General features: G+C 62.8%; 56 protein-coding genes and 3 pseudogenes (1 of these 59 only partly in view). 26 read left to right on the forward strand and 33 right to left on the reverse strand.

What is annotated here, in order from left to right; all coding sequences use genetic code 11:
• From BC1002_RS39015 to BC1002_RS22715, 5 genes and pseudogenes are all read right to left on the reverse strand, one after another.
• Positions 1-34 (reverse strand): annotated as a pseudogene (locus tag BC1002_RS39015) (c-type cytochrome) (its annotated part extends 345 nt beyond the left edge of the window); the annotation flags it as partial.
• Positions 35-41: 7 nt separating this feature from the next.
• On the reverse strand, positions 42-755 hold the full coding sequence (locus BC1002_RS22700; RefSeq protein ID WP_013092331.1) for an ABC transporter ATP-binding protein: 714 nt from the start codon (positions 753-755) through the stop codon (positions 42-44).
• Positions 752-1,564 (reverse strand): ABC transporter ATP-binding protein, encoded by an 813-nt coding sequence (locus tag BC1002_RS22705; protein WP_013092332.1) that lies wholly within the window; start codon positions 1,562-1,564, stop codon positions 752-754. The genes BC1002_RS22700 and BC1002_RS22705 overlap by 4 nt, the downstream gene beginning before the upstream one ends.
• Positions 1,561-3,513: an ABC transporter permease gene (locus BC1002_RS22710; RefSeq protein ID WP_041735378.1), complete on the reverse strand. Its 1,953-nt coding sequence runs from the start codon at positions 3,511-3,513 to the stop codon at positions 1,561-1,563. Before BC1002_RS22710 ends, BC1002_RS22705 begins: the two co-directional genes overlap by 4 nt.
• A gap of 142 nt (positions 3,514-3,655) precedes the next feature.
• Positions 3,656-4,049: pseudogene (locus BC1002_RS22715) on the reverse strand (amino acid synthesis family protein); the annotation flags it as partial.
• A 443-nt stretch (positions 4,050-4,492) separates the two neighbouring features.
• Between BC1002_RS22715 and BC1002_RS22720 the strand changes: the two are divergent.
• From BC1002_RS22720 to BC1002_RS22735, 4 genes are all read left to right on the forward strand, one after another.
• Positions 4,493-4,864: a tlde1 domain-containing protein gene (locus tag BC1002_RS22720; protein WP_013092334.1), complete on the forward strand. Its 372-nt coding sequence runs from the start codon at positions 4,493-4,495 to the stop codon at positions 4,862-4,864.
• The gene (locus BC1002_RS22725) at positions 4,861-5,250 is read left to right on the forward strand and encodes a hypothetical protein (protein WP_013092335.1); all 390 of its coding nucleotides are present in this window, start codon (positions 4,861-4,863) and stop codon (positions 5,248-5,250) included. The genes BC1002_RS22720 and BC1002_RS22725 overlap by 4 nt, the downstream gene beginning before the upstream one ends.
• Positions 5,251-5,264: 14 nt before the next feature.
• A complete protein-coding gene (locus tag BC1002_RS22730; RefSeq protein ID WP_013092336.1) occupies positions 5,265-5,657 on the forward strand; it encodes a hypothetical protein in 393 nt (130 codons plus the stop codon).
• Between the two features lie 119 nt (positions 5,658-5,776).
• Entirely contained in the window at positions 5,777-5,980 is a 204-nt protein-coding gene (locus BC1002_RS22735) for a Sec-independent protein translocase family protein (RefSeq protein WP_013092337.1), read from the forward strand.
• Positions 5,981-6,202: 222 nt separating this feature from the next.
• Here the strand turns inward: BC1002_RS22735 and pcaC are convergent, their stop codons facing one another.
• The 5 genes from pcaC to BC1002_RS22760 all read right to left on the reverse strand — a co-directional run bounded on the left by pcaC (position 6,203) and on the right by BC1002_RS22760 (position 10,452).
• A complete protein-coding gene (pcaC, locus tag BC1002_RS22740; RefSeq protein WP_013092338.1) occupies positions 6,203-6,604 on the reverse strand; it encodes a 4-carboxymuconolactone decarboxylase in 402 nt (133 codons plus the stop codon).
• Complete coding sequence (pcaD, locus tag BC1002_RS22745; protein ID WP_013092339.1) at positions 6,601-7,392, reverse strand: 3-oxoadipate enol-lactonase; 792 nt, start codon at positions 7,390-7,392, stop codon at positions 6,601-6,603. The genes pcaC and pcaD overlap by 4 nt, the downstream gene beginning before the upstream one ends.
• A 5-nt stretch (positions 7,393-7,397) precedes the next feature.
• Positions 7,398-8,777 (reverse strand): 3-carboxy-cis,cis-muconate cycloisomerase, encoded by a 1,380-nt coding sequence (locus BC1002_RS22750; protein WP_013092340.1) that lies wholly within the window; start codon positions 8,775-8,777, stop codon positions 7,398-7,400.
• A gap of 294 nt (positions 8,778-9,071) precedes the next feature.
• A complete protein-coding gene (locus tag BC1002_RS22755) occupies positions 9,072-9,731 on the reverse strand; it encodes a 3-oxoacid CoA-transferase subunit B (RefSeq protein WP_013092341.1) in 660 nt (219 codons plus the stop codon).
• Positions 9,732-9,744: 13 nt separating this feature from the next.
• Positions 9,745-10,452 carry a 3-oxoacid CoA-transferase subunit A gene (locus BC1002_RS22760; RefSeq protein WP_013092342.1) on the reverse strand — a complete coding sequence of 236 codons (708 nt, stop codon included), beginning with the start codon at positions 10,450-10,452 and terminating at the stop codon, positions 9,745-9,747.
• A gap of 433 nt (positions 10,453-10,885) precedes the next feature.
• Between BC1002_RS22760 and BC1002_RS22765 the strand changes: the two genes are divergently transcribed.
• The 3 genes from BC1002_RS22765 to BC1002_RS22775 all read left to right on the forward strand — a co-directional run bounded on the left by BC1002_RS22765 (position 10,886) and on the right by BC1002_RS22775 (position 14,081).
• Complete coding sequence (locus BC1002_RS22765) at positions 10,886-11,815, forward strand: LysR family transcriptional regulator (RefSeq protein ID WP_013092343.1); 930 nt, start codon at positions 10,886-10,888, stop codon at positions 11,813-11,815.
• 134 nt (positions 11,816-11,949) lie between these two features.
• A complete protein-coding gene (gene folE, locus BC1002_RS22770; RefSeq protein WP_013092344.1) occupies positions 11,950-12,588 on the forward strand; it encodes a GTP cyclohydrolase I FolE in 639 nt (212 codons plus the stop codon).
• 383 nt (positions 12,589-12,971) lie between these two features.
• Positions 12,972-14,081, forward strand: a complete 1,110-nt coding sequence (locus BC1002_RS22775; RefSeq protein ID WP_013092345.1) for a VTT domain-containing protein — start codon at positions 12,972-12,974, stop codon at positions 14,079-14,081.
• A gap of 65 nt (positions 14,082-14,146) precedes the next feature.
• Here the strand turns inward: BC1002_RS22775 and BC1002_RS22780 are convergent, their stop codons facing one another.
• Positions 14,147-15,742, reverse strand: a complete 1,596-nt coding sequence (locus BC1002_RS22780; RefSeq protein ID WP_013092346.1) for a GGDEF domain-containing protein — start codon at positions 15,740-15,742, stop codon at positions 14,147-14,149.
• A gap of 106 nt (positions 15,743-15,848) precedes the next feature.
• On the reverse strand, positions 15,849-16,694 hold the full coding sequence (locus BC1002_RS22785; protein ID WP_013092347.1) for a CHAD domain-containing protein: 846 nt from the start codon (positions 16,692-16,694) through the stop codon (positions 15,849-15,851).
• Positions 16,695-16,920: 226 nt separating this feature from the next.
• Between BC1002_RS22785 and BC1002_RS22790 the strand changes: the two genes are divergently transcribed.
• The gene (locus BC1002_RS22790; RefSeq protein ID WP_013092348.1) at positions 16,921-17,514 is read left to right on the forward strand and encodes a short chain dehydrogenase; all 594 of its coding nucleotides are present in this window, start codon (positions 16,921-16,923) and stop codon (positions 17,512-17,514) included.
• Positions 17,515-17,748: 234 nt separating this feature from the next.
• Positions 17,749-19,335 carry an inorganic phosphate transporter gene (locus BC1002_RS22795; protein ID WP_013092349.1) on the forward strand — a complete coding sequence of 529 codons (1,587 nt, stop codon included), beginning with the start codon at positions 17,749-17,751 and terminating at the stop codon, positions 19,333-19,335.
• Between the two features lie 98 nt (positions 19,336-19,433).
• On the opposite strand, the gene ppk2 is transcribed toward BC1002_RS22795, so the two are convergent.
• Positions 19,434-20,360, reverse strand: a complete 927-nt coding sequence (ppk2, locus tag BC1002_RS22800) for a polyphosphate kinase 2 (protein WP_013092350.1) — start codon at positions 20,358-20,360, stop codon at positions 19,434-19,436.
• 163 nt (positions 20,361-20,523) lie between these two features.
• Entirely contained in the window at positions 20,524-20,922 is a 399-nt protein-coding gene (locus tag BC1002_RS22805) for a VOC family protein (RefSeq protein ID WP_013092351.1), read from the reverse strand.
• Positions 20,923-21,099: 177 nt separating this feature from the next.
• Here BC1002_RS22805 and BC1002_RS22810 point away from each other — a divergent pair, with 177 nt between their 5' ends.
• Positions 21,100-22,149 carry a S1C family serine protease gene (locus BC1002_RS22810; protein WP_013092352.1) on the forward strand — a complete coding sequence of 350 codons (1,050 nt, stop codon included), beginning with the start codon at positions 21,100-21,102 and terminating at the stop codon, positions 22,147-22,149.
• Between the two features lie 23 nt (positions 22,150-22,172).
• Here the strand turns inward: BC1002_RS22810 and BC1002_RS22815 are convergent, their stop codons facing one another.
• The 5 genes from BC1002_RS22815 to BC1002_RS22835 all read right to left on the reverse strand — a co-directional run bounded on the left by BC1002_RS22815 (position 22,173) and on the right by BC1002_RS22835 (position 27,060).
• Positions 22,173-23,576, reverse strand: coding sequence for an MFS transporter (locus BC1002_RS22815; RefSeq protein WP_013092353.1), 1,404 nt, complete (start codon positions 23,574-23,576; stop codon positions 22,173-22,175).
• 128 nt (positions 23,577-23,704) lie between these two features.
• A complete protein-coding gene (locus BC1002_RS22820) occupies positions 23,705-24,469 on the reverse strand; it encodes a phosphocholine cytidylyltransferase family protein (protein ID WP_013092354.1) in 765 nt (254 codons plus the stop codon).
• 28 nt (positions 24,470-24,497) lie between these two features.
• A complete protein-coding gene (locus BC1002_RS22825; RefSeq protein ID WP_013092355.1) occupies positions 24,498-25,550 on the reverse strand; it encodes a lysylphosphatidylglycerol synthase domain-containing protein in 1,053 nt (350 codons plus the stop codon).
• Entirely contained in the window at positions 25,547-26,362 is an 816-nt protein-coding gene (locus BC1002_RS22830) for a HalD/BesD family halogenase (RefSeq protein ID WP_013092356.1), read from the reverse strand. The genes BC1002_RS22825 and BC1002_RS22830 overlap by 4 nt, the downstream gene beginning before the upstream one ends.
• Complete coding sequence (locus tag BC1002_RS22835; protein WP_013092357.1) at positions 26,359-27,060, reverse strand: CDP-alcohol phosphatidyltransferase family protein; 702 nt, start codon at positions 27,058-27,060, stop codon at positions 26,359-26,361. The genes BC1002_RS22830 and BC1002_RS22835 overlap by 4 nt, the downstream gene beginning before the upstream one ends.
• A gap of 242 nt (positions 27,061-27,302) precedes the next feature.
• On the opposite strand from BC1002_RS22835, the gene BC1002_RS22840 reads away from it, so the two are divergent.
• Entirely contained in the window at positions 27,303-27,734 is a 432-nt protein-coding gene (locus BC1002_RS22840) for a hypothetical protein (protein ID WP_041735101.1), read from the forward strand.
• Between the two features lie 102 nt (positions 27,735-27,836).
• On the opposite strand, the gene BC1002_RS22845 is transcribed toward BC1002_RS22840, so the two are convergent.
• Positions 27,837-28,373 carry a hypothetical protein gene (locus tag BC1002_RS22845; protein WP_013092359.1) on the reverse strand — a complete coding sequence of 179 codons (537 nt, stop codon included), beginning with the start codon at positions 28,371-28,373 and terminating at the stop codon, positions 27,837-27,839.
• Between the two features lie 606 nt (positions 28,374-28,979).
• Between BC1002_RS22845 and BC1002_RS22850 the strand changes: the two genes are divergently transcribed.
• Both BC1002_RS22850 and BC1002_RS22855 read left to right on the forward strand, forming a co-directional pair.
• The gene (locus BC1002_RS22850; RefSeq protein WP_013092360.1) at positions 28,980-29,489 is read left to right on the forward strand and encodes a hypothetical protein; all 510 of its coding nucleotides are present in this window, start codon (positions 28,980-28,982) and stop codon (positions 29,487-29,489) included.
• 148 nt (positions 29,490-29,637) lie between these two features.
• Positions 29,638-30,150, forward strand: coding sequence for a metal-dependent hydrolase (locus BC1002_RS22855; RefSeq protein WP_013092361.1), 513 nt, complete (start codon positions 29,638-29,640; stop codon positions 30,148-30,150).
• A gap of 34 nt (positions 30,151-30,184) precedes the next feature.
• Here BC1002_RS22855 and epsC read toward each other — a convergent pair whose 3' ends face one another.
• Both epsC and BC1002_RS22865 read right to left on the reverse strand, forming a co-directional pair.
• On the reverse strand, positions 30,185-31,111 hold the full coding sequence (gene epsC, locus BC1002_RS22860) for a serine O-acetyltransferase EpsC (RefSeq protein WP_013092362.1): 927 nt from the start codon (positions 31,109-31,111) through the stop codon (positions 30,185-30,187).
• 143 nt (positions 31,112-31,254) lie between these two features.
• A complete protein-coding gene (locus tag BC1002_RS22865; protein WP_013092363.1) occupies positions 31,255-31,488 on the reverse strand; it encodes a hypothetical protein in 234 nt (77 codons plus the stop codon).
• Between the two features lie 328 nt (positions 31,489-31,816).
• On the opposite strand from BC1002_RS22865, the gene BC1002_RS22870 reads away from it, so the two are divergent.
• Positions 31,817-32,269 (forward strand): DUF3005 domain-containing protein, encoded by a 453-nt coding sequence (locus tag BC1002_RS22870; protein ID WP_013092364.1) that lies wholly within the window; start codon positions 31,817-31,819, stop codon positions 32,267-32,269.
• Positions 32,270-32,415: 146 nt separating this feature from the next.
• Positions 32,416-33,021 carry a short chain dehydrogenase gene (locus tag BC1002_RS22875; protein ID WP_013092365.1) on the forward strand — a complete coding sequence of 202 codons (606 nt, stop codon included), beginning with the start codon at positions 32,416-32,418 and terminating at the stop codon, positions 33,019-33,021.
• A gap of 3 nt (positions 33,022-33,024) precedes the next feature.
• Here the strand turns inward: BC1002_RS22875 and araD are convergent, their stop codons facing one another.
• From araD to BC1002_RS22910, 7 genes are all read right to left on the reverse strand, one after another.
• Positions 33,025-34,761: an L-arabinonate dehydratase gene (araD, locus tag BC1002_RS22880; RefSeq protein ID WP_013092366.1), complete on the reverse strand. Its 1,737-nt coding sequence runs from the start codon at positions 34,759-34,761 to the stop codon at positions 33,025-33,027.
• Between the two features lie 31 nt (positions 34,762-34,792).
• On the reverse strand, positions 34,793-35,740 hold the full coding sequence (locus tag BC1002_RS22885) for an ABC transporter permease (RefSeq protein ID WP_013092367.1): 948 nt from the start codon (positions 35,738-35,740) through the stop codon (positions 34,793-34,795).
• Complete coding sequence (locus tag BC1002_RS22890) at positions 35,740-36,627, reverse strand: ABC transporter permease (protein ID WP_013092368.1); 888 nt, start codon at positions 36,625-36,627, stop codon at positions 35,740-35,742. The genes BC1002_RS22885 and BC1002_RS22890 overlap by 1 nt, the downstream gene beginning before the upstream one ends.
• Complete coding sequence (locus BC1002_RS22895; RefSeq protein ID WP_013092369.1) at positions 36,624-37,703, reverse strand: ABC transporter ATP-binding protein; 1,080 nt, start codon at positions 37,701-37,703, stop codon at positions 36,624-36,626. Before BC1002_RS22895 ends, BC1002_RS22890 begins: the two co-directional genes overlap by 4 nt.
• A gap of 176 nt (positions 37,704-37,879) precedes the next feature.
• Positions 37,880-39,049 carry an ABC transporter substrate-binding protein gene (locus BC1002_RS22900; RefSeq protein ID WP_013092370.1) on the reverse strand — a complete coding sequence of 390 codons (1,170 nt, stop codon included), beginning with the start codon at positions 39,047-39,049 and terminating at the stop codon, positions 37,880-37,882.
• A 251-nt stretch (positions 39,050-39,300) separates the two neighbouring features.
• Complete coding sequence (locus BC1002_RS22905) at positions 39,301-40,245, reverse strand: SMP-30/gluconolactonase/LRE family protein (protein ID WP_013092371.1); 945 nt, start codon at positions 40,243-40,245, stop codon at positions 39,301-39,303.
• Positions 40,242-41,240: a dihydrodipicolinate synthase family protein gene (locus tag BC1002_RS22910; protein ID WP_013092372.1), complete on the reverse strand. Its 999-nt coding sequence runs from the start codon at positions 41,238-41,240 to the stop codon at positions 40,242-40,244. The genes BC1002_RS22905 and BC1002_RS22910 overlap by 4 nt, the downstream gene beginning before the upstream one ends.
• 570 nt (positions 41,241-41,810) lie before the next feature.
• Here BC1002_RS22910 and BC1002_RS22915 point away from each other — a divergent pair.
• Positions 41,811-42,515, forward strand: coding sequence for a helix-turn-helix transcriptional regulator (locus tag BC1002_RS22915; RefSeq protein WP_013092373.1), 705 nt, complete (start codon positions 41,811-41,813; stop codon positions 42,513-42,515).
• Here BC1002_RS22915 and BC1002_RS22920 read toward each other — a convergent pair.
• On the reverse strand, positions 42,499-42,816 hold the full coding sequence (locus BC1002_RS22920; protein ID WP_013092374.1) for a helix-turn-helix domain-containing protein: 318 nt from the start codon (positions 42,814-42,816) through the stop codon (positions 42,499-42,501). The two genes, BC1002_RS22915 and BC1002_RS22920, sit on opposite strands and share 17 nt — an antisense overlap.
• A gap of 153 nt (positions 42,817-42,969) precedes the next feature.
• Between BC1002_RS22920 and BC1002_RS22925 the strand changes: the two genes are divergently transcribed.
• Positions 42,970-43,563: an acyl-homoserine-lactone synthase gene (locus BC1002_RS22925; RefSeq protein ID WP_013092375.1), complete on the forward strand. Its 594-nt coding sequence runs from the start codon at positions 42,970-42,972 to the stop codon at positions 43,561-43,563.
• Between the two features lie 54 nt (positions 43,564-43,617).
• On the opposite strand, the gene BC1002_RS22930 is transcribed toward BC1002_RS22925, so the two are convergent.
• Positions 43,618-44,307: a FadR/GntR family transcriptional regulator gene (locus BC1002_RS22930; protein ID WP_013092376.1), complete on the reverse strand. Its 690-nt coding sequence runs from the start codon at positions 44,305-44,307 to the stop codon at positions 43,618-43,620.
• 279 nt (positions 44,308-44,586) lie between these two features.
• Here BC1002_RS22930 and BC1002_RS22935 point away from each other — a divergent pair, with 279 nt between their 5' ends.
• The 5 genes from BC1002_RS22935 to BC1002_RS22955 all read left to right on the forward strand — a co-directional run bounded on the left by BC1002_RS22935 (position 44,587) and on the right by BC1002_RS22955 (position 49,009).
• Positions 44,587-45,054: a universal stress protein gene (locus tag BC1002_RS22935; protein WP_013092377.1), complete on the forward strand. Its 468-nt coding sequence runs from the start codon at positions 44,587-44,589 to the stop codon at positions 45,052-45,054.
• Between the two features lie 333 nt (positions 45,055-45,387).
• Positions 45,388-46,044 carry a helix-turn-helix domain-containing protein gene (locus BC1002_RS22940; protein WP_013092378.1) on the forward strand — a complete coding sequence of 219 codons (657 nt, stop codon included), beginning with the start codon at positions 45,388-45,390 and terminating at the stop codon, positions 46,042-46,044.
• Positions 46,045-46,159: 115 nt separating this feature from the next.
• Complete coding sequence (locus BC1002_RS22945; RefSeq protein ID WP_013092379.1) at positions 46,160-47,455, forward strand: SUMF1/EgtB/PvdO family nonheme iron enzyme; 1,296 nt, start codon at positions 46,160-46,162, stop codon at positions 47,453-47,455.
• Between the two features lie 194 nt (positions 47,456-47,649).
• Positions 47,650-48,204, forward strand: coding sequence for a TetR/AcrR family transcriptional regulator (locus tag BC1002_RS22950; protein WP_013092380.1), 555 nt, complete (start codon positions 47,650-47,652; stop codon positions 48,202-48,204).
• Positions 48,205-48,274: 70 nt separating this feature from the next.
• Entirely contained in the window at positions 48,275-49,009 is a 735-nt protein-coding gene (locus tag BC1002_RS22955) for a cysteine hydrolase family protein (RefSeq protein ID WP_013092381.1), read from the forward strand.
• 740 nt (positions 49,010-49,749) lie between these two features.
• On the opposite strand, the gene BC1002_RS22960 is transcribed toward BC1002_RS22955, so the two are convergent.
• Positions 49,750-50,406: a response regulator transcription factor gene (locus BC1002_RS22960; protein WP_013092382.1), complete on the reverse strand. Its 657-nt coding sequence runs from the start codon at positions 50,404-50,406 to the stop codon at positions 49,750-49,752.
• Between the two features lie 252 nt (positions 50,407-50,658).
• On the opposite strand from BC1002_RS22960, the gene BC1002_RS22965 reads away from it, so the two are divergent.
• The 3 genes from BC1002_RS22965 (at position 50,659) to BC1002_RS22975 (ending at position 54,159) form a co-directional block, all read left to right on the forward strand.
• On the forward strand, positions 50,659-51,078 hold the full coding sequence (locus BC1002_RS22965; protein ID WP_049870282.1) for a response regulator transcription factor: 420 nt from the start codon (positions 50,659-50,661) through the stop codon (positions 51,076-51,078).
• Between the two features lie 444 nt (positions 51,079-51,522).
• Positions 51,523-52,509 carry an alpha/beta fold hydrolase gene (locus tag BC1002_RS22970; RefSeq protein WP_013092384.1) on the forward strand — a complete coding sequence of 329 codons (987 nt, stop codon included), beginning with the start codon at positions 51,523-51,525 and terminating at the stop codon, positions 52,507-52,509.
• A gap of 498 nt (positions 52,510-53,007) precedes the next feature.
• A complete protein-coding gene (locus BC1002_RS22975; RefSeq protein WP_013092385.1) occupies positions 53,008-54,159 on the forward strand; it encodes a flagellar hook protein FlgE in 1,152 nt (383 codons plus the stop codon).
• A gap of 20 nt (positions 54,160-54,179) precedes the next feature.
• On the opposite strand, the gene BC1002_RS22980 is transcribed toward BC1002_RS22975, so the two are convergent.
• A protein-coding gene (locus tag BC1002_RS22980; protein ID WP_193373031.1) for an IS3 family transposase occupies positions 54,180-55,378 on the reverse strand; the annotation gives its coding sequence in 2 pieces (ribosomal slippage) (positions 54,180-55,063 and positions 55,063-55,378; 1,200 coding nt in all).
• 98 nt (positions 55,379-55,476) lie between these two features.
• On the opposite strand from BC1002_RS22980, the pseudogene BC1002_RS36590 reads away from it, so the two are divergent.
• Positions 55,477-55,602: pseudogene (locus BC1002_RS36590) on the forward strand (flagellar basal body rod C-terminal domain-containing protein); the annotation flags it as partial.
• Positions 55,603-55,655 lie beyond the last annotated feature (53 nt).

A 55,655-nucleotide genomic window follows, 5' to 3' on the forward strand; every position in this document is an offset into this window, starting at 1 on the left:
TCGTGGCGGTCCGCTCGAATTCCCGCGCGGTCGCGGTGAATTCACACGCTCAGATAGTCGCGCCTCACTGTTTCGTTGCGTGCGAGTTCGCCGATCGTGCCGCTGAAACGGATCTGCCCTTTTTCGAGCACATACGCGCGGTCGCTGACCAGCTCGGCAAAGTGCAGATTCTGTTCCGACAACAGAATGGACAACCCTTCGCGCTTCAGTTCGAGAATCATGTTTGCCATCTGCTCGACGATCACCGGCGCGACGCCTTCGGACGGTTCGTCGAGCAGCACCAGATACGGATTGCCCATCAGCGTGCGCGACACGGTCAGCATCTGCTGCTCGCCGCCGCTCATCTGGCCACCCGGACGCTTCGGCATTTCGCCGAGATTCGGAAACAGGCGGAACAGCTTGTCGGGCGTCCATTGCGGCGCGCCTTCGCGCGGCGGCTGGCGGCCCGTGTCGAGGTTCTCCATCACCGTCAGGTCCGCGAACACGCGGCGGTCTTCCGGCACGAAGCCGACCCCCATGCGCGCGATCTTGTACGGCGCAAGCGCGCTGATGTTCTGGCCGCGAAACGTCACTTCGCCGTGGCGGCGCGGCAGCAATCCCATCACCGCTTTCATCGTCGTCGATTTGCCGGCGCCGTTGCGGCCCATCAACGCGACCACTTCGCCCCGGCCGACTTCGAGGCCCACGTCGAACAGGATGTGCGCGCGGCCGTAGAACGCATTGAGGCCGGCGACTTTCAGCATCGGTTCGCTCATTGCAGCGCCCCCTTGCCGTTCTGCGTGTTGGCCTGCGCGTCCTGCAGCGACGCGTGCGGCCGGAACGTCTTGCCGGTGCCGAAATAGACCTCCTGCACACGGGCGTCGTTGCGGATCGTATCGGCGTCGCCCTCGGCGATCAGCTTGCCGCGCGCGAGCACGATCATCCGGTCGGCGTACGCGAACACGACGTCCATGCTGTGCTCGGTAAACAGCACGCCAATCTGGTGTTCGGTCACCAGACGCTTCGTCAACGCCATCAATTCGTTGCGTTCCTTCGGCGCCATGCCGGCGGTCGGTTCATCCATCAACAGCAGCTTCGGCCGGTTCGCCAGCGCGATCGCGAGCTCGACGCGCTTCACGTCGCCATACGCGAGCACGCCGCACGCGCGTTTCGCGTGCTCGCTCATGCCGACCTGTTCTAGCAGCGCGAACGCTTCGTCGGCATAGTGCGAACCCGCCGGCCTCCAGAGGCCGAAGGTCTTTTTCTCGCGCGACACGAGCGCCATCTGCACGTTTTCGAGCACCGTCATCGAGTTGAACGTCGCGGCGATCTGGAACGTGCGGCCCACGCCGCGCCGCCAGATATCGCGCGGCCGCATGCCGACGAGTTCATGACCGTCGAGCAGGATCGAACCCGAAGACGGCTGCAACTGGCCGTTGACCATGTTGAAACACGTCGATTTGCCCGCGCCGTTCGGGCCGAGCAGCGCCAGCAGTTGACCGGCCTCGAGCTCGAATGAAACGTCATCGACCGCCTTCAGCCCTCCGAATGATCGCGACAGACCGCTTACACGCAGCAGGCTCATAGGCCCTCCTTGACCGCGGCGGTCCGTTGCGATGGCGACGCGGCGCCGCCGTTGGTCCTGTCGGCCTGATCGCCGTTCGCGTCGCCGAAACGCACGCGAATGAAGCCGACGATGCCCTGCGGAAAGGCAATCACCAGCAGCAGGATCGCGAGGCCGAGCAGCGCCTGCCAGTAGTCGGTCTGTCGCGCAACCGTGTCCTGCAGCCACGTGAACACGGCCGCGCCGACGATCGGCCCGCTCAAGGTCTGCAAGCCGCCGAGCAGCACCATCACGAGGCCATCGACCGAACGGCTCACGCTGATCACTTCGGGCGAGATATTGCCCTTCGAAAACGCGTACAGCGATCCGGCGAGTCCGCAGAACAATGCCGCGATCACGAACGACGCCCACTGCACCCGCTTCACGTCGATGCCGATCGCCTCGGCGCGCAGCGCGGAATCGCGCGACGCGCGCATCGCGTAGCCGAGCGGCGAAAACAGCATGCGGCGCAACAGCCCCACGCCGAGCACCGCGCACGCGAGCGTCAGGTAGTAGAACGAGACTGGTGACGACAGCCAGTTCGACGGCCATAGGCCGAGAATGCCGTTGCTGCCGCCCGTCACATCGTCCCACTGGAACACGACCGACCAGACGATCTGCGCGAACGCGAGCGTCAGCATCGCGAGATAGACGCCGGAGAGGCGCACGCAGAACCAGCCGAACACGAGCGCGCCGACCACCGCGAGCAGCGGCCCGAGCAGCAACGCGGCTTCCATCGGCAGATTCAGCACTTTGAGAAACAGCGCCGCGCCGTAGGCGCCGAGTCCGAAGTACGCGGCATGGCCGAACGAATGCAGACCGCCCGGGCCCATGATGAAATGCAGGCTCGTCGCGAACAGCACCGCGATCAGGATTTCGACGAGCAGCACCGGCATGTACGGAAACGCGTTGGCCGCGAGCGGCGCCAGCACCAGCACCAGCAACACGAAGGCTGCGAGCCACTTCAGACGCTTGCCCGCCAGACGCAACGGCGTTTCCGGTGCGCCCATCGCGCGCACCGTGGCGCTTGCGCGGCCGAGCAGGCCCCACGGCCGCACCACCAGCACGACCGCCATCACGACGAATTCGGCCACCAGTGTAAAGCGGCTCAGCGATAAACCGATGCCGAAGATCGTCACGTGCCCGACGCCGATGCACAGCGCCTTGATTTCGGCGATCAGCAGCGCCGCGATGAACGCACCCGGAATCGAACCCATGCCGCCGACCACCACGACCACGAATGCATTGCCGATCGTCTCCAGGTCGAGCGACAGGTTCGCCGACATGCGCGGCCCTTGCAGCGCGCCGCCGAGTCCCGCCAGAAACGCGCCGACGAAGAACACGCCGGTAAACAGCCACGCCTGATTGATGCCGAGCGCGCCGAGCATCTCGCGATCCTGCGTCGCGGCGCGCACCAGCGTGCCCCAACGCGTGCGCGTCAACGCGTACCACAGCAGCAGCAAGACGACGGGACCGATCACGATCAGCGCGATGTCGTAAGTGGGCAGCGGATGGCCGAGAAAGTCGACCGCGCCCGCGAGATGCGGCGCGCGCGGACCGAACAGGTCGTCGGGGCCCCAAAGCCAGAGCGCGGCGTCGCGAAAGATCAGCACGAGCGCAAAGGTGGCGAGCAGATGGAACAGCTCGGGCGCCGGATAGATCCGCCGCAGCACGACCATTTCGACGAGCGCGCCCAACACCGCGACTGCGAGCGCGGCGGCCAGCACCGACAGCCAGAAGCCGCCCGCCGTTTGGCCAAACCGGCTCGCGATGCTGTACGCGACGTAGATGCCGAACATATAGAACGAGCCATGCGCAAAGTTGACGATGCGCGTCACGCCGAAGATCAACGACAAACCGGCGGCGACCAGAAACAGCGTCGACGCGTCGGCGAGTCCATTGACCAGTTGTACCAGCAGATTCGAAAGCATCGTGACCCTCGCCAGCTCGCCGAACGGCGCGCGCAACATGCGCTGCGGCCCGATCGACGGACGTTGCAGCGCGGGCGGCACCATGCGCGCCCGCGTCAAAGGCAGGACACTACCAGCGAAATCACCCGCGCAACAAGCGGAGTGCGTCCTTGTGGCCGAGCGGCACGTCGATCGCGGTGCCGAGCGTGCCGATCTTCTTCGCCGACGGCACCAGAACGGCGCCTTTCTCGACCGCCGCGCGCAACGGCGCGCCAAGCTTCGGATGCGGGATCGCGGCCGCATGTTCGAGCTCGCCCGCCTCGCCGACGATCGCCAACTTGCCGTAGCGTTGCGCCTCGCCGGGCGCGATGCCGATCGCTTCGATGCAGCGCTTGCCGAGCAGCGCGCCGAGTTGCTCGGCGGCTTCGATCAGCGCGTCGAGCTTCACCTCGTAGCGGCCCGCATACGCATTATCGATCACGGCGATCGCGACCGCACGGCACGCGGACGGCTCGACGGTCTGGCTGCACGATCAGCTTGCGAAGCCTGATCGCCATTTCCGCTCTCCGAGATTCGTTGCATTGCGGTTTGCTGTGAGTTGGTGCGCACCGCTTCAGTTTCAGCGCAAGCCATCCTTGAGGCTTGACTGCACCGACGTTCTTAACGTCCGGCTTTTGCACGTCTGCATTTTGAACGTTCGTCGCGGCTGTATTTCCTCGCGTTCTTCTTCGTTGCCATGTTGCGCATTCTTTGCGTTGTGTTGCGCCGTCAGTCGTTGCGGCGTGGTTCTTTCTTTTCCCGTCGAATCGGCCCACTGCAACGTCGAAATCGAATAACTATGATTTTGACCGTTCTACGCCCGAAGTGAACTTCGGGAGACCGGTGGTGACGTCACGCGATATATGGGGATGCAGATCAAACTGACGCATATCTTAAAAATTGTGTTCAACCAGATGGTCTGGTTTAATCGTTGGTTCGTACAACCAATGAGAAAAAGACGATGGTCTGGATTTACAAGCATGAGAGCCACAAGTTGTATCACGACGACGAATACATCACAGATACTGGATATTCCGGTAAGGGCGAGCACAAGGACAGACACAGTAGCCAGTATGTCCGCGACAAAGGACCGATCCCCGTTGGCCTGTATGAAATTACGGCACCTTTTCCGCACCCCAAGACTGGACGGCATTCGATGCGGCTCAACCCCGTTGCGGGAACGAGCCTGGGCGGGCGCGACGGCTTCATGATCCACGGCGACAGCATTAAAGAACCCGGCAACGCGTCAAATGGATGTATTGTTCTGCACTTGCCATACCGCCAGCAAATCTGGAACAGTGGCGACAGAATGCTTAGGGTGGAACATCCATGAAACGCGCTCTTGCAGTCCTGCTGCTATCCCTTCCCGCGTTATGCCTGGCGCAAGGTAGACCGAACCCGCCATGCGACAGGTGGCCGACCAACATCGCAGAAGGGAGACTAAAAAGCGCTGGCATGCTTGGCAGCATCGACTACACGAAAACCGAAGCCGTGCAACTCGCGTCCGAAAAAATAGGAAAATATGAGGATGGCGAACAACTGTGGCGTGAGGTCTATCACATTACCTTCTATGAAAAAAACGGCAATAAGGTCAAGGTAATTACTGTGGACGACGCCGGCGAATTTGAATGTTCGATGAGTTCCGTAGAGGTCTTTGTCGTTTCGAAGCATTTGCTGCCAGGAGTCGAGAACGACAGAATTTTCAAGCAGATAGAGTGAGGCCCTTTGAACCCATGAAACACGCTTTTGCAGTCCTGCTGCTATCCTTTCCCGCGCTATGCCTGGCCGAAACCGGCCCATACCCCCCATGCGGCGACCGATTTCCGGCCTATGTGGCCCAGATGGCGGTAAGAAAAACTGACATCCTCTCCTTGGATTTCGATGCTATGAAAACAAAAGCCGTGCGGCTGGCGTCCGAGAAAATCGGCAAATATGAGGATGGCGAGCCAATGTGGCGCGGGGTCTATCAGATTACCTTTGAGGAGCGAAATGGAAATAAGATCAAACTGGTTGCTGTGTATGAGATAGGCGAACTGGAGTGCATGATTACTGACGAACAGTTTCTTATCGTCTCAAAACAGTTGCAGCGTGTCAGCGGGGACACTCGGTACAGGCAGATCGAGTGACCCGCGCCGGTTCGGAGGCGGACCCGCTTCGCGTGGGTCTTTTTTACATTGAGCAAGGAATCGGCCTTGCGTCGTTATAACTTAGCTCTGTCCGTCAACTTCAAAAAATGGAGGTAGGCGTGGGCGCTCTTTCCATTTGGCACTGGCTGGTGTTTGTTCTTATTGTCGTCATCGCGGAGATTATCCCGCTATGGCTGATCCTGAAGAAGGCGGGATATGCGGGAGCCTGGTCACTGCTTGCCTTCATTCCGGTGGTGAACGTCGTTCTACTGTGGTTCATTGCCCTGGCCCGCTGGCCTGCATTGAACTCAAGACAGTCCTGACCTGTCGCGTCCGGTCTGAATGGACGAACTGAAATGGCCGGCCGCTAACGCAAGCGTTCCTACCGTGAGCACGCCTGCTCTCGCGAGGGGATCAAGAAGACTGTGCGCGGCGTTCGTGCAGGTGCCGGCAAGCATCGTAGCGACGACCGCCGCATAAAAAAACGCGCGACGGAGATATCCGTCGCGCGTATGCTGATTGGCTCTGAAAACTACGCGCGGTCTTTACGACTTCGCCGCCGCGGCCGCCGCATCATCCTCACGGAACAGCTTGTCGGCCAGATGGAACGCCGAGTTGGCCGCCGGCACGCCGACGTAAATCGCGGTCTGCAGCAGCACTTCCTTGATCTGTTCGCGCGTGACGCCGTTGTTCTTCGCGGCGCGCAGGTGCAGCGCGAGTTCTTCGCTGCGATTCAACGCAACCATCATCGCGATCGTCAGCAGGCTGCGCGTATGACGCGGCAGACCTTCACGCGTCCAGATCTCGCCCCACGCATAGCGCGTGATCAGGTTCTGGAACTCCTCGGTCAGCTCGGTGCGGTTCGCGAGCGAACGGTCGACGTGTGCGTTGCCCAGCACCGCGCGACGTACGCCCATTCCGGCTTCGTAACGGTCTTCATCGTTCATTTTGCCTCCGTCAGGAAGTCGAGCACGGTCTTCGTGAACTCGTCGACCTTTTCGATGTTTGAGATATGCGAGGCGTCGAGCTCGACGTAGCGTGCGCCCGGAATCGACTGTGCGAGTTCGCGGCCCTGCGCGGGCGTGGCGGCAAGGTCGTGCGTGCCGCTGATCACGAGCGTCGGCAGCTTGATGCCCGGCGTTTCGGGACGCAGATCGGCCGCGTCGATCGCGTCGCAGTTCGACGCGTAGCCTTCCTTGTCGGTGTGCACGAACACGTCGCGGATCATCGCCAGCACGACCGGCTCGCGCTCGATGAAGTCTGCCGTGAACCAGCGCGGCAGCACCGCGTCGGCGAGTGCGAGCATGCCTTCGGAGCGCGCCTTCGCGGCGCGCGGCACCCAGACTTCCGGCGAGCCGATGCGCGCGGCCGTATTGCACAGCACGACGCGCTCGAAGCGGTCGCCGTGACGCGCGGCGAGCCCGATGCCGGTCAGGCCGCCCATTGAAATGCCGCAGAAATTCGCGCGCGCGATCTTCAGCGTATCCATCAGACCGAGCACGTCGCCGGTCAGTTGCTCGATCGTGTACGGGCCCTTCGGCGCTTCCGAATGGCCGTGACCGCGCGTATCGTAGCGCAGCACGCGGAAGTGCTTCGACAACGCCGCGACCTGCGGCGTCCACATGGACATATCGCAGCCGAGCGAATTCGACAGCACGAGCCACGGCGCGTGGCCGTGACGGTCGCCGTCGATGCGATAGTGAAGCTCGGTGCCGTTGACTGCGGCGTAGGGCATGCCGGTTACTCCTTGGAATGGGCGCGCTGCGCGCGCGTGGTGTGAAGCGTCAGCGCGGCGTCGACATATGCGTGCGCCTGGCCGACGTATTGAGCGGGATCGAGCAGCTGCTTCAGGCGCTCGATCGAAAGATGTTCGGTGACGCCCGCATCGGCGGCAAGCACGTCGTACAGCGTCTTGCCGTCGCGAATCGCCGCCTTCGACGCGCGCTCGATCAGATGATGCGCGTCGAGCCGGCCAATGCTGTCGCCGAGCGCGAGCATCACCGCTTCGCCAAGGATCAGGCCGTGCGTGACGTCGAGATTCTTCGCGAGCCGCGGCACGTTCACGTTCAAGCCGGACGCGATCTGTTCGATGTTCGCGAGCGCGCCGCCCGCGAGACGCGCGAGGTCCGGCAACGCGTCCCATTCGGCTTGCCAGCCGCCGAGCGCGCGTTCGTGCTCTTGCACCATGCCGGCGAACACGGTCGCCACGAGGCCGGGCGCGCGCGTCGCGGCCGTCAGCACCGCCGCGCAACCGACCGGGTTGCGCTTGTGCGGCATCGTCGACGATCCGCCCTTCCCGGCCGCCGCCGGTTCGGCGAGTTCGTCGATTTCGGTTTGCATCTGCAGCGACACATCGCGCGCGATCTTGCCGAGCGTGCCGATCAGCATGCCGAACAGCGACGCCGTCTCGGCGATGCGATCGCGCTGCGTATGCCACGGCAAGGTCGGCACCGCGAGGCCGAGTTCCTGGGCGAGCGACTGCGTGACCAGCGGCGCCGCCTCGCGCAGACTCGCGAGCGTGCCGGCCGCACCGCCGAATTGCAGCACCAGCACGCGCTCGCGCAACGCATCGAGCCGCTCGCGATGACGCAACAGCGCGTCGAGCCATTGCGCGAACTTCAGACCCAGCGTGATTGGCAGCGCCTGTTGCAGCCATGTGCGGCCGATCATCGGCGTCGCGCGATGGGTGGCCGCGAGTTTCGCGATCGCGTCGCAGGTGGCTTGCAGGCCGTTGTCGAGCAGGTCGAAGGTGTCGCGCAGTTGCAGCACCGTCCCGGTATCGATGATGTCCTGGCTCGTCGCTCCCCAATGCACGTATTTGCCCGCTTCGGCATCGGCGGCTTTGACACGTGCGGTCAGTTGCTTGACGAGCGGAATCGCGAGGTTGCCGCCGAGCGCGGCGTCGCGTGCGAGCGCGTCAGCGTCGAGCTGGTCGGCCTGGCAGGCCGCTTCGATCGCGGGGACGGCGGATTCGGGAATGACTTTGTGCGCGGCAGAGGCACGTGCGAGCGCGGCTTCGACGTCGAGCATCCGCTGCAGCGTGGCACGCGGCGCCCAGATGTCGTTCATCGGCTGTGTGCCGCAAAGAAGGCCAGTCAGACGGGCGCTGGAGTCGAGCATGGTGACGACGATGTTTGAGGGAATCGGAAATGAAGCAGCGGCGCGGCGCGCAGCGGTTCGAAGCAGACACCGCGGTGGACCAGCGCTTGTAGCGCGCTCGTGCCATATGCGTGCCGCGCTTTGTGCTGCGTATTGTGCGCCAAACGCGGCCAGGCTGTCGCTGATGTTGCCAGGCCAGCGCTGACGAAGAGTTTGCCCCGTCAGCGCTGGCCCGTTCGTGCAATGCTGCCTTCAGACGAGGCGCCATCGACGCGGCCGCAAAGCGGGCCGCCGCCGCGACGCCTCAGCCAACCATCAGGCCGCGCGCGCGGCCTGCGTGCCGTCGGTCATCGGCACGCCGGTCAGCTTTAGCAGTTCGTCGAAGCCGATGTCCGTGAAAATCTCGCGCACGACGAGGCCCTCCTTCGTCACGTCGATCATCGCGAGGTCCGTATAGATACGGGTCACGCAGCCGATACCGGTGACCGGATACGAGCACTCGGCGGTGATCTTGCTTTCGCCTTGCTTGGTCAGGTGCTCCATCATCACGTAGACCTGCTTCGCGCCGATCGCGAGGTCCATCGCGCCGCCGACCGCCGGAATCGCGTCGGGCGCGCCGGTGTGCCAGTTCGCAAGGTCGCCCTTCGCCGACACCTGGAACGCGCCGAGCACGCAGAAGTCCAGATGGCCGCCGCGCATCATCGCGAACGAATCCGCGTGATGGAAGTAGGCGCCGCCCGTCAGCAGCGTGACGTGCTGCTTGCCGGCGTTGATCAGTTCGTCGTCTTCTTCGCCCTTCGCCGGTGCCGGCCCCATGCCGAGCAGACCGTTTTCGCTGTGCAGAAAAATTTCCTTGTCGGCGCCGAGGTGGTTCGCCACCAGCGTCGGCACGCCGATGCCGAGGTTCACATAAGCGCCTTCAGGGATGTCCTGGGCAACGCGCTTGGCCATTTCATCGCGGGTCAGTTTCTTCATGTCGGTCTCCGGGTCAGGCAGCAGCGTCGTGAGGATTGGGCGTGGGAAGATGCGCCGCTTGCGGCACTTCGATCACGCGTTGCACGAAAATGCCGGGCGTGACGATTTCTTCCGGATCGAGGCCGCCGAGCGGCACCACTTCCGACACCTGCACGATTGCGGTCTTCGCGGCGCTCGCCATGATCGGCCCGAAGTTACGCGCGGTCTTGCGATAGACCAGGTTGCCCCAGCGGTCGCCCTTGTACGCCTTGATCAGCGCGAAGTCTGCGTGCAGCGGCGCTTCGAGCACGTAGTGACGGCCGTCGATCAGGCGCGTTTCCTTGCCTTCGGCGAGCTTGGTGCCGTACGCGGTCGGCGTGAAGAAGCCGCCGATGCCCGCGCCCGCCGCGCGGATGCGCTCGGCGAGATTGCCTTGCGGCACGAGTTCGAGTTCGATTTCGCCGGCGCGATAGAGCGCGTCGAACACATACGAGTCGGTCTGGCGCGGGAACGAGCAGATGATCTTGCGCACGCGCTTGGCCTTCAGCAGCGCCGCGAGGCCGATGTCGCCGTTACCGGCGTTGTTGTTGACGATGGTCAGGTCGCGCGCGCCCTGCTCGATCAGCGCGTCGATCAGTTCGGACGGCATGCCGGCCGTGCCGAAGCCGCCGATCATGACGGTCGCGCCGTCGTGGACATCGGCGACCGCCGATTGAAGTGTCTCGAAAATCTTGTTGATCATGTCGAATTTCCTTTGGGGGCGCTACGTGCCGCTGGGCTGACAGCCCTCGCCGACCTGGCTCGCTGCAAAGCTCGCGCGGAAACAGTCTCCGGGCATGCTGGCGACGGCTCGCGAGGGGAAGAGCGGGCTGGCGCCTTCGATTGATTCGCCGCTGAATTTGTTCGTTACATGAACAGTGATTCGTTTAGCGAACGCTTCGGCGATTATGGTTGTCCTGTGGGCGGGTTGTCAAGGCAGGGAAACCCCCTTCATCATAGGTCGCCGCTCGCGGCGGCGAAGGTCCGCGGTTGCCCTCGTCCAGTGCCTGCCGTGCGCGCGAAAAAGCCGATCGCGCAAAATCCCACTATGCTTACGGGCGATTTTTCAACTAGGCTCTATAGCGATACGGTATAGGCACCGCCTTGCCTCGCCCGCGCCGCGAGCCATAACTAGTATGTCCGAGACACATCTGGATCTGAATCTGATCCCCTATCTGGTCGCGATGGAAGACACGCGCAACGTGAGCCGCGCCGCCGAGCAGCTCGGCGTGAGCCAGCCGCGCGTGAGCACCGCGCTTGGCCGCCTGCGCGAATACTTCGACGATCCGCTGTTCGTGCGCACGTCGAAAGGCATGGAGCCGACACCGCGCGCGCTCGCGATCCTGCCTGCCGCACGCGACGCGCTGCTGCGCATCGAGAAAGGCATGCTCGACGTGCAGGACTTCGATCCGGCGACGAGCACGCACACGTTCTCGATCGCGCTGTCCGACGTCGGCGAGATTGTGTTTCTGCCGCGTCTTTTGCAGCTGTTCGCCGAGCGCGCGCCGTCCGCGAATCTGCGCTCGGTCACGCTGTCGCCGTCGCAGGTGGAGCGCGGGCTCGAATCGGGCGATGTCGATCTCGCCGTCGGCTATTTTCCGGACCTGGCGGGCAACAACTTCTTTCAGCAGCGGCTCTTCACGCACCGCTTCATCTGCCTGATGCGCAGCGGACATCCGCTGTCGAAGGGGCCGCTTACCCTCGAACAATACGTGGCGTCGGGGCATGCGGTCGTGCGCGCCGAGGGACGCAGCCAGGAAGTGCTCGAGCAGTACCTCGAAAAGAAGCGCATCAAGCGGCGCGCGGTGCTCGAAACGCCGCACTTCATGAGCCTGCCTTTCATCCTCGCGCGCACCGATCTGCTCGCGACCGTACCGCACGCGATCGGCTTCGCGTACGTGTCGGAGCACGCGTCGATCATGCTCGTCGAGCCGCCGCTGCCGCTGCCGCGCTTCGACCTGAGGCAGCACTGGCATCGCAAGTTTCATAACGATCCGCGCCTCAGTTGGCTGCGCGGCGTGGTCGCCGAACTGTTCAACGACGCAATGGACGAATGGCCGAAGTAGCCGCTTGAAGCAAGCCCGCGACCGCCCCGACGAAAGGGGCATCGGCATCTTCGGGCGCAAAACATGGAACAATCACCGGAGTTACTGACCCCGCGCGCCGCGCAGCGTCGACGCGCGATCCAGGAGGACGACGCATGACCAGCAGCAAGGCAAAGAAAACCAAACCCGCAGCGGCCGTCGAACGCCCGAGCCGCGAAGAAGCTGAGGCAGCCGTGCGCGTGCTGCTGCGCTGGGCCGGCGACGATCCACGGCGCGAAGGCCTGATCGACACGCCGGCGCGCGTGACGCGCGCTTACGAGGAGTTCTTCGCCGGCTATCAGGTCGATCCGCGCGAAATCCTCGCGCGTACCTTCTCCGAAGTGGACGGCTACGACGAAATGATCGTGCTGAAGGACATCCGCTTCGAAAGCTACTGCGAGCATCATATGGTGCCGATCATCGGACGCGCGCACGTCGCGTATCTGCCGAATCATCGCGTGGTCGGCATTTCGAAGCTCGCGCGTCTCGTCGATGCGTTCGCGAAACGGCTGCAGATCCAGGAAAAGATGACTGTCCAGATCGCCGATACGCTGAACGACGTGCTGCAGCCGGCGGGCGTCGGCGTGATTCTCGAAGCCGCGCATCAGTGCATGTCGACGCGTGGCGTGCATAAGGCGGGTGTCACGATGGTCACGTCGCGCATGCTCGGCACGTTCCGCACCGATCCGTCGACCCGGCGGGAGTTTCTGGCGATCGTCGGGAATCCGGGCGTGGTGGCCATGCCGAATGCCTGATGCGGTCGACGCAGGGGCTGTTTGGGGTTCGCTGACGATGCGGCCCCCGCCCCTGCGAATCCAGCGTGCGCCACCGCGCGCACTCTCTTCACGCTCGCCGGCAACGTCGTAGTGTGCAGGCGGGGTTGACAGTTAGTTGCGTCTCGGCGATGGAGGCCAATGCTCGACGCCGGCCGTCGACGCGCGTTCGTCCCTCATTGATCGCCACGCCGCCCCAATCGATACCGCCCCCTTCGCACCACGCGCACCGCGCACAAGCCATCGGCTATGCTGAATCCACGGTGCGGTGAGAACGCCCTTTGCAATCCGCTGCAGGCGCACCATCCGCGCGACTCCTTGCGCACGTATGCGCCGGCCCAACAGCAGCAACAGGAGCGGCTCAATTGGTCGAGTTTCCGTTGTCGGCGGTTTCAACCTGGGGCAGCGCGATCGTCTTCGTCAACGTTCTGCTGACGCGCCTCGGCGTACCGATTCCGGCCGTGCCGATGCTGCTGTTCGCGGGCTCGGCGATCGCCGCGGGCACCCTGTCGTTCTGGCCGACCCTCGGCGCCGCGGTGCTAGGCGCATTGATCGGCGACGCCACTTGGTTCACGGCCGGCCGGCTGTATGGCCGCAAGCTGCTTGCATGGCTCGGCCGCCTGTCGCCCGTTGTCGATACGAGGCTCGAAATGGCGCGCTCGCTATTCGAACGCTATGGCATGCCGCTCGTGTCGATTTCGAAGTTCGTGCCTGGGCTCGGCCTGATCACGCCGCCGCTGATGGGCACGACCGCCGTCGACATCCGCATCTACGCAACATGGGAGTTGGCGAGCGTGATCACGTGGGCGGCTTTCTGGCTGCTCGGCGGCGCGGCGGTGGAGCGCGAGGTCCATATGCTGCGCGCATTCGTCGAACGGCGCGGCGGCACACTCGCCGACATTATTCTCGTGGTGGCGCTCGTCTATCTGCTCTACCGGCTGTATCTGCGATATGTCGAACGGCGTCGCTTCACGCGCGCCGCGTCGGCCCCAGCCACGCCGATGCTGGCCGCGCCGACGCACGCGTCACCGGCGAGCGACGCGTCGAAAATGCCGTGGAGCTGGCGGCACTCCGGGCGCCTGAGCCGCATGGCGCAGTCCCGGGTGCTCGATGCGCGTCCCGGCGCACCGCTGCTCGATCTGCGACGCCAGATTCCCGACGCGCTCGCGCTCGATCCGCATTCGCCCGAACTGATCGACGGCGCGCTGCGCACGCACGACGTGGTCATCTATTGCATCTGTCCGGACAGCGCGACCGCGCTCGAAGTCTCGCAACATATGCGCCGTAACGGCTACACACGGATTCGCGCACTGCGCGGCGGGCTCGATGCATGGCAGCGGCGCGGCTTCCCGGTGGGCTCGCTGGCTTACGCGGACGGTCCGGCGGCCGACCGGCCGCGCTCGGCGTGGCGGGACGAAACGCCAGCGGCGGTGACGTTGCGCGGTTTCGCGCCGCGCGGTGTGGAGCGCGCCTGAATCGCGCCGGGTCGCGACCATCTGACCGAAAAAGCGCCCACGCTCACGCGATCGAACAGCTGGCGTCAAAGCGCCGCGCCCGTACTCGACGCCCCCTGCGCGGTCGAGTACTCGTCCCACTGGGCCGACCGGGTACGATTGCGCCCTTCGTTTTTCGCCACATACAGCTGCGCGTCAGCGGCTGCCAGCAGCTCGAGCCCGTTGGCGAAATCCGCAGTGCTGGGCCGCGCCGTCGCGCAGCCGACGCTCACCGTCACCGCCTGCGGCGCCTCGTGTCCACGCACGATGACCCGGCTTTCCACCTTGCGGCGAATCTGCTCCGCGACCGCGAACGCGCCCTGCGCCGTTGTATCCGGCAACACCACCGCGAACTCTTCACCGCCGTAGCGCGCGACCAGATCGACCGAGCGCCGCGCCACGGACGCAATGCAATCGGCCACCGCGACCAACACCTCGTCGCCGCTCTCATGGCCGTAGGTATCGTTGAACCGTTTGAAGTGGTCGATATCGATGAACAGCACCGACAGCGGCCTGTTGTCGCGTCGCGCGCGCATCCATTCGTCGTCGAGCCGCTTATCGAGCACGCGGCGATTGCTGAGCCCGGTCAGCGGATCGGTCGAGGCGAGACGCAGCAGAGCGGCCTGCGCGCGCTGTTTGTCGCGCAGCGCGAACGCGAGCAGCCACGACACGACCACGAACACCGCCCCGAACGCGATGGTCAGCGCAGCGGCCACGTGGCTGCGACGCTGCCACGGCGCGAGGACGTCGTCGACGGCGGGCGCGATCGCCACGATCAGCGGCGTGCCGGGTACGTGCGCGTACGTGAAGATGCGACGCACACCGTCGACCGGCGAAACCGATACGTAGCTACCGGAGTCGTGCGCGGTCATCGGTAAGAAGGTCGGCGACTTTGCGACGCTCCCGCCGATATCGCGCCCGTCGACCGGCTTGTGCGCGAGCAGCGTGCCGTCCGCCATCCCGATGAAAACCGAACCCTGCTCGCCGGTGTCGATGCTGTCCAGCAGGTGCTGGAAGTACTCGATGCGAATCGCCAGCAGCGCGATGCCGGCGAAGTTGCCCTGCGCATCGTCGATGCGCCGCGTCAGCGCGATCGACGGTTTGGCGCCGCGCAGCCGCGACATGAACGGATGCGAGAAATACAGGCCCGCCGCCGGATTGCGCTGCTGCACCTGAAAGTATTCGCGGTCGTCGAGATGGACCGTGGTGTTCGCGTCATCGTACTGTGCGGCCGCCACTTCGCCGTCGGGGCCGACGACATACGCACCGCCGAGAAAGGCGGCGGTGGTCGCGCGATCGAACAGCATCGCCTGGCGTGCGGGGACCGGCAGCGTCCAGGTGTCGGGATTGCGCGCGGCATCCACCATCGACTGCAACGACAGACTGTAAATTTCGACGTTGCGCGCGAGATCAGCGGAAATGATCGACACGAGGTTTTGCGAGGTCTGGCGCGCATGTTCGAGCATTTCGCGACGGCCCTCGCCGACCTCCACCGCCGTCAGGATCGACATCGCCAACGCGACGAGCGTACCGGCGACGCCGGCCACCCACGGCCGGTTACCCACGAAGCGGGTCATCCCGGCCCGGACGGCATGCAACGTCAGGCGCAGCCGATGACGCAGCGAAAGCCCATGCTGTGCCACGCTCCTCGCCTCCTTTCGCGGACGATTCTTTCGGACCAGCAGCGCGGTGCGCCGTGCATGTTGGGCTGCGGGTCCTCCGCGCTAGCGAGACGGGAGCCGCGCTCGCTCAGCCCAGTAGCTCCGACGCCGCGCGCAAGCGGCGTTTGCGTTTCCTGTCGAGCCAATCCAACGCGGCCTCGAGGTGGTCCGCGTCGGCAAGCGACGCCGCATTGTCGCGCAACAGCGCTTCGCTGGCGACGGTATCGTTGAGCAAGCCGAAGCGCTTCTGAAGCTTTTTCAGCCGCTTGAGCGTGCGCTTATGACTGATTTTAAGCACCGGCCCGAAAAACTCGAACAAATAGCGCAGTTTCTTGCCCGCTTTTCTGACATCGTGAAAGGCTGCGTAATTCGAGCGTTTTGCATGGCGCGCGCGTTTGATGCGCTTTTTCAACGAGCGCTCCGATGCCCCTATGCGGCGAGCGGCAAATTTGCGCAGCACAATATCCGCATCGTGCTTGGCGTGCAGTTCCCCCGACGTGGTGGCCAGGGCGTCGCGCAACAGATGTTTGACGTCGGCATTCAGCAATGTCTCACGACTGGTCGCCAGCGTGTCACCGCGCGCCTGTTCGAGCTTCGGCATCAACGCTCGTGCATCGCCGCCTTTCTGCTTGAGCAACTCGATCAGGATGTCCCAATCGCGCGTTTTACCCGCCGCGGTGGCGAGGAACTTGTAGACCGCGCGCTGGCGAGAATTTTCGCCCTTGTCGAGCAGCGGTGCGAACGCCCACCACAACGAACGCAACCGCCGCAGTGACACACGCAGTTTGTGCAGCGTTTCGGGCGACGGGTCGTCGTGTATGCCTTTGGCGAGTCTGATCGCCTGATCGACCAATGGCGCGGCGTAGGAAGTAAAGGCTCGCTGTGCCGATTCTTCGGGTACCGGCTCGTTGGCTGTCTCACTGTCTTGCTTCATTGATGCTCCCGGGAAACATGACGGTACTTCCAACGTAGCAAAATTGATGCTCACGAGGGATTCGCCGCGCATGTCAACAGGCTTTGCCGTCACGCGTTGGCGCGTCGTGTCGGCAGCGCCTATGCTCGACCGATGGGACCACGCATTGCGCGGTCCGGCGAATGCTCCGGCTTGACGATGCAGTGTGCAGCGCGGCAAATGCCGCAAACAGACCCCAGGAGGATGTATGCGAATACTCGTTGTCGGTGCGACCGGCCTGCTCGGCTCGCACATCGTAAAGCTGCTCGCCACCGAACATGATGTGGTCGGCGCCAGCCGCAAAGGCTCCGATCTGCACGTGGACCTGTCCGACAAACGCAGCATCGAAGCGATGTATGCGCAAGCCGGCAGCTTCGACGCGATCATCTGCGCAGCCGGCTCGGCGAAATTCGCGCCGCTCGCGGCGCTTGGCGACGAAGACTTCTCTTTCAGTCTTGCGAACAAACTGATGGGGCAGGTCAATGTTGTGCGCTGCGGCGTGGACCATGTCTCGCAAGGCGGCTCGTTCACGCTGACTAGCGGCGTGCTCGCGCAACAGCCGATGGAAGGCAGCGCCGCCGTCAGCATCGTCAATGCGGGTGTCGAAGCGTTCGCGCGCTCGGCCGCGCTCGAATTGCGCGGCAAGGCCCGCGTCAATGTGGTGAGCCCGGGGTGGGTCGCCGAAACGCTCGAATCGATGGGCCGCGATCCGTCGCAAGGGATACCGGCGGAAATCGTCGCGCAAGCCTATAAACGCACCCTCGGTGGCAGCGCCAGCGGCGAAGTGGTCAGCGCATCGTAGGCGCAACTGCGGTGCGTCCACCGGCTGGTTTTATTCATCACTTGCTTAGTCCGCTTCGGACGTCTCTGCATTCACACCCGCCCTTGCGCGCAGTATTTACCGGCATGCGCGGCGCAGCATAAGCGGCGCCGCGTCTATTTTCTGCCCCCCATTTGCCGTCACGCAGTTGTCATCATTGCGACACGCAGCGAAAGCAGCATCGAACACTCTGCGACCACTTTTGGGGCTCACGTCATGCCGGAACTTTCGTATCCGCAACCAGGCGCCGCCAGCGGCAAAGGCCGTAGCGCAGGCCTGGTTATTTTCGCCGGCCTGCTCATCGCCGGCGCCGTGTACTGCGGCGTTCATCTGATAGATGATCTGCAGCCCGTCCGCGAAAGCTCCGTGCTGCCCTATCTGTTGCTCGGCGTCGCACTGCTGATCGCGCTCGGATTCGAGTTTGTCAACGGCTTTCACGATACGGCCAATGCGGTCGCCACCGTCATCTATACCCACTCGCTGACGCCGAATATCGCTGTCGTCTGGTCCGGCGCGTGGAATTTCCTCGGCGTGCTGTTGTCGAGCGGAGCGGTCGCCTTCGGCGTGCTGCAACTGCTGCCTGTCGAGCTAATCCTGCAGGTCGGCAGCAGCGCCGGGTTCTCGATGGTATTCGCGCTGCTGATCGCCGCGATCATCTGGAACCTCGGCACGTGGTCCCTGGGCCTGCCGTCCTCGAGCTCGCACACGCTGATCGGCTCAATCATCGGCGTAGGCCTGATGAATCAGATGATGCATGGTGCGAATGGCACCAGCGGCGTCGACTGGACTCAGGCGCTCGGCGTCGGCAAGTCGCTGCTGTTTTCGCCGATCGTCGGCTTTCTGCTCGCGGGCCTGCTGCTGCTGATCCTTAAGGCCGTCGTGCGCGTGCCCGCGCTGTACGCCGAGCCGAAGGGCAAGGAGCCCCCGCCGTTCTGGATTCGCTGCCTGCTGATTCTGACCTGCACGGGGGTGTCGTTCGCGCATGGCTCGAACGATGGCCAGAAGGGCATGGGTCTGATCATGCTGATCCTGATCGGCACGGTGCCCACTGCGTACGCACTGAACAGAGCGGTCACGCCCGAGCAAACTCAGAATTTTGTCGCGGTCGCGCACCAAACCGCGGCGACGCTATCGCGCTACACGCAGGGCGCGGCGCCTTCCGCGGATCCGCGCGCCGACGTCGAGGCCTTCGTGCGCACCCGTCAGCTGGCACCCGCCACGCTGCCGGCGCTGCAGCAACTGACCGAGCAGATCGGCCGGCAGGTCGGCGAATTTGGCTCGATGGCCGCGGTGCCGCAAGGCATCGTCGATAACGTGCGCAACAACATGTATGTCACGTCCGAGGCGATCCGTCTGTTGCAGAAGGCCAATCAGCCGCAGTTCTCGGCCGAGGACGCGAAAGTCATCGCCAACTTCAGAACGCAGATCGATCACGCGACCAAGTTCATTCCGCCATGGGTCAAGGTGGCGGTCGCGATTGCGCTCGGTCTCGGCACGATGGTCGGCTGGAAGCGCATCGTCGTTACGGTGGGCGAGAAGATCGGCAAACAGCATCTGACATACGGCCAGGGCGCGTCGGCTGAACTCGTCGCGATGGTCACGATCGGTGCCGCCGACGTCTACGGTCTGCCGGTGTCGACGACCCACGTGCTCTCTTCCGGCGTGGCCGGCACGATGGCGGCCAACGGCTCGGGTCTGCAATGGGCCACCGTGCGCAGCCTGATCCTTGCATGGGTGCTGACGCTGCCCGCGTCGATCGCGCTCGCCGGCGGGTTGTACTGGCTATTCCGTTCAGTGTTCTGAGTTCGCCGATCCGGCGGAATCCAGCACGAAAAAAGGCGCGGTACGTTCTATACGTATCGCGCTTTTTCGTTGGCCAGCGAGTGCATACGATCCGCGTTTTAGTACACCTCGGGCACGACCATCGCTTCAGGCACCGGCTGGCGGCTATAGTCCTCGTGATAGACACGCGACGGCAATTCGATGTGCGGGTGCTCGATCTCGTGATACGGGACCTGGCTCAGCAGATGGTGAATGCAGTTCAGGCGCGCGCGTTTCTTGTCGACGGCCTGCACGACCCACCACGGCGCCTCGGGGATATGCGAGCGCTGCAGCATCACTTCTTTCGCCAGCGTATACGCTTCCCAGCGGCGCCGGCTTTCCAGATCCATCGGGCTCAGCTTCCACTGCTTCAGCGGATCGTGAATGCGGTTCTGGAAGCGGATTTCCTGCTCTTCGTCGGTGATCGAAAACCAGTACTTGAGGATCTGCACGCCGCTGCGCGCCAGCATCTTTTCGAACTCCGGCACCGAGCGGAAAAATTCTTCGTATTCCTCGTCGGTGCAGAAGTTCATCACGCGCTCGACGCCCGCGCGGTTGTACCAACTGCGATCGAATAGCACCATCTCGCCGCCCGCCGGCAGATGCGATACATAGCGCTGGAAATACCATTGCGTGCGCTCGCGATTGTTCGGCGCGGGCAATGCGGCCACGCGGCACACGCGCGGATTGAGTCGCTGGGTGATGCGCTTGATCGCGCCGCCCTTGCCGGCCGCGTCGCGCCCCTCAAAGATCACGACGAGCCGATGTCCGGTCGCGACGATCCAGTCCTGCAGTTTGACCAGTTCTCCCTGCAGCCGGAACAGTTCGCGGAAGTACTGCTTGCGCGCCTCGCGATGCTCGGGCGTAAAGCCGGCAGGACCGTCGATGATGCGGTCGTCGACCTCCATTTCGAGTTCTTCGTCGTAGGCATCGATGAGGTCTTCCTCGAAACGGCGTTGCCGCTCCGCCATCAATTCGAAATCGGGTCTCGGGTCCGGCTCTTTCATTGCGGCTCTCCTCGCAACAGGAATGGGATGGCGCGCGGCGGCTAGCGCGACGCGGTCGCGTTCGATTATCGAAGCGCGAGGTGTCAGCCGTGTTACCGCGTAGGCGGGCGCCGCGGATGCGTGGTAACACCCATGATAGCGAGTTTTGCCTCGACTTCCGCCGCTAGGGCAGCGGCCGCGCGAAGCTCAGTTCGTGGCCGTCCGGATCGGTGATATGAAAATAGCGTTCGCCCCACGGCGCATCCGACGGCGCTAACGACGGCCGCAAGCCCGCCGCCAACGCCTTGGCATAGATCGCGTCGACGTCCGACACGTAGATGATCACGCGCCCCCACCAGTTGACCGGCGCGCGCGCATCGGCGATCAGGTTCAGATACGAGCTGCCGAACGCGAACGACGTGAAGGCCTCGCGCGGACCGCCGTACTTGAGCGGAAAGCCGAGCGCTTGGTAGAACGCGACCGCGCGCAGCATGTCGCTGGTGGCGAGCGTGATCGCGCTCAAAGACTCGATGCGTGGCTGCGACTGCGGGGGGTGCGGCGCTGAAGCGGTAGATGCGGACATGAAGAGGGTCTCCGTGGGCGCGAGCGAGCGGCGAGCGACGGCCCGCCGGGAAAAGTGTCTCACAGGCGGTGACAGCCAGTGCGGCGCTGCGCCCGGGACGGCTGCGGGCGCCAGGGATGCCCTTGAAATCCCGCGCGACGCCCCGCATCTCGCAACCCGTCTATCCGGAGCATCGTTATGGGAAGCCGTCCACGCTTCATCGATGACCTGTCGAGCGCCGCATCCGACGCCCCCGGGCCCCAATCCATCGACCTGTTGACCGACGACGACGACGCGCTGCTGGACGCCTACTCCCGCACCGTGATCGGCGCACTGGAGCGCGTGCAACAGGCGGTCGCGTTTATCGCCGTCGAACGCCGGCTGCCCGGCGACCCGTCCGCGCATGGGCGCGGCGCGCGCGGCGGCACCGGCTCGGGCTTTCTGTTCACGCCCGACGGCTACCTGCTGACCAATAGCCACGTCGTGCATGGCGCAACGCATATCCAGGTGACGCTGGCCGACGGCGCGAAGTTCGACGCCGATCTGATCGGCGACGATCCCGGCAGCGATCTCGCAGTGCTGCGCATCGGTTCGCCGGAGCCACTGCCGCATGTCGAACTCGGCGAATCGTCGAAGCTGCGCGTCGGGCAGATCGCCATTGCGGTCGGCAACCCGCTCGGGCTGCAGCAGACCGTGACGACTGGCGTCGTTTCGGCGCTGGGCCGGTCGCTGCGCTCGAACTCCGGCCGCATGATCTACGACGTGATCCAGACCGACGCGGCGTTGAATCCGGGCAACTCCGGCGGACCGCTGATCAATTCGGCGGGTCAGGTGATCGGCGTGAATACCGCGATCATTCCTGGCGCGCAAGCCATCTGTTTTGCGACCGCGATCGATACCGCGAAGTGGGTCATCATGCAGATCTTCGCGCACGGCCGCGTGCGACGCGCGTATATCGGCGTGGCCGGCACGACGACGCCGCTGTCGCGGCGCGTGCAGCGCTACTTTGGGCTCGGCACGCAAAGCGGCGTGCACGTCATGGAGATCGTCAAAGGCAGTCCGGCCGCGCTCGGCGGCTTGCGCACCGACGACACGATCGTCGCGATCGACGCACAGCCGGTGCAGGATGTGGATGGTCTGCAACGCACGCTCGATGCTTCGCGTATCGACAAGCCGGTCAGCGTGACGGTGTTGCGCGGCGCGCAGCGCGTGGAGTTGACGGTGACGCCGGTGGAGCAGGCGGGGTAAGAAGACTGCGCCCGTATCTTGACTTACGCGCGCCCGCGGCTGCCGCGCGCGATCTCATCACCCGCGTCTCGCGGCAGCCGCCGGGTAATCGGAATCGACAGGCACGAGAACAGGCCGACGACCAGAAACGCCGGCCAGAAATCGGAGAACACGATGTTCGGATGCCCTTGCAGACGATGCGAAATCAGCAGCACGATGCCCGAGATCGTCACGCCGAGGCCGAGCGACATCTGCTGGATCACGCTCGCAACACTCGTTGCGCGGCCGACGTCGCTGCTCGGAATATCCGCATAGGCCAGCGTATTGAGCGACGTGAATTGCAGCGAGGGAAAGAAGCCGCCCACCAGCACGATGCACCAGATCACCCAATGCGGCGTGCCGGGAAAGAACGACCCATACACGGCGATCGCCACACCCGCGCACGCGGCGTTGACCATCAGCACGGTGCGAAAGCCGAAGCGTTCGAGAATGCGCGACGCCACCGTCTTCATGAAGATCGAGCCGAACGCGGACGCGCACGTGATCGCGCCGGCTCTGAACGCGGTCATGCCGAGCCCTTCCTGCAACGCGAGCGGCAACAGGAACGGCACCGCGCCAAGACCGATACGGAACAGCGAACCGCCGATCACGCTCGCATGAAAACTCGGAATGCGCAGCAAACGCAGATCGAGCACCGGCAGCGCGACGCGGCTCGCGTACAGCACATAAACCAGCAGCAGCGCGATGCCGGTCACGCACATGCCGACCGATTCTCCCGTCGACACCAGTTCGCCGCCAACGAGCGAGAGTCCGAGCATGAACAACGACGCGCCACTCGCCGACAACACGAAGCCGAGCCAGTCGAGCCGGCCCGGATGGGGCTCGCGCGTATTGGCGATGTACTTGTTGGTGAGCCAGATGCCGAGCAGCCCGATCGGCACATTGATCACGAAGATCAGCCGCCAGTGCAGATAGGTCGTGATAAAGCCGCCGAGCGGCGGCCCGACCACCGGGCCGAGCAACGCCGGCACCGTTAGATAGTTGATCGCGCGAATGAACTCCGACTTCGGCAGCGAACGGAAGATGATGATGCGCCCCACCGGCACCATCAGCGCGCCGCCGATGCCCTGCACGAAGCGCGCGAGCACGAAGGTATCGAGCGAAGTGGAGGCCGCGCACAGCAGCGAGCCCGCCATGAAGATGCCGATCGCGGTGCGGAACACGGTGCGCGAACCGAAGCGGTCGGCGACCCAGCCGCAGATCGGGATAAAGACGCCAAGGCCGATCACGTACGCGGTAACCGCAAGCTTCAGCGTGATCGGATCATGACCGAGGTCGCGCGCTAGAACCGGCAGCGATGTCACGATGACCGTGCCGTCCACGTTTTCCATGAACATCGCGCACGCGACGATCAGCGGAACGATGAAAGCGCCTAAAGCGAGCAGCATTGTCGTGGCGACGGGCGGCCCGCCATCAATGGAAACTGCCGATTATGGCATTGCGCCGACAACAAATGTTGTCGCGCGAGGGGTCTTGCCGCGCGCCGTCATGTGTGCTGGCGCGCGGCACTCGCGCCTTAGCGCGATGCGCTGACGAGCGGCTGCAACTGCGGCAGGATTTCGTCGGCCGCGCGCGCGACGTCGTTCGGGAAGTCGATCTCGATCCACGGCGCGCCGGTCACGTCGGCCGTGTCGAATACCTGGCTGCGCTCGAGCAGCAGGTCGCGCACCGCCTCTTCGTGCGGCATGTTCGCGCGGCCGCTGTCGATATAGCCGGCGACGATCTGCGTAAAGCGCCGCGCGGTTTCCTCGCGGAAGCGGAAGAAGCCGACCGACTCGCCGATCGTGTCGAACTCCAGATTGACCGCGAGCTGCTTGCGCAACTCGACCGGCACGCCGTCCTTCAGGCACAGCTTGACCGGTTCGTCGCCCGCTTCGAAATCGCGGTCGATCAGCAGACGGTTGACCGACTCGCCCGCCACCAGCGCGTTCAGGATGCGCTCGTCGTACAGCACGTCGGCGTCCATCAGCAGCACGTCGCCGCCGCGCGTCAACGCGTCGGCAACGGTATGCACGGTCAGCACGCTACCCAGATCGAAACGCGGATTGAGCACGGTCTCGACCTTGTGCGGCCAGTTGATGCGCGCGAGTTCCGCCTGCACGGATTCCGGCTGGAAACCGAGCGCAAGCACGACGTCGGTCACGCCGGCGGTTTCGAGCATCTGCAGATGCCGTTCGAGCAGGCTCATGCCGTCGAACTGCAACAGGCATTTCGGAAACTGGGCTTGCGGCGGCTGCTGGAGACGCAGGCCGAGGCCCGCTGCGAGAATGATGGCGCGCATGCGCGGTCCTTTGAAAAAAGTACGGAGGTCAATCGGCAACCGGCACACGCCGCGGGGCGCGCCGACGTTGCCAGCTTCGTTCGCTGAAGTGCAATACCAGCAGGCCCGGCAGGCCCAGCAGGATTTCACGCGCGCGCTTGGCGAGCGACAACGCCAGCGCCGCGTCGGGCGGCAAACCGACCAGCGGCGCGAGCAGCAGATAGCCGCCCTCCTGCACGCCGAGCGAGCCCGGAATCATGAAGGCCGCGCCGCGAATCGCCTGGCCGATGCTCTCCAGCAGCAGTGCGTCGATCCAGCCGACCGGATGGCCGAGAAAACGCAGCGCGAGCCATACCTCGACCGTGCCGACGACCCAGCCGACGAGGCTCAGCGCAAAGCTCGCCGCCACGCGGCCGCGCTCGCGGTACAGCGACTGCACCGCGGCATCGACGGCTTCCGCGCGCGTCATCAGAGACGACCAGTCGCGCTTGCCGAACACTTTCGACACCACGCCGAGCAGCCGGCCGAACAAGCCGCGCCGCTGCGCGAAGTAGAACGCGGCGATCAGCGTGCCGAGCACGCAGGTCGCGATCAGCGTTGCGGTGCGCAGGTCGTGCAGCGTGCCGTGCGCGGCGTAGGCGCCGAACATCGCGAGACCGCCGAGCGCGAACACGATTTGCGCGAGCGCCTGCCAGGTCGTGCTGACGGTGATCCCGGCGGCCGCGTCGCGCAGCAGCATGCCGCGCTGCGACAGTCGCCGCACCATCACCACCGGACCGCCGATCTGTCCGGCGGGCAGCAGGCTATTCACCGATTCGCCGATCCAGCGCGCGGACAGCGCATCGCGCAGCGAGAGTCCGGCTCGCGCGCCGCTTGCCGGACCTTCATGCGCGCGGTCACGCGACGGGTGGCCGCGTTTGAACAGCACCGCGATCGCACCCGCGTCGATCACGAGCGGCACCAGGTGGAACGCGGCGACGACCGCGAGCCCCCAGCCGGCTGCGAGCAGGGTCGACGCCACCGAGCCGAATCCCTGCCACGCGAGCAGGCCGACGAACAGCGCCGAGCCGATCGACAGCAGAAGCAGCGCCGCGCGACTCATGCGGCGTCCTTGCGGCGCGAGGCCATCTGACGGAACACCTGACGGAAACCGAAATACGCGATCGCGTCCTTCATGTTGGAAACGAAGCGGCGCCACGGCCGCATGTTCGGATCGGTGACGTATTCGAACGTCAGCGACACACGCATCTCGTTCGGGCCCGCCGGCGTGATGCGATGACGCAGCTTGTCGCCGTCGAAAAACACGAGACCGCCCGGCGGAATCTGCACCGACCCCGGCTGGTCCGGCACCTCGGGATTGCGCGTATGCAGCTCGTAGTCGAGCCGGCACGACGATTCGTCGATCACGCCGAGCAGCAGCGTGTACCGGCGCCCGTCGTAATACGAAGTATCGTAGTGCCAGCCGATATGGTCGCCAGGACGCGTGTAGTAGTAGAGCGCGTAGGCGTGCGGATCGTCGGCGGGCGACACCTGCAACTGGTCGCCGCTCAGCTGCTCGAGCCAGCCGATCAACTCCTTCGAGCGGTACAGCTCGGCGATGAACGGCGCGAGACGGTCGATCGTATGGCGGCTGACACTGCCGCCCTGCTTGTGGCCCGGCAGATAGTTGCGGTTCACTTCGTCGAGCAGCGAGCGCGCGCTGTGAACCAGCTGCGCGGTGACTTCCGGCGCGAGGAAATCTTCCAGATACAGAAACGCATCCTGCGCGACGAAGTCTTTACGCAGACGCGCGTTGTCGAACTTGCGGGTACGGCTCGCGACCGCGCGGTCGGCGTCGGGCGCGGGCGTGAGCGCCGCCACGGACGTGCCTGTCGACACGGGCGCGATCACGTCGTCTTCGGCGTGCAGATTCATTTGCTGGCCCACTGTTGACTGGTTTCAGAAGCGCTGGGGGCCTTCGCCGTCAGGTGAACGCTACGGCGAGCGACGCGCCAATAGTCGATCACCACCCACGCCGCGAACAGCGGCGCGCCGATCGACGCGACCACCACGAACGGCGCAACGACACTAGTCAGCGTGACGATGGGCAACAGGTAGAGCACATCTTCGGTTTCGAAGCCACCCACCGACGCCTGCTTCGTGCCGGCCTTGCCGACCATCTCCTCGATCCGCATGCGCAAAAAGAAGATCAGGGCAACCGCGACACCCGCCACCGCGCCGAGCACGCCGGGCGCGAGCTTCAAAGCGTCGATCTGCGCGCCGCCGGCACCGATACCCATGCCGACGAACAGCATCACGGTCACGAGTGCATCGCAGGCGAGGTCGTAAAAATGACCGATACGGCTCGACTTGCCGCCGACGCGCGCGAGTTCACCGTCCGTATGATCGACGAAATTCGACAAAACGATCAGCAGTGCGCCCGCATTGGCCCACGCGAATCCCCCGTGTGCAAGGCACAGCGCGCCTGCCACGCCGATCAGCAGGCGCAGCGTGGTCAAATGATTCGGGGTGACCCAGGTATCGATTAGCGGTGTCACGAGCCGGCGCGCGAGCCGGGCATCCCACGTACGTGGCGGCGGGACGTTTATTGGAGGTCGGGGTTGCGAAGTCATAAGGCGGAAATATATACGGGATTCTGAAAGCTTGCTGTTGTGTCGTATGTTTCTGTTGCACTTGTGCAGATGCCGTTCCTGTGGCCGTCACAAAGCGGAATTTACCGAATCGCTGTAAAGTGCGAATCCAGTTGCGCCAGTCACCCGGAATCAGTTCGATGTGCAGCACCGCTTGCACCCTCCGAGGGATGGCGCAGTGGTTGCTAATCCACGACATCGACTGTGGACGCCCGCCTACACTCATGAACCGTCTTCTCGCCCCTTTGCTGTTTGCCGCAGCCACCGCGCTGCCGCTGTCCTCTTTCGCCGTGGCGCTCGACGCGCCACTGGTATGCAATGAGAGCGGCCACCAGTTCATTGCTGATCTGATGCAGCAGCAATTGATCAACCCGAAGCCGAGTCACGTCGAAAGCAACTCGATCAACGCGTTCTCGCCGACGCCCGATGCGCATCTGACCGCGTTCGGTTTCCGCGTATTCGCGGTGGTGGGCTTCGAAAAGGACGACCCGATGTTCCGGGTTGGCGACGGCGAACCGGTCGCACAATCCGCGTATGGCGCCGTCGTGTTCGGCGGCGACGACAAGGTCAAAAGCGCGCTCGAGAACGCCGGCAGCACGGCGATCGTGCATCACGTCGCGCCGCTGATCACCGCGATTTTTTGCAAGCGCAACTAGGGGTTGGCGACACGCCTAACGTCGCGATTCGATCCATCCGAGTTGTGCTCGCAAAGTCGGGCCAAGCCGGCCCATCCAAACCAGCGACGCCCTGGCGACGACTTACCCCGGCCGGCGAAACTGGTTCGCCACCCACGCCGCGGCGCTCGCCTTGCTGAGCTTGAATGTCGGCGCTACCTGCACCTGCGCGATCTGCTCGCCGAACATATCGAGCGCGCTCAATAGTGCGTACGGCTCGTCTTCGTCCGGAACGATATCGAGCGTGATGTCGAGTTCGTCGCTGCCGTCCGCGCTCGGCACGCGCACCGCCTTGTGCAGTTGCGCGCGCAGTTGCTGCTCGTGGCGACGCAGCACTTCCGCCGCCGTTTTCACGAGCGTATTGAACGCCGATACGTCGAGCGGCTTCGGATCCTTCTTGTTGCGACCCATCGTCCAAGGTCCGACGAGCGCGGGCTCCGCCTCGCCGTCCTTGATCATTTCGACGGCCCAGCCTTCGTCGTCTTCGTTCTTGATGATGCGCGCGGTCCAGCCGTTATCGCGCCACAGACGTTCTTCATGCACGCTGTCGTCTGGTCCGGACGAGTCGTCGGTCAAGAACTCGGCATTCGTGTCGGTCGAGGGAAAGGGCGTGTCGTTCATCACAGGTTCACTCACTTCGCGGGGCGCACAAACAGATTTCGAACCCGCGATTCTACCTGCCCGGCCCGCTTCGCCCTGCCCGCTCTGACGAACGGACAAGGCGCGTTCGGAACTGCGAGGCCGCTCGAACGGCGAAAATTCTATTCACCCTTACGCGACAATTTATAAAACCGCTTTAAATGTCAGATAAAAAAACGCGGCCCGAAAGCCGCGCGTAAAAATGAAAAAGACGCCCTTTGGTCGAAGGGGTCTATTGAAATTATAAGTGGCATCCCACCTCGATTTAACCGTTTCTGCGTAAGACTGCGTTGCGCAAAACGGTGGGAATCGGCGCGAACGAGGGGCCTCCGATGCTTTCGCGAGGCCTTGTGCCGTAGCCCTCCCGGGGCTTGACAGCGCGACCGCCCATTCGTCGTTAAAAATATTTTCCTTTTAGGGATCTGCACTTACACCATTAATTCATATAATCCACGATTCGAAAATAAACTGTTGTAAGGCGCGCAATTAAATATCTGCATAGCGGCAATTACACTCCGCTGGAAATCGGCAGTCAACGGACACGAGCAGCATCTTTCGCTGGAAAGCCGATTCTGACGACGTCGACGCATGCTCGGTATACTGCCCCGGCCGCCGTGCGACGTCGCGAAAGCGCGCAGCCTGCACGGTAGCTTCGTCGCGAAGCATCGCGCTGTCCGCCAGCGCATCGCGCTTCGCCCACGCCTCACCTTCCCATGCATGACCGGGAATGCCGACGATCGGACCATGAAAAGACTTCTCCTGCTTGCCCCCGCTGTCGCCCTCACTGCCACCCTCGCCGCTTGCGGTTCGTCGGGCGGCCCCGCGCGCGATGCGTCCGCGCCGCTCGTGTACGTGTCGTCGTCACGCACGCCTGCGTCCATCGCCGCCTGCCTCGAAGAACGTCTGCCGCGCGTGCGTACTTCGCGCACTGGCGCCGCGACCGAACTCGCGGTCGGCGCAGATTCGCACAACTCGTACTTCGTCACGCTGACCCCGCTCAACGGCAGCACGGTCATCAAGGTCATGCATCCGGCCAATGCGCCCGACGATCCGCCCGAAGAGGAAATGCGCTTCGATATCGCGCGCTGCAAGACCTGAGCGGCGCGGCGCACTTGAACGCCGTGCGCGTCATCCACGGAAGGCGATGCGCGAATTTTTAACTCGCGCGTCGGCTATTTTTTTACGCGCTCATCTGCGAACATAGCCGCCCTTTGTTTTTCGCGCGGCACCTGTGCCGCGAATGTCGATGGCATCCAGCAAAGCGCATCATGCGACCGGGTTCGCAGCCGGCATCATCGCCGCGTCGATCGTCGCGCGCAGCGGCGGCGGTCCGTTTCATGCCGGCGTGCTGCTGAGCTTCATCGCCGGCGTGGCCGGCAGCACCGCGCCGGACTGGCTCGAAGTCGCATGGTGGTCGCGCGCGCGGCGGCTGTGGATCACGCATCGCACGTTGACGCATTGGGGCATCGGCTGGTTCGCGCTGCTCGCGGCGTCGTATCACATGCTCGGTCATTCGATCTACGCGGCGCCCGCGTTCGGCTTCGCGTGCGGCGGTCTGATGCATCTGCTCGCCGACTGGCCGAATCCGCTCGGCGTGCCGTGGATCGCCGGACGGCATTCGTTGAATCTATGGAATAGCGGGCACTGCGATCTGATCGTCGTCGCGGCGTCGTGGGCGGCCGCGTGGTTCATCGGCGAGCATGTGTGGCTGCATGGCATGCATGCGTTGCCCTCGTTACGCCATTGGCCGATCAGTTAGGCGCAGTGATGCGCCGGCCGCGGCGAGGCGGGCATCACCGCCGCCCATTGTCGGTGCGCTCTCCTTCGCGGACCTTGCCTTGCGATACGCTGCTGCCCGGCGGCACGCTATGCGTGAGCCACACGTTGCCGCCGATCACCGATCCGCGCCCGATCGTCACGCGTCCGAGAATCGTCGCGCCCGCGTAGATCACGACGTCGTCCTCGACGATCGGATGCCGCGCGTTGCCCTTGATCAGCGTGCCGTCTTCGTCGGCCGCGAAGCTCTTCGCGCCGAGCGTGACCGCCTGGTACACGCGCACGCGCTCACCGATGATCGCGGTCTCGCCGATCACCACGCCGGTGCCGTGATCGATGAAGAAGCTCGGCCCGATCGTCGCGCCAGGGTGAATGTCGATGCCGGTCGCCGAGTGTGCGATCTCGTTGATGAAGCGCGCGAGCAGCGGCACGCCGAGCCGATGCAGCGCATGCGCGAGCCGGTGATGCGTCATCGCCCACACGCCCGGATAACACAGCAGGATTTCGGTGATGTGCTGCGCGGCGGGGTCGCCGGTGTACGCAGCCTGGATGTCGCTGACGAGCAGCGCGCGGATGCCCGCCAGCTGCGTCGCGAACTCGCGCGCCACCGCGAACGCGCGCTCGCGCAACTCGGCGTCGGACGTCGCGCCGAACTCGGGCAGGAAACGCAGCGCGCGGCGAATCTGTTCGGCGAGCAGCCGCAACGTGCTTTCGAGCGTATGGCCGACGTAGTAGTCGACCGTTTCGTCGGTCAGATCGGGCGCGCCGTAGTGCGTCGGAAACATCGCGGCACGCAGACCGGTCACGATACTGACCACCGCTTCGCGCGATGGCAATTCGCGAATGCCGAGCGGATGCCGCGTGCGATGCAATTGCTCGCGCGAGGCGCGCAGGTCGGCGACGATCTGTTCAAGGCCCCAGTTTTGGGAAGGCTCGTTGGGCATAAGGGACGGCGCCGTGCAGTGTGCACGGTTCAAAGTGGTTATCAAGCAGAGATTACCGCGTTTTAACGCTGCCCGCCCGGCAGCGCGGAGATCGGCTCGGATTCATGGCGTCGACGCGCGTTGGCGCGCATCGTTCCCTGACTTCAGATCGTCAGACTGCTCGCGTCGATCCAGCGCACTGCCCAATCGCGCGCGTGTGCGATCGCGGCGGCTTCGTCGGAGAAGCGCAGCTCCGTGGGGAAGAAACGGTTGGCGACCAGCTCGCCGTCGCTCGAGCGCGAAATCACCACATACGGTTGCCAGGAGCCGTCGCCCGAGCGCGCCGGTTCGCAATTCAATAGATAGCCGCGATGTGTGAATGCAGCATCGAAGTGCATGAGTCACCCGCCCCTGAAGCCCCGTAACATTTTCGCAGTCGCGCGGCCATTTGTTTGTTAATTTTTTCCGACCATGCGGAACAGCCGGAACATGCCGCCAATTTATCCGCGCGTCGATCGCAGGAGTAGAATCATACTCTGTAGAAAATACGCGTCCATTAAAAAAAACGAAATGAATCGCGGACGTCATCGCCATTCAATCGTGAGGGCAACGCCACTCGCATCGAATCATGGCGGACAACGCATAGCGACTCCCGCGCACAGCGGCGCCGTGTCAGTCGGAACGGCTTTTGCTCTTTTCTTCGACTGTCCTCTTAGGAGATGCACGATGAACAGCGCGATCAGCAAACCCGAAAACGCCGGCACGAAACCAGACCCGAAGGACCCACCAACCACGGACCTGCACAACGATCGCACGCACGACAGCACCGTCGACACCGACGGCAAGAACCATGAAGCGGCCCGTCTGGCGGGCCACGGCGCGATCTCGCCCGACGAAATCACAACCAGCAATGCGACGCTCGAGAACAGCGTGCCCGAGGCGCTCGACGGCATGGCGGGCTTCGACAGCCGGCTCGGCGGCAACCATCTGCTGCTCGCGCTCGAGCCCGGCTACGCGGTAATCGACAAGGGCATGGTAGAACCGCTCGCCGTCTACTCGGCCGACAACCAGTACAACGACCCGCGTCCGGTCGGACAGCGCCAGGATCGCGGCCGCATTCACTACGCGCTCAATCATTTGCGGCCCGCACGCGTTATCGAATTACACCGCGTGAAATAGGCGGACGCGCGTATCATCCCTTTATACGCGCGCGTTTGAATTACCGCGTTTATTCCGATTAAATCAGGCATTCACGTAGCACGCACCGTTTTATTCTGGTGCGTGCTTTGCTTTGTTTAACGTTGGTTCGTTTAACGGAGTTGCGGATGAAAAAAATCGTCGTCATCGGTGCCACGGGCACGCTGGGCCAGGCCGTCAGCGCGGAGCTGAAGGCGCGTCACGAAGTGATCGAGGTGGGCGCGACGCGCGGGCAATATCACGTCGACAGCACGGACCCGGCGAGCGTCGAGCGGCTGTTTCGCGACATCGGCAAGGTGGATGGCGTCGTCACCGCGACCGGCCACGTGCATTTCGGTCCGCTCGCGCAGATGAGCATCGAGCAGTTCTGGGTCGGGCTGCGCGACAAGCTGATGGGTCAGATCAATGTCGTGTTCGCGGCGCTGCCCTATGTGAACGACGGCGGTTCGTTCACGCTGACGAGCGGCATTCTGGGCGACGAGCCGATCGCACAGGGCGCGAGCGCGACGACCGTCAATCTCGCGCTGGAAGGCTTCGTGCGTGGCGCGGCGATCGAACTGCCGCGCGGACTGCGCATCAACGTCGTGAGCCCGACCGTGCTGAGCGAGTCGATGGAGGCTTACGCGCCGTTCTTTCGCGGCTTCGAGCCCGTCAGCGCGCAACGTGCGGCGCTGGCTTATCTGCGCAGCGTGGAAGGCGCGCAGACGGGGCGCGTGTATCGCGTGGGGTATTGAGCGTCAGTGAATTTCCGGCTCGCCCGAACTCTCGGGACTCACGCCCCCGCGCTGCAGGAAGTCGAAATCGCAGCCCTGGTCCGCCTGCATCACATGCGCCTGATGCAGGGCGCCATAGCCGCGCTCGAAGCGCGCCGCCGGTTTGACCCACGCGGCCTTGCGGCGCGCGAACTCTTCGTCCGATATCAGCAGATTCAGTCTGCGGCGCGGCACATCGAGTTCGATCAGATCGCCGCTTCGCACCAACGCCAGCGGCCCGCCGACGAACGCCTCGGGTGCCACGTGCAGCACGCACGCGCCATAGCTCGTGCCGCTCATCCGCGCGTCGGAGATGCGCACCATGTCACGCACGCCCTTTTGCAGCAGCTTGCGTGGGATCGGCAGTTGGCCCCACTCGGGCATGCCAGCGCCGACCGGCCCCGCGTGCTGTAGCACCAGCACACAGCTTTCGTCGATGTCCAGCGCGTCGTCGTCGATGCGCGCGGCCATGTCGGTGTAGTCGCTGAACACGACCGCGCGGCCCGTATGCACGAGTAGATGCGGTTCGGCCGCGCCCGGCTTGATCACGGCGCCGTCGGGCGCGAGATTGCCGCGCAGCACCGCGAGACTGCTGTCGCGCAGTAGCGGATTCGTGCGGCGGCGGATCACGTCGTCGTTGAAAATCTGCGCGCCCGCCAGGTTCTCGCCGAGCGTGCGGCCGTTCACGGTTTTCTGCGAACCGTCGATCAGCTCGCCCAGTTCAGCGAGCACCCCGCGCAAGCCGCCCGCGTAGAAAAAGTCCTCCATCAGATAGGCGCCGGTCGGCCGGATGTTCGCCAGCACGGGCGTGCGGCGCGCGATCTGGTCGAAGCGATCGAGCGTCAACGCGATGCCCGCGCGCCGCGCAAGCGCGATCATATGCACGACCGAATTGGTCGAGCCGGACAGCGCGACGCAGGTCGTCACCGCGTTATCGACCGAGGCCGCCGTGAGCAGGTCCGACGGCTTTAGATCCTCCCACACCATCTCGACGATACGCATGCCGGTTTTCGCGGCCATTTGCGCATGACGCGAATCAGCCGCGGGAATCGATGCGAAGCCGGGCAGCGTGAAGCCCAGTGCTTCGGCCGCGCTGGTCATCGTCGACGCGGTGCCCATCGTCATGCAGTGCCCCGGCGAGCGCGCGATGCTACCTTCGACGCCCTGCCAGTCTTCCGGCGTCAGCGTGCCCGCGCGCAGTTCGGCCCAGTATCGCCATGAGTCGGAACCGGAGCCGAGCGTCACACCGTTCCAGTTGCCGCGCAGCATCGGGCCGGCAGGCAGAAAGATGGCGGGCAGATCCATCGAGATCGCGCCCATCAGCAGCGCGGGGGTGGTCTTGTCGCAGCCGCCCATCAGCACGACGCCATCGGCGGGATACGAGCGCAGCATCTCCTCGGCTTCCATCGCGAGGAAATTGCGGTACAGCATCGTGGTGGGCTTCTGGAACGGCTCGGACAGCGTCTGCACCGGCAGCTCGATCGGGAAGCCGCCGGCCTGCCAGATGCCGCGTTTCACTTCCTCGACGCGCTGCTTGAAATGCGTGTGGCACGGATTGATCTCGCTCCACGTGTTGAGAATCGCGATGACCGGCTTGCCCGCGTATTCCTCCCGGTTGTAGCCCATCTGCGCGGTGCGCGAGCGGTGGCCGAACGAACGCAGATCGTTCGCGCCGTACCAGCGATGACTGCGCAATTCCTCGGCGGTTTTTCTCTTCGTCAACGTCTACTCCACGATTGACGCCGACCACGCGTCAGCGCCGCTGTTCTTTTACGCGAGACACGATCTGCGTCGGGCTCACGAATTGTAGTGCGATCAACACCCAGATCAACGTGATCGCCATATAGATCATCGCCATCGCATCGATCGATTGCGGCGCGCGCACGCCGGTCGAAAACACAGCGTAGTACAACGCGACCACCAGCGTTTGCGTGGCGGGACCGGCCGTAAAGAACGTCAGCTCGAACATGCCGATCGTGCGCACCAGCACCAGCAGCCCTGCGGCCAGCATGCCCGGCACGAGCAGCGGCAGCAGCACGTAACGGAAGTAGCGGAAAGTGTTCGCGCCGAAAATGCGCGCGGCCGCTTCGAGATTCGGATCGATCTGCTCGATGAACGGCGTCATCACCAGAATCACGAATGGCAGCGCCGGTACGAGGTTCGCAAGAATCACGCCCCATAGCGTGCCGGCGAGGCCGACCTTGTACATCACGGTCGCCATCGGAATGCCGTAGGTGACGGGCGGCACCATCAACGGCAGCAGAAAGATCAGCATCGCAAGGCGCTTGCCGCGGAATTGCACGCGCGCGAGGGCATACGCGGCGGGCACGCCGAGCAGCACCGACAACAGCACGACCGCGCCGACCACCTGCACGGTCACCCACAGCACGCTCGCGAGCTGGAAGTCGCGCCACGCCTGCGCATACCAGTGCAGCGTGAAGCCTTGCGGCAACGCGGTACCGAACCAGCGCGTCGCGATCGAATTCACCGCGACGGTTGCAATCAGCAGCACGACGTTGATCAGGAAGAACGCCATCACGGCCCACACCAGCACCTGCCAGATGCGGCCTGGCAGGTTCGCGCGCTGACGCGCGTGTTGCGCGGGCTCGCGGGCGCCATCGCCCGGCTGCGGCGCCGCGGATGCGGAAGCGGAGGTGGACGCGGGCCAGTCGGGCTGCGTCGCGCGACGATCGGTCGTCATCAGCCTTTGCCTCCCGTAACGGGACCACGATAGAACCAGCGGCGCGCGCCGAGCAGCGCCGCGACCACCAGCAGTTGCACGAAGCCCATCACCATCGCGATCGCCGAAGCGAGCGAATAGTCATAGCTCTCGAACGCGGCTTCGGCCGCCGCAATCGACATCACGCGCGTTGGGCCCGCGGGCGCGCCGAGCAGCACCGCCGACGGAAATACCGAGAACGCCTGCACGAACGACAGGCACGCGGCCATCGTGAGCCCCGGCACGAGCAACGGGAAATAGATGCGGCGAAACTGCTGCCACGGACTCGCGCCGAGCGTCGCGGCCGCGCTCGCGAGCGTCGGGTCGATACCGGTCACGTACGACAGCGTCAACAGAAACGCGAACGGAAAGCCCGACACGATCAGCGACAGCAGCACGCCCGTGAAGTTGTGCGTGAGCCGCACCTCTTGCGTGTACAGATGCAGCGCCTGCAACGCTTGCGGCAGCCAGCCGTGCGGACCGAAATACGTGAGCATGCCGTCGGCGATCAGCACGGTGCCGAGCGTCACCGGAATCACCAGCAGTGTCGTGACGATCTTCTGATACCGCGAGTAACGGCGCAGCGCGAATGCGACCGGCACCGACACGCCGACGTTGATCAGCGTGGCCGGCACCGACAGCTTCAGCGTGACGATGATCGTCGGCCACATCGACGTGTCGGTGAAGAACGTCAGATAGTTGGCCCATAGGCCGCCGCCGTTCATCGGCCGGAACGACAGCGCGAGACCGTATGCGAACGGATAAATGAACAGCGCGACGATAAAGAGCAGCGCCGGCGCGACGAGCCAGGCCTTGGCATCGCGCGGCGCGCGGGGAGCAAGCGGGGGGACGAGCGTCGGCGTGTTCATGCGGCCTCTGCGTCGTAGACGAGCACGCACGACGGCCGCACGCGCAGCATGATGCGCTCGCCCTCCGCGCATTCACCGGTCACGCGCGCCCACACGTCGCCGAACGCGGTCTTCACGCGCAGCAGCGAATCATGGCCGCCGTATTCGACCGCGTCGATCAGCGCCTCGAACGCGTTGTCGGCGCCGGGCGCGGCGCGCTCCATGTCTTCGGGGCGCAACGCGACGCTCACGCGCTTGCCGTCGAAGCCGGCCATCGGCGTGCCGATCAGCCGCACGCCGTTCGCACTGACTACGACGCCCTCGCCTTGCATGTCCTCCAGCGTGAACTCCGCGACGTTGCGATAGCCCATGAAGCGCGCGACATGCAGATTGCGCGGCCGCGTATAGACCTCTTTCGGCGTCGCGACCTGCTGCACGACGCCCTCCCTCATCACGACGATGCGATCGGCCATCGACAGCGCTTCGTCCTGATCATGCGTCACGTACAGTGTCGCGCGTTCGAGCTGCGTATGGATGCGGCGAATCTCGGCGCGCATTTCGATGCGCAGCTTGGTATCGAGATTCGACAGCGGCTCGTCCATCAGGATCAGCGGCGGCTCGATCACGATCGCACGCGCGATCGCGACCCGCTGCTGCTGGCCACCGGACAATTGGCCGGGCAGTTTCTGCTCGTGCCCTGTCAGTTGCACCAGTTTCAACGCCTCGCGTGCACGGCGCGCGATCTCGCTCTTGCCGACGCCGCGCATCTTCAGCCCGAAACCGACGTTGTCGAGCACGCTCATGTGCGGGAACAGCGCATAGTTCTGGAACACCATGCCGAAGCCGCGCTTTTCCGGCGGCAGCACGTCGATGCGGCGCTCGTCGAGCCAGATGCCGCCGCCGGTGAGCGGCTGCAATCCGGCGATGCAGTTCAGCGCCGTCGATTTGCCACAACCCGACGGTCCCAGCAGCGCGATGAACTCGCCGCGCCGGATCGTCAGATCGAGACCCTGCAGCGCGGCGATCGCGTGACCTTGCGCGTTCGTGAAACTGCGGCTTACCGAGTCGAGCCGCAACTGCTCAAAGTGATGCTTCATACGGTTTCCTGATCCGCGTGAGACGACGGGTGTCGCAAGTGAAGTGCCGCGCGTGCGGTGCGCGCGGCGCATCAGGCAATCAAGCCGAGGCGCGCGTGATTGACGCAAACACGCAGCGCGGCGCTACCTCACGCCGCGCTGCGTTTTGCCTCGTTTTCCGGCGCAATGGTGACGGCCTAACGGGTCTTCTGCGCGCCGATGTCGGTATCCCACTTCTTGAAGGCCGCAACCATCGCCGCTGCATTCAGCGGCAACGCATGCGGACGATCGCTCAGCATCTTCGCGTATTCGGGACGGCCATACTTTTGCAGCACCTCCTGGCTATGCGCGGGCGCCTGCTCGATGGTGACGCCCTTGATCGCGGGGCCCGGATAGAAGTAGCCGTCGTCGTAGGTCAACGCCTGCTGCGCGGGCTCCAGCATGAAGTTCATCATCTTGTACAGCACGTCGAGCTTTTCCTTCGGCACGCCCTTCGGCACCACCATGTAGTGCGCGTCGTTGACCCACGTCATGTTGTCGAACGGCTGTACGCGGAATTCGGCCGGCACGATGCCGAGCGCGCGCGGATTGATGTCCCAGCCGGTCACGGTCACGGTCATGTCGCGCGTGCCTTCGCCCAGTTCCTTCATCACCGCCGAGGTGCCGCCCGGATAGTACGGAATGCAGTCGTTCAACTGCTTCAGGTACGCCCACGTCTTGTCCCAGCCGTGCACCGGGTCCTGCGGGTCCTTGTCGCCGAGCACGTAGGGCAAGCCCATCAGGAACGTGCGGCCAGGACCGGAATTGGCCGGCCGCGCGTAGATCAGCTTGTCGGGGTGGGCCTTACACCATTGCAGCAGTTGCTCGGGTGTCTTCGGCGGATCGCTGACCTTGGCCGGGTTGTATTCGAGCAGGGGACCAGCCGGCATATACGCGACCTCGAGCCCGTAGCCCTGCGCGAGATCCTGCATCTTGCGCGGGCCCGACGCGTACTTGTCGAGCACACCGGGGAACTGCGCCGCGTTGTCGGGCAGCAGCTTGATCCACAGGTTCTGTTCGATGCCGGCCGCGAGCGCGTCGGTGCCGGTCAGCACGAGGTCGATGTCGGAGCGGCCCGCGGCCTGCATTGCCTTGATCTTGCCGGGCAATTGCGGCGACGGAGCGTTCGTGAACGTGATGTTCGCGACGAGATTCGGATTCTTCGCCTTGAACGCCTCGAAGCCCTTCTGCGTGAGTTGAAGATCGCCGGCCACGTCGACGATGTTGATCGTGACCGGATCGGCCGCGTGCGCGGCAACGGTGAACGCCGCGCTCGCGGCGATACAGACGGATACCAGCTTGAACGACAGCCTGTGCGAAACAGTCATTGCGTCTCCTCGCTTCTTGGTATGAAAGCCCACTGGTCGATGGGTTGTGTGCGGGCGGTATCTTTCTACCAAGGGAACATAGCGAAGCGCAACAGCCGATGTCAAGCAAATAGTCGAGAGCGCGGGGCCTGGAAGAAACGGCTTGAATTACGTGAAATCCTTGCCGTTCAACGCCTGGCAACGCGAATTAAGTGCAAACCCGAGCATCCGCTGTAGCGGAAACACGGGTTGTCTAGTTAGCGGACAACCGCTCAACCTCCCCGCACGCCCTGTGTATTGACGAACAGCGAATACAAGCCGTGGCTCGCCGCCATGAACAGACGGTTGCGATGCCGTCCGCCGAAGCAAACGTTCGCGCAACGCTCCGGTAGCGCGATATGGCCGAGCGGCTCGCCTTGCGCGGTGAAGACGCGCACGCCGTCGAGTTCGTCGGTGCCCATGCCCCAGCCGCACCACAGATTGCCGTGCACGTCCACCCGAAAGCCGTCGGGCGTGCCCGGACCCGCGTCGATCAGCACGCGGTTGTTCGACACCGTCGTGCCTTTGCCATTGGCCTCGACATCGAATACGCGGATCTTGCGCGGCTCGCCGCGCGATTGGACCACGTACAGCAGCGACTCGTCCGGCGAAAACGCCAGACCGTTCGGGGCGAGCACGTCGTCGATGACCATCTGTACCTCGCCCGACTGACCGTCGATCCGATACACGCACGGCTTCAGTTCGGACTGCTGCTGCTCGCCCTCGTAGAAACCTTCGATGCCGAAGGTCGGGTCGGTAAACCAGATCGAGCCGTCCGATTTGACGACCACGTCGTTCGGCGAATTGAAGCGCTTGCCCTGATAGCGGTCGGCGAGCACGGTGATCGAGCCGTCGTACTCGGTACGCGTCACTCGCCGCGTCAGGTGCTCGCAACTGACGAGACGCCCTTCGCGATCACGCGTATGGCCGTTCGCGTTGTTCGACGATTGCCGAAACGTGCTGACCGCGCCCGTCGTTTCATCCCAGCGCAGCATGCGGTCGTTCGGAATATCGCTCCACAGCAGATAGCGGCCGTCGCCGAACCACACCGGTCCCTCCGACCAGCGCGTGCCCTGATACAAGCATTCGACCGACGCCGACGCGATGATCAACGACTTGAAGCGCGGATCGAACACGCGGATGGAGGGATCGGGATAGCGTCGGCTGTGATCGGTCATGTGCTTGCCTGCGTGTCGGAGCGGTTCGATTGGGTGGATGCGAACTCGCGCTCGAGAGCGAGCAGCGTGCGCGCGGTCTGCGCGATCTTCGCATGATGCTCGCGCGGTGTCGAACTGAGCAGCGGCAGCAGCGGCCCCATGTCGGCGAGGCCCGTGAACGTGATTGCATCGTGCAGCACGCGGATCAACGAGATGTCGTGGCGCAATGTTTCGAGCGGCATGAACGCATCGTAAAGACGTTGGGCGGTGTCGTTGTCAGCGCTATCGGCACTATCGGTGCTATCGGCGCTCCGGCCGCGTTGCACCGCGCGCAGCAGCGCCATCACCATGCTCGGCGCGATGCAGCCGCTACCGGTCGTCCACGCCGCCAGCCCGAATTCGCGCAGATGCACGAGCGCCGGCCGCTCACCCATGCCCGATACGATCTTCGCGGCCGGCACGCGTTGCAGCAGCCGGCGCAGATACGGATCGTCATCGGGATCGTCGCGCGGGATCGCGTATTTGACCGCGCTCAACGTGCCACGCTCGACGAGTCGCGCGAGCGTATCGACTGCGACGTAGTTTTCGCTCTTGATATACAGCGTGAGCGGCATGCCGGCCGTGTCGGCAACTCGCGTGAGGCCCGTCTCGACGCCTTCGGACGTCGTAAAGCCGCCGAGCGGCAGCACCATCGCGGTGCGGTAACGCGTCTGCGCGAGGATGCGCGCCTGATCGAGCATCTTGCCGTAGTCGGGACCGAGCGCCGGAATCACGCGTGTCCCGGAACTCGCGGCGTCGGCAAGCAGATCCAGCAACTCGCGGTATTCGCTGACCGCGACGTGATAGAGATTCGCGTTGCCGCCATACAGTAGCGTGCGTACGCCGCCCGCTTCGAGATGGCGAATCAGCGCGAGATTCTGGGCAGGGTCGAGCGTATAGTCGGCGCGGCGCGCGAGCGGCGGCACGGCCATGACCGACGCGGTGAACTCGCCGTCTCGAAGCGGAGATTCGTTCATGATGGTTGAAGCGGAAACGTGCTGGGCGGAGGTTTCACGGTAGCATCGGCGTCACGATGTTGTCAAACAACCTGCGAGTGGCGATCGCCCTGGCATGCCGTCGGTGGCGAATTGCCCGAACCCGCTCATGAAATTTCCTTTGGTTAACAAGAGCTGCAGCCCACATGGAAACGGCGCAGGCGCTTTTTTGACAAGGCGGACGCGACGCGAAATAACCAGATTTCCCAAATAATCGAGTAAATGCGATTAATTCCGAAGCAGGAAGAAATAATGCTGTCAATCAATCACATTAAAATGCGGTCGCCGGATGCCGATTAGCCACGTTTCCCGCCCGAGACCCGGGCGGGTTAAAGATCTATTTCAATCAGCATAATAATAGGCAACGCCGCCCTTGCTATCACATGGCTGCTATCGTTTACCCCGCGGAGCACCAGCGCATTGCTTTCGAGTTTTTAGTGATAGATTATGCGGACCAAAAGAGCGGACCGAAGTTTGTCTGCCAATAACCACGAATGGGATGTTTGCGAGCCTGAGAGAGCCAAAAAATTGTCGCTACACTTTATCGAGCAGATGGCACCGCTATTGAACGCCGCCGACGAGGCGGAATGGTTCGGCGTGATTACGGGCCTCGCCGAAACGTGGGGCTTCGACAGGATACTGGTCGCGATGTTGCCGCGGCCCACCATGCGTCTCGAGGACGCTTACCTGCGCAGCACTTACGCGCCGGCATGGCGGCAGACGTATGACGAACAGGGCATGGTGCATATCGACCCGACGGTCGCGCACTGCCTGTCACGCTCCGCGCCGCTGATCTGGACGCCAGAAATCTTCGCCACCCCGGCGCAGCAATCCCTGTATGAGGAAGCACGCTCGTACGGCTTGGGAGCGGGGGTGACGCTACCGATTCATGGGCCGAATCAGGAAGCCGGCATGATGTGCTTCGTCAATGACGACAAGCCGGCAGACGGGTTCAGGCGTCATGTGAACGCCGCATTGCCGAACCTCGTTCTGTTGCGCGACCTGGTGATCGACACCAGCAAACAGCATCTGGATTCGCATGCGCAGAGCTTGATGCCGAAGCTGACTCCGCGCGAGCGCGAATGCCTGAAATGGACGGCACGCGGCAAATCCACGTGGGAGATCTCCCACATCCTGAGTTGCTCGGAAGCCGTGGTGAACTTCCACATGAAAAACATCAGGGCGAAGTTCGGCGTGAATTCGCGGCGTGCGGCCGCCGTGATAGCGGCCCAGCTTGGGCTTATTGACCCGGGTTGAGCAGCGCGGCCGCGTCGCGGCTGTACATCACGCGCTCGGCGCGACCCAGATCGGCGTCCGACACGGTTTTCATGAAGTAAAGGCCAAGCAGGATCGACACCGGCGCCGGGATCTCCGCACCCGACTCGAAGCGGCTGCCGCGCGACTGCGTGACGCCGAAGCGAGCCCAGAAACGACGCTGGCTCTCTTTTTTCTTCTTCCGGTAGGCAATGATCAGAACACGATCCACTGCCGAAGAGACCTCCGAAGGACGTGCCTGGAGGTGGGTTTGCGGTTGCCAGTGATTGTCGAGGAGTTCCATTTTGGACCCTTGTAGGTTGGGGGCGGATACGTGTCTGAATTTTGCGATACCCGATAAGCATCCACACCTATCCAGGTAGGTAGGTGGCGCAAAGATTCAGAATGCATAAGTTTTCCTGCGTATCTGGCCCCCCAACACGCACAGGAGAACGACATGCAAACCACGATCCGAATTGGACTTCGGCAGGAATTCGACAACGAACTGATCAACGAGATGTACCGGCTGCGCGCCCGGGTCTTTCACGGCCGGCTCGGCTGGGAAATTCCGACCATCGCGGGGATGGAGATAGACGGCTACGACGCGCTCGGGCCGTACTACATGCTGATTCAGGGCGAAGACGAACGGTTGCGCGGCTGTTGGCGCCTGATGCCGACCGAAGGTCCGAACATGCTGAAAGACACCTTCCCGCAACTGCTGCATGGCGCGGCCGCGCCGGTCGGGAGACATATCTGGGAACTGAGCCGCTGGGCGATCGAAACCGACGGGGAGGAACAGTCTTATGGTTTCACGGATATGACAATCCGCGCAATTCAGGAAGTGATGCGCTTCGCACAGCGCATGGGCATCACGCATTACGTCACGGTGACCACCACGCCGATCGAGCGCATGCTGCGCCGCGCCGGGCTCGACATCAGCCGACTCGGGCCGCCGCTGCAGATCGGCGTCGAGCGGGCTGTCGCGCTCGATGTCGCGGTAAGCGCGAAAACGCTGACCTCGCTGTTCGGACCGGTCGCCGACGCCGCTTGAGCCGCGCCGGAGCGTGGCCTCACCGAAGTCGCGCCCCGTTCACCCGCGCGCGACTCAGGAACCGAACATCCGTTCCAGCGCGTTCTCGAGATGCGCGCGCATGGCGGCGCCCGCGCCTGCCGAGTCCTTGCGGCGGATCGCGTCGAGCACCGCCATGTGCTCGGCCTGCACCAGCCGCTGTCGCTCGACCGTTTTGACCAGCGACAGATTGCGCGACAGGTTCATGCTGAACAGGATCTGTTCCTCGATGAACGACATCACCGTGATGAAAAACGGATTCTTCGACGCGCGAGCGACCGCCTGGTGGAACAGGAAGTCGTCCTTCGCTCCGATCCCCTGCGCCTCGATGATGCGCTCGAGTTCGTCCCACGCATGCTGGATCGCGGCGATGTCGTTGGCGTCGGCCTTCAGCGCTGCCTGCGCGGCCGCGCCCGCCTCGGTCACGATGCGAAATTCATAGCAGCGGCGGATATCGGACAGCGTTTCGAGCGGCGCGAAGCGGCGCACGTCCGGGTCGGGCCGCCGCGCGACGGTCGTGCCAGAGCCGTGCCGCGTTGAGATGATGCCGTCGGCCCGCAATCGCGCGAGCGCTTCGCGCACGGTCGGCCGGGACGTGGCGAAACGCTCCGCCAGCGCATGCTCGGTCGGCAATCGTTCGCCTTCCTTGTACTCGCCTTCGAGGATGCGGTTGAGGATGTCGCCGTAGATCTGGTCGGGTAAGCCCTTGGTTTTTCGATCGTTCATCAGCGCACTGGCCAGCTTGTCTGAATATGGCCTGATTGTAAGGCCAATCTTGTTTCACCTTCACCAAACTTATGCGGTTTGTAAGCATGCAAGGCCACTGCGCGCACCGCCGCGCCCGCGATTTTGTCCGCGCCGACCTGAATATTTGGCAAATGTTTGATTTACATCCTGGTGGGCTGCATCTTTTCAGGCAATCTACTAAGCTTCGTTGGTATAAAAGATCAATAAACCCTGCCGCGGCCAGCAATGTGGCAGACGCTTTTTTGACGCGGAGCCGATATGTACAAACGCATCCTTGTAGCGGTCGACGGCAGCAATACCTCGCGCCGCGCGTTCGAAGCGGCGCTCGATCTTGCCAAATCGAATGGCGCCGTGCTGCGGCCATTTTATGTCGTCGAAAACACGCCGATGTACTTCGAGGCGCCCGGCTACGACCCGTCGATCCTGCGTAACCGCCTGATCGAGGAAGGCCAGGAGCTGCGCGCGGAGTTTTCGAAAGTGATGGCCGAGCAAGGCGTGAAGGGCGACCCGGGAGTCTCCGAGGCTTCGTCGCTCGGCGATGTCGCCGAGATCGTGCTGCATGCCGCCGCCGAATTCAACGCCGACCTGCTCGTGATGGGCACGCACGGCCGGCGTGGCTTCCAGCGGCTGATTCTCGGCAGCGTCGCCGAACGCTGCGTGCGCCAGGCGACGCTGCCGGTTCTGCTGGTACCGTCCGCCGCGGGCGCCGACAAGGAACCCGCCTGACACTGTCATCATGCGCAAGGCGGTGAGCCACGACGTCGACATAAGCCGCGGCGGCTCAACTTCCTACCTTCGCCCGGAGCACCGCCGTCGCTCGGCAAGCGGAGCAGCGAACGCGTCACTTTGCCACCTGTTGAGGGACATAACGGGTGGGACAATTTCAACACTACCAAGAATCGCGCGCAGAACATGCTGAATCCTACCGCTGTGACCCATTCCTCGACCCGCTCCGCCGGCGATGCCGAGCGCGCCGCCGGCTCTCTCGCCCGCGGCAGCCGCGAGGCCGTGGCGGGACGCGCAACCGCACGCACCGCCGCACGCTGCTCGAGCTGTTCGATGCGTCAGATCTGCATGCCGCAGGGGCTGTCGGCGGACGAACTGCCGAAACTCGAAACGCTGATCTGCTCGGCGCGCTCGGTGCCGCGCGGCGAAGCGCTGTATCGCAGCGGCGACCGCTTCGACAGCATCTATGCGCTGCGTTCCGGCTCGATGAAGACCGTGATGGTCCACCGCGACGGCCGCGAGCAGGTCACCGGCCTGCGTCTTGCAGGCGAGCCGCTCGGGCTCGACGGCATCAGCGCGGACATCCATGCGTGCAGCGCCGTCGCGCTGGAAGACAGCACGGTGTGCATCGTTCCATACAGTGCGCTGAAGCAGCTATGCCGCGAAATCGGTTCGATCCAGGAGCGCATGCACAAGCTGCTGGGCGCGCAGATCGTCAGCGAGGCCGCGCAGATGATGGTGCTCGGCTCGCTGTCCGCCGACGAACGCGTCGCCGCCTTCCTGCTCGATGTGTCGCAGCGCAATGCGCAGCGCGGCTACTCGTGGTCGGAGTTCAACCTGCGCATGACGCGCGAGGACATGGGCAGCTACCTCGGCATGACGCTCGAAACGGTCAGCCGCACGCTGTCAAGATTTCAAAAGCGTGGCCTGATCGACACGCGGGGCAAGCATATTCACATCGTCGATCTCGAAGGGTTGCGCCAGGTCTGAGCGACCGGGCGGGGCTGGACGGTCGCGCGGTTCGTCTTGGCACGCCGTCTGCGAGGGGGTAAAGTTTTCAGATCGTCCCCCCACGGCAACCGTGTTGCATGGAGACCCGGCCCCAATGAATCGCGACCCTGCCCCGCATCGTCCGCTCGTGCAGCGCCTGCACGACGCCCGTCAAGTCACCGACGACCTGTTTGCAATCGTCAAGCCCAACTACCTCTATGAACGGCCGATCCGCGAGCGTCACCGCGTCGTGTTCTATATCGGCCATCTCGAAGCGTTCGATCGCAATCTGTTCGACCAGCGTCTGTTCGATCTGCCGGCTTTCGCACCGGAACTCGACCAGCTATTCGCATTCGGCATCGATCCGGTAGACGGCGGCTTTCCCACCGATCAGCCCAGCGATTGGCCGTCGCTCGACGCCGTGCGCGAGTATGCGACACGCGCGCGCCGGCAGATCGACGCCGCGCTCGACGAACTCGGCAACCCGGCGCACGACGAGGCGGCCGTGCAGTTGCTGAACGTCGCGATCGAGCATCGGTTGATGCATGCGGAAACGCTCGCATACATGCTCCATCAGCTGCCGCTCGCGCAGAAAAACACCGCGTTGCGCGAGCCGGTGGTGACACGCGCGGAGCAGCGCGACGCGTTGTCGTCGATGGTCAGCGTGCCCGCCGGCACCACCGTGCTCGGCATGCCGCGCGAGGCTGGCCGCTTCGGCTGGGACAATGAATTCGGCGAGATGGGCGTGGAAGTGCCCGCATTCGAGATCGATCGATACATGGTCACCAACGGTGCGTTCCTCGAGTTCCTCGAAGACGGCGGTTATCGCGAGCCGAAGTGGTGGTCGCCGAAGGACTGGGCGTGGAAGGAAGCGGAGCGCATCGAGCATCCGGCCGGCTGGTCGCAGCAACGCACGGCGCGTGACGGCCGCACCGCATGGACACTGCGCACGATGTTCGACGAGGTGCCGTTGCCGCTCGACTGGCCCGTCTATGTGAGCCACGCCGAAGCGAGCGCCTACGCGCGCTGGGCCGGCAAAGCCCTGCCGACGGAGGCGCAATGGCAGCGCGCGGCGCACGGCGCGCCGCACGCGGCATCGGGGAACTTCGATTTCCGTAGCTGGGACCCCCGGCCCGTCGATGCGCATCCGGACAACGTCAGCATCTTCGGTGCGGAAGGTCAGTTCGGCAACGGTTGGGAATGGACCTCGACGCTATTCGAAGCGCTGCCGGGCTTCGAAGCGTTTCCGTTCTATCCCGGATATTCGGCCAACTTCTTCGATGGGCAGCATTACGTGCTGAAGGGCGGCTCGGCGCGAACCGCGCTGTGCATGTTGCGGCCGGAATTTCGCAACTGGTTTCAGCCGCACTATCAGTATGTGTATGCGGGGTTTCGGTGTGTGCGGGGTTGATCGATAAAGCGATAGCTGACGCGAAATCTTGACTATCGCTTTACTGTCGCCCGCTCATCTATCCGTTAATTTTTTGCGTATGCTCCTCTCTTCAATGTTCGCTCAACACGCTGACGCACACAGTTGCTTGAGCGGCGTCGAAACCCACTGAAACAGCCCCCCGAAACGCTTCCGACCGCCCGGCCGTCGGAGGATTGCTGACGTGCGGACGCGACGTCGTTCTCAGCCTGGGGTTCAACGGCTGTGGCGTCGCGGATATCACCGAGGCGGCGGGCGTCCCGAAAGGCTCGTTCTACAACTACTTCGAGAACAAAGAAGAATTCGCCGCAGAAATTCTGGAGGCGTACTGGCAGTCCATCGAGGACCGGCATGGCTCCATTCTTTATGACGCGCGCGTCAAGCCACTTTCTCGCATTGCACGGTTTTTCCACGCGATCAGCGACGACCATGGACGTGAGGATTTCACGCTCGGGTGCCTCATCGGTAATCTGTCGCTGGAGCTCTCGAACGCCAGCGAGCAAACACGACAACGAGCGTCAACTCTGATACGCCGTTGGGAAGAAGCCCTTGCGGTATGCCTTCGCGAAGCGCAGCAAAGAGGCGAACTGGACAAACGACGCAACGCGGACGAACTCGCGGCAATGATGGTCGAGGCTTATGAAGGCGCTGTCATGCGGGGGAAGATCGAACAAAGCGGTCAAGCTTGCGAACGTTTTGAGAAGGTCATGCTGCCTCTGCTCCTTGCCTGATTTTTTTTGATTCGTATGTAACGCGACCGGTCATTTATATCGTAGCCCACCAAATGGAAAGTGACATTCGATGAGTTCCTCCAAACTGGCGCACCAAGTGAGTCCGTACGCCGATCCCGCCGACCCCGCACTCCCAAAGACGGGGTTCGGACTCGACCGGTCAAAAGCCGCACTGGTTGTGATCGACCCGCAAAACGATTTTCTGAGTCCTGGCGGCGCGAGCTGGCCATTCTTCGGCCAGAGCATCACGGAGAACAACACTGTCGGGCACATCGGTCAGCTCTTCAAGGCTGCCACGGAGTTGGGGCTTGTGGTTGCCGTGTCGCCGCACTACTACTATCCGGTGGACCACCATTGGCACTTCGGCGGCCCGCTGGAGAAAGTGATGCACGACATCAACATGTTCGAGCGCAAGGGGCCCACCACGCTGGAGGCCTTCGAAGGCTCCGGCGCCGACTTCCTCGATCAATACAAACAGTACCTTCTCGACGGCAAGACGATTATCGCTTCCCCTCACAAGGTCTATGGGCCGGAAACCAACGATCTCGTCCTGCAACTACGCAAGCAGGGCGTCTCGCAGATTCTGCTTGCGGGGATGGCCGCGAACCTGTGCATCGAGTCGCACCTGCGCGAGTTGATCGAACAAGGATTCGAGGTAGCGGTCGTGCGCGATGCAACGGCGGGACCACGCGTGCCGGAAGGCGACGGCTATCTGGCAGCGATCATTAACTATCGGTTCCTCGCTCATGCATTGTGGACAACCGAGGAAACCATCCGGCAATCGAGGATGTCGGCCCAGAAATGACCAACCAGCGTTCGGGATTCGGGCCGTGTTCAGACATCAATGTTCTCCGTGGTGTACGCCGTTGATCGGTAAAAAGCTGCTCGGAAACGCGGATAGAAAAAATATACGCGATGGTTCACGCAGTCCGACAGACACGGCGCCCGTGCCCCACGGCCGGTTTCAATTCACCGCGAGAAATCTGGATCGCACAACTGGTTTGCCATTCGCTGCGGAGATTGCACAGAGCGCTGGCAGTTGCTGTTTCAAGAAGTCATGCTTCAGCAGCGCAAAACGAATGTTAGGGGGACGTCCCCGCGAGAAGAAGGCGGAAAGATGGCAACACGGTGTTGCATCGAGGAACATCAATCGACGTTGCTTGCGGTGGGCCCTTGCGGAAACGAATTTGAGGATCAACTGGAACTCGGTGGCGGCAAAGCTGCGAGTCACCCGGCAAATGAAACAGAAGTGGCGCGTATTTCTGAGGCATCGCCTCGACGATGGTCTCGACTAGTGCTTGTGGTGTCCCGGCCATGGGAGCGACGTAACGGAGTACGCACACGACGGCTTGAGAGATTGTGCGCTCGCAAACAGTCGGATCAAGAATCTGGCGAGCCGTTGACCTTCAACTACATCGGCAGGAAATTTTCAAACTTCCGCGCATTGCCGCATTCGCCAGGCAGTTACATTACGCTACGGCCGGGTCCTCTTGGCCAGGACCGACTCGGCCGCGGCCAATCGACTTCACCGCCTGGACGCTAACGTCAATATCGTCCCCGTTCCGCCGACCTGACGATCTCCATCTTTCTCACCAGATCGGCAAGCGATAGTGCTTCAAGCTTCTTCATCGCAGCGCCACGGTACATCTTGATGGTAATTTCGCTCAGGTTCATTTCAGCAGCGATCTGCTTATTCAAAAATCCCTTCACAACGTACCAGATCACTTCACGCTCCCGCACGGTCAGCGTGTCATAACGCGCCAGAAGCGAAACCCTGGTCAGAGATTTCTCCAGTTGCTCGGCATGACGACCGATCGCCGATGAAACAGCGTCGATAACACGTTGCTCTCGAACAGGTTTGGTCAGGAAATCAACGGCGCCGGCTTTCATGGCCTCCACCGACATTTCAATGTCACCATGGGCAGTCATGACGATAATTGGCATGTCGACCTGATGCCTTCTCGCACTCAACTGGAACGTCAAGCCACTCTCCCCCTGCAGGCGAACGTCCAGTAGCAGACAGCTTGGAACACTTGGCTTTTCAGCCGAAATGAAATCCCGGATTCGCTCAAAGGTTCGGACCGAATAGCCGCACGAGCGCAGCAAGCTAGATAGTGCCGAGAGCATTGACGCATCGTCGTCAATTACATAGACGATTGCACCGTCCGTGCTAGCCACGGCTGGAAAAATGTTTTTCTCCATTCGCATTCCCTTCCCCGTACAAGTGTATGCAACGCATGGGTCCGTCACTGGGAATAGTCGCTCTGTCGGAATGTGATGCAATTGTAAGCTAATGATGGCGTTGGAGCCGGTATCACACGCAGCGTCGACGAAAGCGCATAGCTTTCTGGCTGCTAACATTCTACCGATAAACAGCGCTATCTCTATATATACTTGCGTATGATTTTAAGTAGGCCCCACGTCGAGTATGATCGTAATCATCCGCTGGACGCGATGGCCACTCCGCGCAATCTGCGCGGACAGGGAGAAAGTCAATTGCGCGCGTCACAGGTAATTTGGGTCGTTGATGACGATCCCTCGGTTCGATCGGGTCTATCAACCTTGCTCAGATCGTTTGACTACGATGTTGTGACCTTCGAATCGGCAGCCGAGGTGTTGGCACACATCGGCGAGACGCAGCCCGACTGCATCGTTTCAGATGTTCAGATGCCAGGAATGTCGGGCATTGAACTGTCTCTGGGCCTGATCGAAAACGGGTGGCGCATACCAACGATATTTATCACCGCATATCCGACGCCCGAACTGCATCGTCAAGCTTTTGCTAACGGCGCCTGTGCCCTTCTGATTAAGCCTTTGGGTGCCAGCGACCTGGCAGGTGCCATCGCGGCTGCGACGAGCATGCGATCCGGTTAGCGTTGCGAAGTCAGATACGTCCGCCACGCTTGCAGATCGATATGTTTTTTATTAGCGACTATCGCCCCCCCTCATTAGACTGACGCGGAATTTCCCGGCCAGGCCGACATTTCGACCACACGTGTCGTCGACGGACGACTACCTGACGAAAACCGATTAATTTCAAGCCGAATTCGGTGGCCCGTCATCACAAGAACCGATTAACGTCGTGTCGATTGATGTTTCTGGATGCAACTCGACGTTGCCTGCTTTGCGCCTTCTTTTCATCCTGATGCCCTCCTAACATTCCTCTTGCGCTGCTGAAGCATGACTCCGTGCGATCGCCATGGTCAGCGTTTTGTGCAATATCCATATCGAATGGCGAGCGAGCCATGTGATGCTGGTGGCGTGCAACGAATCGAAACCACACCCGCTCAGAGCAGAGGCTCAACAACGAGGATGAATATGAAACGCAGTAAGGTGAATGAACAACCCACACGTCGAAAGTTATTGATCGGCGGTGCCGCGGCCGCAGGTGGCCTGGCGGCCGCCATGCTCCCGGGTACGGTTCAGGCAAGCACAGCCGTCGCTTCACCGCAGGCAACGAAAGCGGACCACCGACACTTCTCGAGTTACATATCGTCGAAAGACGGCACTCAGCTGTACTACAAGGATTGGGGTACAGGACGCCCCGTGGTGTTCTGTCACGGCTGGCCCCTTAGTTCCGATAGTTGGGAATCGCAGATGATGCTAGTGGCGTCGCACGGCTTTCGCGCCGTGGCGCACGACCGCAGAGGCCACGGACGTTCGAGCCAACCGTGGAACGGCAATGAAATGGATACTTATGCCGACGATCTAGCGACGGTATTCGAAACGCTCGGTCTCAAAGATGCCGTACTTGTTGGCTTTTCGACCGGCGGCGGCGAGGTTGCACGCTATCTGGGCCGTCACGGCACGCGACGTGTGTCCAAAGTTGTGCTCGTTTCAGCCGTTCCGCCGCTGATGCTGAAAACTTCCACTAACGTCGGTGGATTGCCGATCGAGGTATTTGACGGTCTGCGTGCCGCTCAACTGGCGAATCGCTCGCAATTCTACAAAGACGTGCCATCCGGACCGTTCTATGGCTTCAACCGCCCGGGCGTCAAGCCGTCGCAGGGTTTGATCGATTCGTGGTGGGCGCAGGGCATGCAGGGTGGCCACAAAAACACGTACGATTCGATCAAGGCATTCTCCGAAACCGACTTTACCGAAGACCTGAAGAAAATCGACGTCCCGACGCTGATTATTCATGGAGAAGACGATCAGATCGTGCCTATCGACGCAGCTGGCCGTGCATCGGCAAATCTGATCAAGAACTCGAAGCTGATTGTCTACCCGGGCGCGCCTCATGGCTTGACCGACACGCATAAAGACAAATTCAACGCGGATCTACTCGCATTCATCCAAAGCTAAGCGCTGCGGAAAACTTCACTGATCACAAGGGCAAGTACTTTCGTCCTTGCCCTCTTTTGCATGTGGGTTGCCACTCGCGTGCGTCTGATAACTCGTCCAGTCGCTACAGTCCGGCTTGACCGGCACCAACAAAGCGCTCTTTCCGCCCTTGCAAGGACGTGCGACGCTCCCCGTACAACGCGCGCATACGCTTCGAATGGCGCGCGGAATGTACCTGCCCGATGAAATCCGCAGCAACCGCCTTCAGTGTGTCGAAGCGCCTGCGTTCACATGAGAGTGCAGTAAAAATCGGGTCGGTCGATGTCATGTATTTCGCCGCAGGCAGAGAACATCAATTCCAAAATAGCCGTCCGATTTTATGAATATATGGAATAAATATTCGGACGCGGCTTCATAAATCAGGGGAAAACATATCACTTAGAATTCCTCGGGCGAAACCGCCTGCCTCCGGCGGTATTACATCGCAACACACTCTGATGTTCGACCAAGGAAGACCACATGAGTTATCAAACGGGGCTAAGCGGCTTGCATGCCGCCTCAAACGATCTCGATGTCATCGGCAATAATATTGCAAACGCCCACACAGTGGGATTCAAGCAAGGCACGGCGGTTTTTTCCGACATGTACGCTAACGCAATGCTCGGCGCGACGAATAACCAGATCGGCATCGGCGTTGCAACTTCTGCGATTGTCCGGGACTTCTCGGAAGGAACGCCCACCCAAACCGGCAATCCTCTCGATCTCGACATTAGAGGAAATGGCTTTTTTCTGCTATCTCAGAACGGTACTCCGGTCTACTCGAGAAACGGTCAATTTCAACAAGACAGTGACGGAAATATTATTAGCAGCGGTAATGGCCTTCCGTTGATGGGATACGCAGAAGGTCCGAATGGCGTCGTCGACACTTCACGCCTGGTTCAATTAACGACCGCAACCGTGGCAAATCTGCCCCCGATGCCGACCAGCGCGATCGCGTGGTCCTTCAATCTGAACGCGGGAGATGACACCCCGAAGGTCACGCCGTTCGACCCTACCAACAACCAGAGCTACAACTTCGCTACCACGGCTACTACGTACGATTCAGAAGGTAACCAGCATCAGATCAGCATTTATCTTGTGAAAGATCCGGCTACCCCCAATCAATGGAGTGCCTATATAGCGCCCCAAGGTTCGGATGTCACCGTTGACAATGGAACCGGGGCGCCTTCCTCGTACACACAAATCGGAACACTGACTTTCGATTCCTCCGGCAGGCTGACCAGTTCAAGTTCGCTCTCGTTCGAGATGAGCATGACAAACGGCAGCGCGAGCCCGCAAACGATTGCCATCGATCTCGGCAACACCACGCAGTATGCTGCGACGACAGACAGCGTGACCCGGTATCACCCCGACGGATATGCCGCGGCCGCCTACAACGGCACACTTTCCGTGGCTGACGACGGCACCATCACTGCCGGTTACACGAACGGGGAGACCCTCGTCATTGGGCAAGTGGCGACGGCGACTTTCGCCAATCCGAATGGGCTTGAAAGTCAAAGCGGCAACCTGTTCTACGCAACCCAGGCGTCAGGGTCTGCGCAAATCGGCACGCCGGGCACTTTCAACCATGGCGCGCTACAAGGATTTATGGAAGTGGAGTTGCCCCTGTAACTGAGGACACGCGGACACCGTTAGATTGATGACTCCGCTGCACGCCTGAACTCGCGAGGCGAGCGATATTTCAATGCTTTGTGCGGGTGGCGCTCATTGTAGTGTTCAAAGGCAACGGCCAGACGCGAGAGGGCCGTTGGCGCGTCAGGCTTATCCATATAGGCGACGTAATTGTGCTTCATGGTCTTCACGAACGACTCAGCCATACCATTGCTTTGCGGCGAGCGCACGGGCGTGGTCAGCGGCTGCAGGCCCAGCTCGCGCGCAAAGCTGCGCGTGCGATGGTCGATGTAGGCCGAGCCGTTGTCCGTCAGCCATTCGATGGGCTGCGCGGCCTGCGTAGTGCCGAAGCGCTGTTCGACGGCAGCGAGCATCACGTCGCGCACCACGTCGCCGCTATGGCCTCCAGTGGTCGCAGCCCAGCTAATCGCCTCCCGGTCGCAGCAATCCAGCGCGAACGTTACGCGCAGCGGCGTGCCATCGTCGCACCGGAACTCAAAGCCATCGGAGCACCAGCGGGTATCGCTGCGGTCCACGGCGACGCGACCGTCATGCCGCCGCTTGTCTCGCCGCACGCCGGGACGACGCAGCAGCAACTGGTGCTCGCGCATAACCCGATACACGCGCTTGTGGTTGACGCACTGCGCGCCGGTCTGTTCCCGACTGCGGCGCAGCAGTGCCCAGATGCGTCGGTAGCCGTAGGTCGGTAGGTGCGCGACATGGGCCTGAATTTCCTCCACCAGCTTCGTGTCGTCGGTCCGTCTGGCGCTACGACCATCTTGCCAGTCAGACGAGCGAGCCAGTTTCGCTGCTACGCCAGAGCGCGCCACGCCGAGAACTTCACAGACCGTTTTCAATGGTCGTCCCCCGGCAGCAAGGGCGAGCGCGCAATCAGGTTTTTTGAGCGGCCCCATTCCACGGCTTCCTTCAGGATTTCGACTTCCATCGTCTTCTTCCCGAGTAGTCGTTGCAGTTCCTTGATTTCCTTGATGGCTGCGGCGAGCTCTGATGCCGGCACGACGGTCTCGCCCGCTTTCACTGCCGCCAGACTGCCTTCCTGGTATTGCTTGCGCCAGCCGAACACTTGGTTCGGGTTCACGCCATGCCGCCGGGCAACGGCTGATACCGATGCGCCAGATATCAGCGTCTCCTGGACGATGGCGATTTTTTCCTGCGCCGTGCGCCGCCGACGGCGCTCCGGCTCACTCAGAATTTCGATGGGTTCCACGTAATGACTAGGCTTACTGTTAGGCACAAGACTATCCCTTATTTTAAGAGAGTCCTTGTGTCCTCAGATACGTGGGGCTGCTCCAGGAAGAAAGTTCGAACGTCGATCTGACTGACCAGCTTGTAGCGCTCATTACGGCGCAACGAAACTATCAAGCCAACGCTCAAACGATCAAGACCCAACAAGCCGTCGACCAATCGCTTATCAATATATAGCCAGGACAAGGCAGGTGACGTCCTGCCTTCGCCCTCACCTGATCCCTCCAGTA

This window comes from Paraburkholderia atlantica, from assembly GCF_000092885.1.
In the GTDB taxonomy this organism is placed as follows: Bacteria; Pseudomonadota; Gammaproteobacteria; order Burkholderiales; family Burkholderiaceae; genus Paraburkholderia; species Paraburkholderia atlantica.

Excerpts from the sequence above, each read along its gene's own strand:
- BC1002_RS22700 (WP_013092331.1), bottom strand. The coding sequence starts at position 755 with ATGAGCGAACCGATGCTGAAAGTCGCCGGCCTCAATGCGTTCTACGGC.
- BC1002_RS22705 (WP_013092332.1), bottom strand. The coding sequence starts at position 1,564 with ATGAGCCTGCTGCGTGTAAGCGGTCTGTCGCGATCATTCGGAGGGCTG.
- BC1002_RS22710 (WP_041735378.1), bottom strand. The coding sequence starts at position 3,513 with ATGCTTTCGAATCTGCTGGTACAACTGGTCAATGGACTCGCCGACGCG.
- BC1002_RS22720 (WP_013092334.1), top strand. The coding sequence starts at position 4,493 with ATGGTCTGGATTTACAAGCATGAGAGCCACAAGTTGTATCACGACGAC.
- BC1002_RS22725 (WP_013092335.1), top strand. The coding sequence starts at position 4,861 with ATGAAACGCGCTCTTGCAGTCCTGCTGCTATCCCTTCCCGCGTTATGC.
- BC1002_RS22730 (WP_013092336.1), top strand. The coding sequence starts at position 5,265 with ATGAAACACGCTTTTGCAGTCCTGCTGCTATCCTTTCCCGCGCTATGC.
- pcaC (WP_013092338.1), bottom strand. The coding sequence starts at position 6,604 with ATGAACGATGAAGACCGTTACGAAGCCGGAATGGGCGTACGTCGCGCG.
- pcaD (WP_013092339.1), bottom strand. The coding sequence starts at position 7,392 with ATGCCCTACGCCGCAGTCAACGGCACCGAGCTTCACTATCGCATCGAC.
- BC1002_RS22750 (WP_013092340.1), bottom strand. The coding sequence starts at position 8,777 with ATGCTCGACTCCAGCGCCCGTCTGACTGGCCTTCTTTGCGGCACACAG.
- BC1002_RS22755 (WP_013092341.1), bottom strand. The coding sequence starts at position 9,731 with ATGAAGAAACTGACCCGCGATGAAATGGCCAAGCGCGTTGCCCAGGAC.
- BC1002_RS22760 (WP_013092342.1), bottom strand. The coding sequence starts at position 10,452 with ATGATCAACAAGATTTTCGAGACACTTCAATCGGCGGTCGCCGATGTC.
- BC1002_RS22765 (WP_013092343.1), top strand. The coding sequence starts at position 10,886 with ATGTCCGAGACACATCTGGATCTGAATCTGATCCCCTATCTGGTCGCG.
- folE (WP_013092344.1), top strand. The coding sequence starts at position 11,950 with ATGACCAGCAGCAAGGCAAAGAAAACCAAACCCGCAGCGGCCGTCGAA.
- BC1002_RS22785 (WP_013092347.1), bottom strand. The coding sequence starts at position 16,694 with ATGAAGCAAGACAGTGAGACAGCCAACGAGCCGGTACCCGAAGAATCG.
- BC1002_RS22790 (WP_013092348.1), top strand. The coding sequence starts at position 16,921 with ATGCGAATACTCGTTGTCGGTGCGACCGGCCTGCTCGGCTCGCACATC.
- BC1002_RS22795 (WP_013092349.1), top strand. The coding sequence starts at position 17,749 with ATGCCGGAACTTTCGTATCCGCAACCAGGCGCCGCCAGCGGCAAAGGC.
- ppk2 (WP_013092350.1), bottom strand. The coding sequence starts at position 20,360 with ATGAAAGAGCCGGACCCGAGACCCGATTTCGAATTGATGGCGGAGCGG.
- BC1002_RS22805 (WP_013092351.1), bottom strand. The coding sequence starts at position 20,922 with ATGTCCGCATCTACCGCTTCAGCGCCGCACCCCCCGCAGTCGCAGCCA.
- BC1002_RS22810 (WP_013092352.1), top strand. The coding sequence starts at position 21,100 with ATGGGAAGCCGTCCACGCTTCATCGATGACCTGTCGAGCGCCGCATCC.
- BC1002_RS22815 (WP_013092353.1), bottom strand. The coding sequence starts at position 23,576 with ATGCTGCTCGCTTTAGGCGCTTTCATCGTTCCGCTGATCGTCGCGTGC.
- BC1002_RS22820 (WP_013092354.1), bottom strand. The coding sequence starts at position 24,469 with ATGCGCGCCATCATTCTCGCAGCGGGCCTCGGCCTGCGTCTCCAGCAG.
- BC1002_RS22825 (WP_013092355.1), bottom strand. The coding sequence starts at position 25,550 with ATGAGTCGCGCGGCGCTGCTTCTGCTGTCGATCGGCTCGGCGCTGTTC.
- BC1002_RS22830 (WP_013092356.1), bottom strand. The coding sequence starts at position 26,362 with ATGAATCTGCACGCCGAAGACGACGTGATCGCGCCCGTGTCGACAGGC.
- BC1002_RS22835 (WP_013092357.1), bottom strand. The coding sequence starts at position 27,060 with ATGACTTCGCAACCCCGACCTCCAATAAACGTCCCGCCGCCACGTACG.
- BC1002_RS22840 (WP_041735101.1), top strand. The coding sequence starts at position 27,303 with ATGAACCGTCTTCTCGCCCCTTTGCTGTTTGCCGCAGCCACCGCGCTG.
- BC1002_RS22845 (WP_013092359.1), bottom strand. The coding sequence starts at position 28,373 with ATGAACGACACGCCCTTTCCCTCGACCGACACGAATGCCGAGTTCTTG.
- BC1002_RS22850 (WP_013092360.1), top strand. The coding sequence starts at position 28,980 with ATGCTCGGTATACTGCCCCGGCCGCCGTGCGACGTCGCGAAAGCGCGC.
- BC1002_RS22855 (WP_013092361.1), top strand. The coding sequence starts at position 29,638 with ATGGCATCCAGCAAAGCGCATCATGCGACCGGGTTCGCAGCCGGCATC.
- epsC (WP_013092362.1), bottom strand. The coding sequence starts at position 31,111 with ATGCCCAACGAGCCTTCCCAAAACTGGGGCCTTGAACAGATCGTCGCC.
- BC1002_RS22865 (WP_013092363.1), bottom strand. The coding sequence starts at position 31,488 with ATGCACTTCGATGCTGCATTCACACATCGCGGCTATCTATTGAATTGC.
- BC1002_RS22870 (WP_013092364.1), top strand. The coding sequence starts at position 31,817 with ATGAACAGCGCGATCAGCAAACCCGAAAACGCCGGCACGAAACCAGAC.
- BC1002_RS22875 (WP_013092365.1), top strand. The coding sequence starts at position 32,416 with ATGAAAAAAATCGTCGTCATCGGTGCCACGGGCACGCTGGGCCAGGCC.
- BC1002_RS22885 (WP_013092367.1), bottom strand. The coding sequence starts at position 35,740 with ATGACGACCGATCGTCGCGCGACGCAGCCCGACTGGCCCGCGTCCACC.
- BC1002_RS22890 (WP_013092368.1), bottom strand. The coding sequence starts at position 36,627 with ATGAACACGCCGACGCTCGTCCCCCCGCTTGCTCCCCGCGCGCCGCGC.
- BC1002_RS22895 (WP_013092369.1), bottom strand. The coding sequence starts at position 37,703 with ATGAAGCATCACTTTGAGCAGTTGCGGCTCGACTCGGTAAGCCGCAGT.
- BC1002_RS22900 (WP_013092370.1), bottom strand. The coding sequence starts at position 39,049 with ATGACTGTTTCGCACAGGCTGTCGTTCAAGCTGGTATCCGTCTGTATC.
- BC1002_RS22905 (WP_013092371.1), bottom strand. The coding sequence starts at position 40,245 with ATGACCGATCACAGCCGACGCTATCCCGATCCCTCCATCCGCGTGTTC.
- BC1002_RS22910 (WP_013092372.1), bottom strand. The coding sequence starts at position 41,240 with ATGAACGAATCTCCGCTTCGAGACGGCGAGTTCACCGCGTCGGTCATG.
- BC1002_RS22915 (WP_013092373.1), top strand. The coding sequence starts at position 41,811 with ATGGCACCGCTATTGAACGCCGCCGACGAGGCGGAATGGTTCGGCGTG.
- BC1002_RS22920 (WP_013092374.1), bottom strand. The coding sequence starts at position 42,816 with ATGGAACTCCTCGACAATCACTGGCAACCGCAAACCCACCTCCAGGCA.
- BC1002_RS22925 (WP_013092375.1), top strand. The coding sequence starts at position 42,970 with ATGCAAACCACGATCCGAATTGGACTTCGGCAGGAATTCGACAACGAA.
- BC1002_RS22930 (WP_013092376.1), bottom strand. The coding sequence starts at position 44,307 with ATGAACGATCGAAAAACCAAGGGCTTACCCGACCAGATCTACGGCGAC.
- BC1002_RS22935 (WP_013092377.1), top strand. The coding sequence starts at position 44,587 with ATGTACAAACGCATCCTTGTAGCGGTCGACGGCAGCAATACCTCGCGC.
- BC1002_RS22940 (WP_013092378.1), top strand. The coding sequence starts at position 45,388 with ATGCGTCAGATCTGCATGCCGCAGGGGCTGTCGGCGGACGAACTGCCG.
- BC1002_RS22945 (WP_013092379.1), top strand. The coding sequence starts at position 46,160 with ATGAATCGCGACCCTGCCCCGCATCGTCCGCTCGTGCAGCGCCTGCAC.
- BC1002_RS22955 (WP_013092381.1), top strand. The coding sequence starts at position 48,275 with ATGAGTTCCTCCAAACTGGCGCACCAAGTGAGTCCGTACGCCGATCCC.
- BC1002_RS22960 (WP_013092382.1), bottom strand. The coding sequence starts at position 50,406 with ATGGAGAAAAACATTTTTCCAGCCGTGGCTAGCACGGACGGTGCAATC.
- BC1002_RS22965 (WP_049870282.1), top strand. The coding sequence starts at position 50,659 with ATGGCCACTCCGCGCAATCTGCGCGGACAGGGAGAAAGTCAATTGCGC.
- BC1002_RS22970 (WP_013092384.1), top strand. The coding sequence starts at position 51,523 with ATGAAACGCAGTAAGGTGAATGAACAACCCACACGTCGAAAGTTATTG.
- BC1002_RS22975 (WP_013092385.1), top strand. The coding sequence starts at position 53,008 with ATGAGTTATCAAACGGGGCTAAGCGGCTTGCATGCCGCCTCAAACGAT.